This is a genomic window from Scandinavium sp. UTDF21-P1B, assembly GCF_040750395.1.
Lineage (GTDB): Bacteria > Pseudomonadota > Gammaproteobacteria > Enterobacterales > Enterobacteriaceae > Scandinavium.
Window position 1 is genome coordinate 57,672 of the sequence record NZ_JBFLVD010000008.1, and the last position, 56,914, is coordinate 114,585.

The window sequence follows — 56,914 nt, forward strand, 5'->3', positions numbered from 1 at the left end:
AAACCGGAGATCCCGATGAACAAAATTTTTCGCCACGCCTTACTGGCCTGTGGTCTGGCCGTCTGCGTACTGAGTACGGCGATAGCCAGTGCGATTCCGGTGCGTCTGACCACCGTTGAACAGATACCACACGCCGTCGAGCGGCAGATCCCAGGTCGCATTGAAGCGATCCATACCGTTGCCATTCGTGCCCGTACCGAAGGGATGATTGAAAAAATGCACTTTCGGGAGGGGCAGTACGTTAACGCAGGCGATCTGCTGTTTGAACTGGACAGCGCTTCCCAGCGCGCCGCGCTGTCGCTCGCCCGGGCGGAGCTGAAAAGTGCGCAGGCGTCTCTGCGCCAGGCGCAACAGCTGCTGGCCCGCTATCAGAGCCTCAACAACAGCCAGGCCATCAGCCGCAACGACGTGGACACCGCCCGCATGCAGCGTGATGTGGCCGCCGCCGCCGTAGAACAGGCGAAAGCCCGCGTGGAGTCGCAGAGTATTGCCCTTAGCTATACCAAAATTATTTCCCCGGTCACCGGTCGGGCCGGGCACGCCAGCGTGCATCAGGGGAGCCTGATTAATCCTTCCAGCGGCGTGCTGGTCGAGGTGGTGCAGCTTGACCCGGTGCGCATAGCCTTTGCGCTGGACGAACAAACCTTCTGGCTGAAAAGCGAACAGCACGTGGACGTCAACGCGCTGAAGGCGGCGTGGATGCCGCAAATCCAGCTTAACGGCGAAAGAACGTCCGGCACGCTCACCTCGGTGGATAACCGTATCGACCCGCGAACCGCCAGCGTGACCCTGCGGGCTGAGTTTGCCAATCCTCAGCATCGCCTGCTGCCGGGCGGCAGTGTGGATATCTGGCTGCGTCCTCAGGAAAAACAGCCGACGCTGATGATCCCTGCCGCCGCCGTGATGCAGGATGCCAACGGCTTTTTTGCCTGGTCCGTGGATGACAGCGGTCATGCGCAGCAGCGCCGACTCACGCTTGGCGCGCAGCAAGGACAACAATTTATCGTCATCGACGGGCTGAAGGCGGGCGAGCGTATTGTGACTGAAGGCGCGCAGCGCCTGCGTAACGGCGTCGCCGTTCAGCCGCTGAGCTAAGGAGAGACGATGCTGACGTTTTTTATTCGCCGTCCACGCTTTGCGATGGTTATTGCCCTGCTGCTGACTTTCGTCGGTGCAGTTGCCCTCAGGCTGCTCCCGGTGGAGCAGTACCCGCAGATCACGCCGCCGGTGGTGAACGTCAGCGCCAGCTGGCCCGGCGCCAGCGCATCGGATGTGGCCGAAGCCATCGCCACGCCGCTGGAAACCCAGCTCAACGGCGTCGATCACATGCTCTATATGGAGTCCACCAGCTCGGATGAAGGCACTTACAGCCTGAGTATCACCTTTGCAGCAGGCACCGATGCAGATCTTGCCGCCATTGACGTGCAAAACCGCGTTTCGCAAGCCGTGGCACAGCTTCCGGCTGAAGCACAGCAGAACGGCGTGCAGGTGCGTAAACGCGCGACCAACCTGATGATGGGCGTGAGCCTTTACTCGCCGCAAAGCAGCCTGACGCCGCTGTTTATCAGCAACTATGCCAGCACCCGCGTACGCGAAGCGCTGGCGCGACTGCCGGGCGTGGGCCAGGTGCAGATGTTTGGTGCGCGCGATTACAGCATGCGCATCTGGTTGCGGCCTGACCGCATGAACGCCATGAATATCACCGCAGATGATGTCGCCCAGGCATTACGCGAGCAAAACGTGCAGGGCGCAGCGGGGCAGGTCGGTACGCCGCCGGTATTCAACGGACAGCAGCAAACGCTGACGATTAACGGCCTCGGGCGGCTTAATGAAGCGGATGAGTTCAGCAATATCATTCTGCGCGTGGGGGAGCACGGGCAACTGGTGCGTCTGGGCGATGTGGCGACGATTGAACTGGGCTCGCGCAGCTACAGCTCCGGGGCGCAGCTCAACGGGCACGACTCTGCCTATCTTGGCATTTACCCGACGCCTTCCGCGAATGCGCTTGAGGTGGCAAAACGCGTTCGTGCCGAGCTGGAGATCCTTTCAGCCCGCTTCCCAAACGATCTGAAATATGAAGTGAAGTTCGATACCACCCGGTTTGTGGCTGCCACCATTGAGGAGATTGCTTTTTCGCTCGGCCTGACGCTGCTGGCGGTCGTCATTGTGGTATCGCTGTTCCTGCAAAGCTGGCGCGCCACGCTGATTGTGGCGCTGGCTATTCCTGTCTCGTTAACGGGCACCTTTGCCGTACTCTGGTGGCTTGGCTACAGCGCCAACACCCTGAGCCTGTTTGCGATTATTCTGGCGCTGACGATGGTGGTAGACGACGCCATTGTGGTGGTGGAAAACGTCGAAAGCCTGATGGCGGACGGGCTCGATCGCAAAACCGCCACGGCGAAAGCCCTGGGGCAAATTGCCGGGCCGGTGATCGCCACCACGCTGGTGCTGCTGGCGGTATTCATGCCGGTGGCGCTGCTGCCGGGGATTGTCGGCGAGCTTTATCGTCAGTTCGCGGTCACGCTTTCTGCAGCCGTGACGCTCTCGAGTCTTGTCGCTCTGACCCTGACGCCAGCGCTCTGCGCGCTTCTGCTGCGCCCGCGCTCGGCACGTCCGGCGGCGATTTATCGCGTCTTTAATCGTGGTCTGGATGCCACGCGCAACGGCTATCAGCATTGGGTGAAGGCATTGACCCTTCGTCCATGGCTGGCTCTTCTGGCGACGACGGTCGCGGCGCTGGTGGTGACGTTCAGCTTCCTGAACATGCCGAAAGGGTTCCTGCCGCAGGAGGATCAGGGCTACTTCTTTGCCAACGTTCAACTGCCGGAAGCTGCCTCGCTTGAACGTACTGAAGCCGTGATGAACGAGGCGCGTGAAATGATTCGACGCCACCCGGCGGTGGCCGACGTCATTCAGGTTTCCGGCTTTAACATCCTCAACGGCACCAGCGCATCCAACGGTGGATTCATGTCGGTGATGCTCAAGGAGTGGCAGCACCGTGAGCCGCTGGAGAGGGTAATGGGCGAACTGCAACGCCAGCTGATGACCTTACCGGGGGCGACGATCATGGCCTTTGCGCCGCCGACGCTGCCGGGGCTCGGTACCGCATCCGGCTTCGATCTTCGTTTGCTGGCGCAGGAAGGGCAAACTTCGGCAGCACTTGAGCAGACGCTGCAAAAGATCCTCTTTGCGGCGAATCAGCATCCACAGCTGAGCCGGGTATTCAGCACCTGGAGCAGCACCGTGCCGCAGCTCTCTCTTAGCGTTGATCGTGAGCGCGCAGCCCGGCTGGACGTGCCGGTATCGCGGATCTTCAGTACGTTGCAGACCGCATTTGGCGGCACCCGCGCCGGAGACTTCAGCATCAACAACCGCGTGTGGCACGTGGTGATGCAGAACGAAATGCAGTGGCGCGAGCGTGCAGAGCAAATCAGCGATCTCTACGTGCGCAGTAACAGCGGGGAGCGGGTACGTCTGAGCAATCTGGTCACCATCACGCCCGTCGTGGGGGCACCGTTCCTGCAGCAGTACAACCAGTTTCCGTCGGTGGCGGTGAGCGGATCTGCCGCGGAAGGCGTGAGCAGCCGCACGGCAATGGCGGCGATGGAGCAAATTCTGGCGACGAATCTGCCGCAGGGCTATGACTATGCCTGGAGCGGCATGAGCTGGCAGGAGCGGCAGACCGGGAGCCAGGCGGTATGGATTGTGCTGGCGGCGGTGGTGATGGCGTGGCTGTTCCTCGTGGCGCAGTATGAAAGCTGGACGCTGCCGGGCAGCGTCATGCTCTCCGTGCTGTTCGCCATCGGCGGGGCGCTGATCTGGCTCTGGTTTGCCGGATACGCCAACGATGTGTACGTGCAGATAGGCCTGGTGCTGCTGATTGCACTGGCGGCGAAGAATGCGATCCTGATAGTTGAGTTCGCCCGAACCCGGCGCGATGACGGGGCGTCGATCGTCGAGGCGGCATGCGAAGGGGCAACGCGACGTTTCCGTGCGGTGATGATGACTGCCGTGTCGTTCATCATTGGCGTGCTGCCGATGATGCTGGCGAGCGGGGCGGGTGCGCAAAGCCGTCGGATTATCGGCACCACGGTGTTCAGCGGCATGCTGGTGGCGACGGTCATCGGGCTGATATTTATCCCGTCGCTGTACGTGCTGTTCCAGCACATGCGCGAGTGGGGGCATAAGCGGGCAGGCTAAGCTGCCCGCTCAGGGCCAACGTCAGGTCATCCGGTGCTCGCCGTTTAGCAGCGCCGGACGGTCGTAAAAGCGCTGGATAACGCCATCGGTCATATACGCTGCGCGGTCAGACATATGGGCAATGACGTCCGCGTCGTGGCTGACCAACAGGTAGGTCATACCATGCTCTGCCTTCAGCCGGTTCAACAGGTTGAGAATTTCCGCCTGCACCGACATATCCAGCGCGGAAGTGGGCTCGTCCAGCAGCAGGATTTGCGGGCGCAGGAGCAGGGCCCGGGCAATCGCCACGCGCTGGCGCTGGCCGCCGGACAGCTGATGCGGATAACGCTGTAGCGCATCGGCAGGCAGGCCAACCTGTTGCAGGGCGGTTTTCACCTTGTCGTCGATGTGGGCTTCTTTCAGGATTTGCAGCGGCTCGGCCAGCGTCCGGTACAGAGTGTGATTCGGGTGCAGGGAGGCGTAAGGATCCTGAAAGACCATTTGCACGTTCCGGCGCAGCGCGCCCTGGAAACGCATGCCCGGCGTGAGCGCGTTGTCGAACAGACGCACGGAGCCCTGCCAGTCGCGGTTCAGCCCGGCCAGCACGCGCAGGATTGTCGATTTACCACAGCCGGAAGCGCCAATCAGGCTGAAGGTCTCCCCGGCGTTTACGGAAAAATCAGCACCCGAAACGGCCACTTTGCTGCCAAAGCGGACATGCAGCTGGCTAAGTTCAATCAGTGCCATGGTTCACCTCCGTATAGCTGCGGCTGCGATCCAGCGTCGGCAGCATCTGCCCGAACGTGCTGGCGTCAGGGCGACAGGTCCACAGCGTACGGGTGTAAGGATGAGTGGCTTCGGGCAGCCTGCCTGCGGGCATATCATCGACCTTTTCTCCCTGATACATCACCATTACCCGGTGGCAGTGTTGCGCGACCAGCGGCAGATCGTGACTAATCAGCAGCATGGCCATCTGGCGCTGCTCGCACTGGCCGACCAGCAGATCCAGAATCTGATGACGCAGGCGCGCATCGAGGGCGGAAGTCGGTTCATCGGCAATCAGCACCCGTGGATTGTTGATGAGCGCCATCGCGATCATCACCCTCTGGCCCATACCACCAGAAAGCTCTCCGGGATAGCGGCTTAGCACCGTGCTCTCCAGGCCGACCGCATGAACGATTTCCTGCACGGCTTCTTTACGCTCTCGGCGGCTGAGCTGCTGATGCAGCGTCAGGGCTTCTTCGAGCTGGTTAAAGATGGATTTCACCGGGTTCAGGGCATAGCGCGGATCCTGAAGCACCATAGCGATACCGTTGCCGCGCAGCCGTTGCCAGTCCCGGGAGGAAAGGTTCAGCACGTCATGACCGAGTACGTTCAGGCGCCGTGCGCTGACGATGCCCGGTTTACGCACCAGGCCCATCAGCGCCCGGGCAGTCATGGATTTGCCCGAGCCGGACTCCCCCACGATAGCCAGCCGCTCGTTGCCAAGGCTGAAGCTCAGATTGTTGACCACGCGTGTGCCGGAGTAATCGACGCTCAGAGCGTCAATGGTGATTAAGGGATCAGTCATGTTGTGGCTCCAGGACATCGCGCAGGCCATCGCCCAGCAGGTTGAAGGCAAGGCTCGCCAGCAGAATGGCGGTGCCGGGAATGGCGGCTATCCACCACTGGTCAAAAATCACCTGCATGCCGTCGGCGATCATCGCCCCCCATTCCGCCATCGGCGGGCGGGCACCGAGACCGAGAAAGCCGAGCCCGGCGGCGGCAAGAATAATCCCCGCCAGATCCAATGCCAGGCGCACAATTGCCGACGGCAGGCACAACGGAAGAATATGTCCCACCAGCAAACGCCCGCCGCGAATACCCATCATCTCCGCCGCCGCGAGGTAATCGCTGTGGCGCAGGCGCTGAATTTCGCTACGTGCCTGGCGAGCGTAGGCAGGCCAGGTGGTCAGCGCCAGCGCCAGGGCGCCATTGACCAGACCGGGGCCGAGCATGGCCACAAAGGCGAAGGCCAGGATAAGCCTTGGCATCGACATCACGACGTCGGTAAAGCGCATCAGCACGCGCTCCATCCAGCCGCCGTAGTAACCGGAGAGGATCCCCACCAGCAGGCCGACCGGCAGGGTAATCAGGGTCACCAGTCCCACCAGGCCCAGCGCCGGACGCGTGCCGTAAATCAGCCGCGAAAACAGGTCGCGCCCGTAGCTGTCGGTGCCGAACCAGTGCTGAGCGCCAGGTGCCTGTAAACGGGCGGCGGCGTCCTGCCAGTTGGGATCGAGTGGGGAAAGCAGAGGCGCAAACAGCGCAATCAGCAGCAGCAGGGTGATAACCAGCAGGCCGAAGAAGGCCGCTGGGGAGCGGCGCAGGCGTCGAAGAAAAAGAGAGCCAGGCATCAGCGTATCCTCGGATCGGTCAGGCGCACCAGCAAATCGGTGAGGTTGTTGATCAGCACAAAGCAGACGCCAATCAGCAGCGTGCCGCCCATAATCGCCGTGGTGTCTCCGGCGAACAGCGCGGTGGTCAGGTAGCGGCCTATTCCGGGCCATGAGAAGACCGTTTCGGTCAGCACCGCGCCCTCCAGCATGCTGGTCCAGGCCAGTGCAATCACCGTCAGCAGCGTGCCGCGAATATTCGGCAGCACGTGGCGAAGCAGAATGCACATCTCGCCTGCCCCTTTGGCCCGGGCCAACAGGATGTACTCTTTGTTCATCTCGCTCAGGCAGGCTGAGCGCGTCAGGCGAGTGATGCTTGCCAGCGCATAGTAGGACAGCAGCAGCACCGGAAGCACCAGGTGGGCGAAGGCGTTTTTGAAGGCGGCCATATCGCCGGACAGCCAGGTATCAATCAGCACAAACCCGGTTCTCGCGTCCACAGTGTACTGGTAGATATCATCCAGCCTGCCCGGCCCGGCGCTCCATTGCATCCTGGCGTAGAACAGCGCCAGCATCAGCAGCCCGAGCCAGAAAATAGGCACAGAATTGCCCAAAAGCGTAAAGGTTCGCATGGCTAAATCCCACGGTGTGCCGACGAAACGGGCGCAGAGTACTCCTGCGGCAACGCCCAGCAGAGCGCCCAGTATCAGGGCAAGCGTGGCAAGCTCCAGCGTTGCGGGAAAGACCGACAGCAGGTCATGCAGCACGGGCTGCCCGGTACTGCTGGCAATACCTAAATCGCCGTGTGCGAGATTGGCCAGATAGTGCCAGAACTGCAGCGGCAGCGGCTGATCCAGCCCAAGCTGGTGGCGAACCTGATCGTAGGTGGACTGGCTGGCGTGATCGCCAACGATCTGCAGTACCCTGTCGACCGGCGACAGCGCGGAGAGCGAAAAGGTGATCAGCAGCAGCCCGAAGAGCGTCAGCGCCAGGGTCAACAACGACTGGAGCGCGCGAGTGATGTGTGGCATGAAAGCTCGTTATCTCAGGATGTGCAAAAGCCCCTCTCCGCACCGAAGAGGGGGAAGGGCGGCGGCTATTTGGTTACGCGGTCATACCAGACCATATCGGCGTTCAGGCCCTGTTGATAGCCCTTGACGTTGTCGCGGATCACTATCTGGGTTTTGCCCTGGTCAACAAAGACGTAAGGGGAGCTCTGCTGCAGTTCTTCCTGCATTTTTGTGTACAGCCCAAGCCGCTTGGCCGGGTCAGGCTCGGCAACGGCGGCCAGGGTTTGCTGATTGAGTTCAGGAATTTTCCAGCCGTTCAGCCCCGCGACGGTGCTGGACTTACCGTCGTTCCACGCGAAGGCGCTGGCGTTGGAGTGGGCATCGAAGTAGTCAGGGATCCACAGGCGAATAGCGGCCTGATGCTGTTTGGCACGCACGCGGGCGTAGACCTGACTGCCTGCGGCAGGAAGAAGATCGATTTTCACGCCGCCCTGCGCAAAGCTTGCCTGCATCGACTGGGCAAGGGTGATAAACGGCGGCTTGTTTTCCACATCCAGAGTAAAGTGCGCGTCTTTGATGCCCGCTTTCGCGAGGATGGCTTTGGCCTTCGCCGGATCGAATTTATACGGATTGTTCTCCAGCGCCCCCGGGAAGCCGATCGGCAGGAAGCTCTGATGCACGAAGTACTGGCCTTTCAGCAGATCTTTGGTGATCCCTTCATAGTCCACAAGCCAGCGCGCGGCTTCCCAAAGCGCCGGGTTATTCAGCAGCGGATTAGCGCTGTTGCCGGTGTTAAACGCCAGGTAATTTTGTTCCGCAGAGGGGATGCTCAGCACTTTTATCCCAGGCTTATCCTGCAGGGCGCTAATCTGATCAGCACCGAGGTCGCGAGCGACATCCGCGTCGCCCTGCTGGATCAACAGGCGGCGCGAGGCCGGATCGGGCACGTTCTTGATGATGATGTTTTTCAGCTTCGGCGCACCGGTTGGTGAGGTATCGTTGGCATCCAGCACGATTGCCTGATGTGGCTGATAGACGCGCATTTTCCACGCGCCGCTGCCTGCCGAGTGCATCTTCAGCCAGGCGTTGCCAAAGTCATCACCTTTGACGTTTGCCGCTACCAGCTTCTCGTCCACAATGGAGGCAATCGGCGTGGAGAGAATGTTCAGCGCCACGGCCGGGCTGACGTCCGCCGTCCAGTGCAGTTGCAAAGTATGGTCGTCAACTTTCTTTAACTGGCCATCGATATTGCCTGCGTCCCAGCCCAGTACGTTAAGGATAAAGGCGGGGGATTTGTTCAGCTTCACTGCGCGGGACCAGGAGAAGATCACGTCTTCCGGACGCAGCGGGTTCCCGGAGGCGAATTTAGCATCCGGCTTCAGCTTGATCGTCAGGGTCTTTGCTGCCGCGTCGGCTTCCCAGCTGGCTGCCAGGATCGGCATGATTTTCGCCGGGTTATCGCGATCGGGTTGGACCAGGCGCTGATACAGGCTCGGCACGGTCTGGATGCTGGAGAGTTCGTTAGCTTCCGCAGGATCGAGACTGACGATATCGTCCAGACCTTGAGCGACGATCAGCGTATTGGGCGGCGTGGCGGCATAAGACGCGGCTGACAGCATCGCCAGCAGCAAAGGCAGAATTTTTTTTGTCATGACGATCCCTGAAAAAGTGAGGTTTTGTGTTTTTTATAAGCCCCGCTACGTTAGCGCCGCGGGCGAATTCAGGTAAAGTCAAAATTCAGCTTAGCTTATGCATAAAATGCATAAGTGTGAATGAGATAGTATAAGGCGCGCAGGTTAAGCCGCCCAAATCTCACAATGCTTTTCCACAAGGGCAATCAGCGAGCCGCCGGATGAGATAAATTCGCGCATTCGATAGGCTTCGCTGTAGCCCTGCTTCACCTGCCGCTCCAGCGCCTCTATGGCGCTACCCGCTCCGGCCTTGTCGGCCCAGGGCTCTACCTTTTCCAGCAGGCGCTGAATATCTTCGGCAATCGGACGCTGCTCCCCGCTATGAACGTCCGTCAGCACGCCTGAAAGCCCATAGCGGCAGGCCTGGAAGCGGTTAAATTTGTACAGCAGGTAGTCCTGCTCCTGATGCTTAAACGGACGTGTTTCCAGCAGCCAGCGGGCGGTAGCCTGAATCAGCCCGGCAATATTCACCGCGTGCGCGAGGGTCAGCGGCGTGTCCATCACCCTGACCTCCACCGTGCCAAAGTGAGGGCTCGGGCGAATATCCCAGTGCAGATCCTTAATGCTGTCGATCATGCTGGTATAGCTGAGTCGACGAAACAATCCTTCGAAACCCTGCCAGTTTGCCACCCACGGCATCGGGCCCATATCGGGGAAAGCGGAAAAGACGTTCAGACGTGAAGTGGCAAATTTACTGTCTGCGCCCTGCAAATATGGGGACGCGGCGCTGAGCGCAATCAGGTGCGGAACGTAGCGCGAGAGCCCGTGTAGCAGGTAAATCGCGTCATCTCCGCTGGCGCAGCCAACGTGCACGTGCTGCCCGAACACCGTTGCCTGCTTGATGAGGTAGCCGAACTGTTCCAGCGTGAGCAGGTAGCGTTCGTTATCGCACACTTCCTGACGCTGCCACTTCTGAAAAGGATGCGTCCCGCCGCCGCAAATCTGCACGTGCTGGCGCGAGGCGGCCTCGAGCACCGTCTGGCGAATCGCCGAAAGCTGGCTGCTGGCCTGATGGATGTCGTGGCACACCCCGGTGGCGATTTCCAGCATGCTTTCGGTGATGTCGTGCTTAATCTCCCCGGCGGCGAGCGCGCCCTGCGTCTGCGCAATCAGCGCAGAGGAATCCTGGCTGAGATCGTAACCCGGCGGGTTAACCACCTGCAGTTCCAGCTCAATGCCAAGGGTAAACGGTTCGGAGACGTGAAAGTCGGGAAGTGACATAGCGAGATCCGGTAGCGGCTTTTTGTCAGTATAGGAGACAAAATGCCCCTGGCCGCCAGATTGCCGGCTGGATTTGGCCGAAGCGGTGGCACGCATGCTATAACCATCCTCAACAATATCAGCGGGAGCACATCGTGGCGGAGTTAAACGAGTACGGACAATGGGTGGGCGATATCGTGCCAGACTGGCACGGTGCCAGGGAGCTTGAGCGGAAAATGCTGGCAGGCCGAAGCTGTCGGCTGGAGCCCATCATCGTGGCCCGGCACGCCGCAGATTTATACGAGGCATTTGCGCTGGCTGAAGATGAACGAGACTGGACCTGGCTTGGCAGCGTGCGTCCAGTCTCCATTGCAGCAACCGAAAGCTGGCTCCAGGCCAAAGTGGATGACAGCGGGCTGGTGCCGTATGCGGTGATTGATGCACGCAGCGAACGCGCGGTGGGCGTGGTGTGCCTGATGGCGATCGATCGCGCCAACGGTACGGTAGAAATCGGCCACGTCAGCTGGTCGCAAAGAATGAAGCGCAGCGTGATAAGCACCGAAGTGGTCTGGTTACTGTTGCAGGAGGCATTTGCCTGCGGCTACCGTCGCGTGGAGTGGAAATGCGATGCGCTGAACGTGGCCTCGCGTCGGGCCGCCGAGCGTATCGGTTTTACCTTTGAAGGACGCTTCCGCCAGCGGATGGTGCGCAAAGGCCGCAACCGGGACAGCGACTGGCTGTCAATCATCGACGGTGAATGGCCCGCGGTGGATGCCGCGCTGCGAAGCTGGCTTGCGCCGGAGAATTTTGATGCGGCAGGCCAGCAGCTACACAGGCTGGAGAGCTTTCGCCAGTAGCGTGACGATCTCCTGCCCGCGCTGAAGCCAGCGGACATCGCAGCGCTGCCCGGCAAGGGTGGGCGAAAAGGTGGAAGAGAATTGCAGCGTCACATGTTGTGCATCAAGCGCAACCACCTGAGCTGAGGCAAATCCGGGCAGGTCGGTTGTCATAAAAGAGAAGGCTTTGAAGGCGCTTTCCTTCGCGCTGAAGGCCAGCGTTAGCGCCAGCGAATACGGCAAGCCGCTGGCATGCAGCACCCTTTGTTCTTCCGGCGTGATAATGCCGCTGGTCAGTTCCTCACACATCGCCTCGCTAAAACAGGTTTCAAGATCGACCCCGACAGGCTCCCGCGATACCACCGCCAGCGCGGTCGTTCCGCAGTGACTGATGCTGCCGTAAAAGCCATCCGGCCACATGGGCTGGCGATGAGGGCCGATATCCGGAATCTGCCGACTACCGTGCTCCTGCAACGCATGAAGCGCCGCCAGCCGTCCGGCGAGATGTTCGGCTTTGCGTTTGCGTCCGGCAGCCTGAAGTTTAGCGTGATGGGGAAGCCAGAGCAGATCGGCGTCGGTAAAGGTCTGCGAATCGAAATCGATTCGGTGAAGGAGGTGAGCGGCAAGCGGGAAGGTGCTGTGGTGGGTTTTCATTTTGTGGAACTCCCTCTCCCTGACCCTCTCCCAAAGGGAGAGGGAAATTTTCGGTGCTGACGGGTTTCTCCCTCTCCCTTCGTGAGAGGGCTGGGGAGAGGGGAAACTCAGGATCAGAAGTGCGTATTCACGCTCATATAATAAGTCCGGCCGGACTCGTTATAGGTTTCTGCACCCGCGCCATACATATAGCCCGTCGCGCCGCCGGTGGTCTGGGCGTTACCCGCACGCCAGTGGCGCTTGTCGAACAGGTTGTCGATCCCCGCCGTGAAGCTGACGTTTTTGGTGGCATCCCAGGTGCCGCTCAGGCCAACGATGCTGTACGGACTGACTTCGTTCAGCTCGCTGCCCGTCACCGGTTGCCCTTTGTAGTTGTACTTCTTCGGCTGCTGCTTGCCGTACCAGGTGAAGGTCGACTGGACGGACACGTCCTGCACAATCTGCCAGCTCAGGGTCGAGTTCAGCGTGTATTCCGGGATGATCGACAGACGGTCGCCGGTCTCCTTGTTCTTACTTTGCAGCATATAGGTGATGTTGTTGGTCCAGTTGACGGTCTCGGTCACCGGCACGTTCAGCGTCCCTTCCAGACCTTCCACCACCGCTTTTGGCACGTTCTCCCACTGATAAAGATCGGTGCCAGCGCCGTTGGTGGATACCGGCGAATAACCGGCTTCAATCTTGTTGCGGTAGTCGTTGCGGAACCAGGTCGCGCCAGCCAGCCAGCCGTCATGCTTAAACTCCAGCCCCACTTCTTTGTTGATGCTGGTTTCGGCCTTCAGGTCATCATTCCCCTGCAGATAGCAGCCGCTGGTGCTGGCGTAGCAGCCCTGGCCTTTGCTGTAGAGAATGTAGTTCGGGTTGGTCTGATACAGGCTTGGCGCTTTATAGGCGCGCGCGATGCCCATCTTCAGGGTGAAGTCATCACCCAGGCCCTGCGACAGATTCAGGGACGGACTCCAGTTGTCGCCGACGATGCTGTGGTGATCGAAGCGCAATGCTGGCGTCAGCATGGTGGAGTCGGTCACTTCAACGTTGTCTTCGGCAAACAGCGAGAAGATCTCCGCCTGCGAGTACGGGCTGCGATTGGTGCTGCTGAAGCCCGGAATTGGTCCGCCCATAAAGGTCTGGGTGTTCGACCCCATATCCTTCATCTTCTGCTGGTTCCACTCGGTGCCGAGCGTCAGCGTCTGGTTGAAGACAAAATCGACGGGCAGGTTGATTTCGCTGTGCAGCAGCACGTCGGACAGATCGATATCAACAAACTTGTTGGAGTTAAAGATCCCTTCGGTGCCACCCGCCAGGCCTTCGCCTTTGCGCGAGTTGCGGGTGTGCTCGTACTGCGCCCAGGTGCTGGTGGTGACGCCGTTATCCCAGCCACCGTTCCAGGTGAGGGCGTAATTCTGACGGTACAGACGGTTGGTCTCTTTGCCGTAGTTTTCCTTCACGAAGTTATTGGTGTTGGTGTTCTGGGTGTCGCCCGCATAGAGGTTATTCTGGCGGTTGTAGCCAGCTTCCAGCTCCAGGGACTGCATGGGAGCAAAGTCCCAGCGCAGCTGGCCGTTGATGGCCTTGTTTTCCACTCCTTCGCGCCCGGCGGGCAGGGTGTTCTGGTAGATGCCGGTACGCTCTGACTGATGACCCTGGTTGATGTCCCATGCGTCGGCCTGCGTTTTGTCCAGGTTGCCGTAGAGGCGGAAGCTGAAGTCGCCGCCCATCGGCCCGGTCAGGCTGAAGTTGGTGCGCTTGGTGGAGCCTTCGTCTTTATGCTCCGGCAGGTTCATGTAAGTGTCCCAGGAGCCGTGCCACTCGTTGCTGGATTTTTTGGTGATGATGTTCACCACGCCGCCTGCTGCGCCATTGCCGTAGCGGGCCGCGGCTGGACCACGAATGACTTCAATACGTTCGATCATCTCTGGCGGTACCCAGCCGGTATCACCGCGGGTGTCGCGCTCGCCGCGCCAGCCCAGACGCACGGAGTTGCGGCTGGTGACAGGTTTACCGTCGACCAGAATCAGGGTGTTTTCCGGGCCCATACCGCGAATATCAATCTGGCGGTTGTTGCCACGCTGGCCGCTGGTGGAGTTCCCCGTCAGGTTCACGCCCGGCATGGTACGAATAATTTCGGACACGTCGCGAGCGGGAGGATTTTTGCGGATCTCATCCGCGGTGATGGTGGATACGCCCGGCGCCTGCAGGTTCTGCTGTGCGGCGGTCACGACCATCGTTTCTTCTGCGTCTGCTGTGCTTGCCTTTGCGGTCTCTTCAGCGTGCAGCGGTAAAGCCACCCCGTAAATGCCCAGATTGACCAGTAAGGTCAGGGACTTAAGTTTGTTATTCATTGGTAAGTCAACGTCCTGCTGTATGGATAAAACCTCATCAAGGCGCAGAGCGGCGTTCAGAGGTTATGAATGAAACGAAAACGCGCGCCAATACGCTATTGCAAATGCAAATAGTTATCAATAATATTATCAATAAATTTTGGCGTGTAACAAATAATTCCACAGATATCGCGGGGTTAACGTGGCGGAAACGGTGGCAGGGAGTGCAGAGTGGTGGGCGCGCATCGAGGGGCCTCAGTGGCGTCGGGAAGGAGAGAACTGCCACGTCACGTTTTACTGGCGAGATCCGGCGGGAGATGAGCGTCATTCAGCCATTCAGCGGGTGTGGATTTACATCACCGGCGTAACGGATCACCACCAGAACGCGGTGCCGCAGACGCTGTCCCGTCTACCGGGCACCGACGTCTGGCAGTGGCAAACCTGGCTCCCCGTCAGCTGGCGCGGCAGCTACTGTTTTATCCCCACCGATCGTACCGATGACTTTGCGGCGGCGCTGTTCAACGGCGAAGCGCCCGATCGTCAACTGCTGCGTGAGGGCTGGCGTAAGCTGTTGCCGAACGCGGTGGCCGATCCGCGAAACGCACACAGCTGGCGCGGTGGGCGAGGGCATGCCGTGTCGGCGCTCTCCTTGCCGGAAGCCCCCGTTCAGCCAGGCTGGGATCGGCCTGACGTCCCTTATGCACCGCCTGTTTGTATCCAGTGGCGCAGTCAGCGTCTGGGTAACATTCGCCGCGTCTGGGTTTACACCACGGGCGAAGCGTCCTCTGATGAACGTCCGCTGGCGCTGCTGCTCGACGGCCAGTTCTGGGCTGAAAGCATGCCGGTCTGGTCGCCGCTTGCCCGCCTTACGCAGGAGGGGCGGCTTCCACCCGCTGTCTACGTCCTGATTGATGCCATCGATACCGCGCACCGCAGCGCCGAGCTGCCGTGTAACCAGGATTTCTGGCTGGCGTTACAGGAAGAGCTGCTGCCGCAAATCCGGCGCATTGCACCGCACAGCGAACATCCTGAACGTCGTCTTGTGGCCGGGCAGAGCTTTGGCGGTCTGGCGGCGATGTATGCCGGGCTGAGCTTTCCGCAGCAGTTTGGCTGCGTGCTCAGTCAGTCCGGTTCCTACTGGTGGCCCATGCGCGGTGAGCCTCACGGCGGCGTAATCCCTGAAAAACTTTCCCGCGGAGAATTGTCGCCGCGCGGCCTGCGCATCTGGCTGGAAGCCGGGCGTCGCGAGCCGGTTATCTTTAAGGCCAATCAGGCCCTCTTCCAACAACTACAACGTACACAGCAGCCGGTTTTCTGGCGTCAGGTTGACGGCGGACACGATGCGCTGTGCTGGCGCGGCGGCTTAACCGCAGGGCTGATTGCGCTCTGGCAGCCGCTGCTCCCGGCATAACGCGCTTTACGACAGGAGTTTGGTATGCAAATCAGTAACCCTTTCGATGATGCGCAAGGGCAGTTTTATATTCTGCAAAATGCGCAGCAGCAGTACAGCCTGTGGCCGCAGCACTGCGCGTTGCCCGAAGGCTGGCATGTTGTCTGTGAACCCCAGAGCGCGGAGGCCTGCAACGCCTGGCTGTCGGCCCGCTGGACTACTCTGAACCCCGCCCATTTTGCCGGAGCTCGCCATGACTGAATGTTTACCGCTGGTGGCCGCGCAGCCGGGGATCTGGATGGCGGAGCAGCTTTCCACGCTGCCGAATGCCTGGAGCGTAGCCCATTACGTTGAGCTTGAAGGCGAAATGGATGCTGCCCGGTTTGCCGAGGCTATTGCCCTCGGGCTGGCGCAGGCCGACACGCTGAAAATGCGCTTTAGTGAAGATAACGGCGAGCTGTGGCAATGGGTGGACGACAGCCTGACGCACGATGCGAGCGCAGTGCTGGATTTACGCCACCAGGCCGACCCCCATGCTGCCGCAATGGCGGTGATGCAGGCTGACCTGACGCAGAACACCCGCGTCGACAGCGGCAACCCGCTGGTATGCCATCAGCTCATCCGCGTCGGTGACCGTCGCTGGTACTGGTATCAGCGCTATCATCATCTGCTGGTGGATGGCTTCAGCTTCCCGGCCATTACCCGCCAGATCGTGCAGATTTATGCCGCATTGCTGCGTGGAGAAACGCCGCCCACCTCGCCGTTTACGCCTTTCGCGGACGTTGTGGAGGAATATCAGCGTTACCAGCAGAGCGAAGCGCACGCGCGCGATGGCGCGTTCTGGGCTGAACAGCGCAAACAGCTGCCTCCGCCAGCCTCGCTCTCCTCCGCACCATTATCTGGCCGGGCGACCAGTACGGAGATCTGGCGGCTTAAGCTCACCGCGGACAAACAGGCCTTCAGCCGTTTAGCGACCACACACACCGCTCAGCGTACCGATCTGGCTCTGGCGCTGGCCGCGCTCTGGCTGGGACGCCTGTGCGGACGCAACGACTACGCGGCGGGTTACATTTTCATGCGCCGCATGGGTTCTGCTGCGCTGACCGCAACGGGGCCGGTGCTGAATGTATTGCCCCTGGCGGTCACCATCCAACCGGAAGAAACCTTGCCGGAGCTGGCGAATCGCCTGGGCGCACAGCTCAAGAAAATGCGCCGCCACCAGCGCTATGATGCCGAACAAATCGTTCGCGACGCAGGAAAGTCGGCAGGCGAAGAGCCGCTGTTTGGCCCGGTGTTCAACGTCAAAGTGTTTGATTATCAGCTCGAACTCGACGGCGTGCATGCCACCACTCACACCCTGGCGACGGGTCCGGTGAACGATCTGGAGCTGGCGCTGTTCCCGGACGAGGAAGGCGGCCTGACAATTGAAGTGCTGGCTAATAAACAGCGCTACGACGAATCAGAACTGCAACAGCATATTGCCCGACTGCTGGCGATGCTGAACCAGTTTGCTGCAAATCCTGAACTGCGCTGCGGCGACGTTGAGATGGTGTCAGACGAGGAGTATCAGCGTCTGGAACAGATTAACGACACGGGCATGATGCTGCCGGAAACCACGCTCAGCGCGCTGGTTGCGGCACAGGCCGCAAAAACGCCGGATGCTATTGCGCTGGCAGATGCCCGTATGCAGTTTACCTATCGCGAAATGCGCCAGCAGGTTGTGGCGCTGGCAAATGTGCTGCGCGAGCGTGGCGTAAAACCCGGCGACAGCGTCGCGGTCGCATTACCGCGTTCGGTTTTTTTAACCCTCGCGCTGCACGGTATTGTGGAAGCGGGCGCGGCCTGGCTGCCGCTGGACACGGGCTATCCGGACGAGCGTCTGCACATGATGCTGGAAGATGCCCGCCCCTCGCTGCTGATTATCTCCGACGACCAGCTAAGTCGTTTCCCCGGTATCGATACGCTCTGCTATACCGCGCCGTTGCCAACGGGAGATGATTCTCCGCTCGTACTTTCGCGCTCCGAACACACCGCCTATATCATCTTCACGTCGGGCTCAACCGGCAGGCCGAAGGGCGTGATGGTCGGCCAGACGGCGATCGTCAACCGCCTGCTGTGGATGCAGGACCACTATCCGCTGAATGCCAGCGACGTGGTGGCGCAAAAAACGCCATGCAGTTTTGACGTCTCGGTGTGGGAGTTCTGGTGGCCGTTTATCACCAGTGCGAAGCTGGTGATGGCCGAGCCGGAGGCGCACCGCGATCCGCAGGCGTTACAGCAGTTCTTCGCCGATTTCGGCGTGACCACCACGCACTTTGTGCCGTCGATGCTGGCGGCGTTTGTCGCCTCGCTCAACGAAGAGAGCGTGGCCTCGTGCCGCACGCTGAAGCAGGTGTTCTGCAGCGGCGAAGCGCTGCCTGCCGCGCTGTGTCGGGAGTGGGAACAGCTCATCGGTGCGCCTCTGCATAACCTGTACGGGCCGACGGAAGCGGCGGTGGACGTCAGCTGGTATCCGGCCTTTGGCCCGGAGCTGGCGGCGGTGAAGGGCAACAGCGTGCCGATTGGTTTCCCTGTGTGGAACACCGGTCTGCGCATTCTGGACGCGCAGATGCGCCCGGTGCCGTTTGGCGTGGCGGGCGATCTCTATCTCACCGGCGTCCAGCTGGCGCAGGGCTATATGGGCCGTCCGGACCTCACGGCCAGCCGCTTTATTGCCGATCCGTTTGCCCCGGGCGAGCGTATGTACCGCACCGGCGACGTTGCCCGGTGGCAGGATTTCGGCGCGGTGGAGTATTTAGGCCGCAGCGACGATCAGCTAAAAATTCGCGGGCAGCGCATTGAGCTTGGCGAAATCGAACGCATGATGCTGACCCTGCCAGAAGTGGCGCAGGCCGTGGCGCACGCCTGCGTGCTGAACCAGGCTGCAGCAGTGGGCGGCGATGCGCGTCAGTTGGTGGGTTACGTGGTGTCGGAATCGGGGCTGCCGCTGGACGGCGACATGCTGCTCGAAAATCTGCGCGGCAAGCTGCCGCCGCATATGGTGCCGGTGACGCTAATTTCACTTTCAGCGCTTCCGCTAAGCGCCAACGGCAAGCTTGACCGCAAAGCACTGCCGCTGCCGGAGCTGGCGCAAAAAGCGCCGGGTCGTGCGGTGGAAAGCGCCGTGGAAATTGCTGTTGCTGAGGCATTCAGCGTGCTGCTCGGCTGCGAGATTAATGATGTGGACGCTGATTTCTTCGCCCTCGGTGGCCATTCGCTGCTGGCGATGCGCCTTGCGGCGCAGCTGAGTCGCACCTTTGCCCGCCAGGTGACGCCGGGACAGGTGATGGTGGCTTCCACGGTGGGCAAGCTCAGCGAGTTGCTGGAGTCTGTGGACGACGCACAAGCGCAACGCTTAGGTTATGAAGCGATTTTGCCTCTGCGCGAAAGCGACGGGCCACGCCTGTGGTGCTTCCATCCAGCCTCGGGATTCGCGTGGCAGTTTAGCGTGCTGGCCCGCTGGCTGAGCCCGCGCTGGTCGATAACGGGCATCCAGTCGCCGCGCCCGGATGGCCCTATGGCCCACGTGACGACGCTGGATGAACTCTGTGAAAACCATCTGCAAACGCTGCTTACACAGCAGCCTCATGGCCCGTATTATCTGTTTGGTTACTCGCTCGGCGGTACGCTGGCACAGGGGATTGCTGCCCGGCTCCGCCAGCGTGGTGAAGCGGTCGCTTTCCTCGGGCTGCTGGACACCTGGCCGCCGGAAACGCAGAACTGGTCGGAAAAGGAAGCCAACGGTCTGGATCCGGAAGTGCTGGCAGAAATTAACCGCGAGCGCGAGGCCTTCCTTGCCGCACAGCAAGGTCAGGCGTCCGGTGAGCTGTTTACCGCTATTGAAGGTAACTATGCCGATGCGGTGCGCCTGCTGACCACCGCCCACAGCGTGAAGTTTGACGGAAGGGCAACGCTGTTCGTTGCCGAACGCACGCTGACGCCGGGTCAGGATCCGCATCGCGCGTGGGCACCCTGGGTGAACGAACTGGATGTGTATCGCCAGGACTGTGCCCACGTGGATATCATCTCCCCGCAGGCGTTTGAGGCGATTGGCCCGGTGCTGAAAGAGGTGCTTGGCTAATCCGTTTTTGGGCAGCCGTCTGGCTGCCCGCTATCCTTATTTCGCGCCTGTGGCACAATGAGCACTTTCCATACTGGACCGGGAGTAAGGGAAGTGCTCAGTCGTCTCGATCTGTTTTTGATTCACCCGCCTGAAACGGCGCTACGCGGTATTAAGAAGGCCGGGCTGGAGTTTATCTGGTTTGGCGTAAAGGAGCTTCGCGCCTGCCTGTTTGCCGGACTCTTTTTCCTGGCAATTTTCTGCGTGCCCTGCAGCGGGCTTCTGGGCCTGTCTCGCTACGATCTGCTGCTGCTGATTGCGCTCGCCATTCAGCTCACGATGTTTTTCACCCGCCTTGAAAGCCTGGATGAAATCAAAGCCATCACCCTGTTTCACGTGCTGGGCTTTGCGCTGGAGCTATTTAAAACGTCATCGGCGATTGGTTCCTGGCACTATCCGGAAGCGGGCTGGAGCAAAATCGGCGGCGTGCCGCTGTTCAGTGGGTTTATGTATGCAGCGGTGGGTAGCTACATCATTCAGTGCTGGCGGCTGTTTGACCTGAAAATCCTCCATCATCCGCCAATTCTGCATGCGGTTTTGCTTTCACTTGCGCTCTATGCCAACTTTTTCACTCATCATTTTTTCGGTGACTACCGGGGGTATATCGCGGCGGTAGCTTTAGGCATGTATGCGCGCTCAACGGTGATTTTCACTCCTTACGACAGACCATACAAAATGCCGCTGTTGGTGGCTTTTGCGCTAATCGGTTTTTTCATCTGGCTGGCGGAAAATATGGGCACTTTCTTTGGCGTCTGGCGCTATCCCAATCAGCTGGGAGCCTGGGCGACGGTGCACGTCGGCAAATGGGGATCGTGGACGCTGCTGGTGATGATGACCTTTACCATCACGCTGTTTCTCAAAGACATCAAAAAGCGAATCCATGTCGCTCAATAAAACCTTGAGATGCCGGGTGGCGGCTACGCCTGACCCGGCCTACGCGCGGGCCCGGTAAGCGCAGCGCCCCCGGGCAAAACTGATATTACCAGCCGTAGCTGACGCCGCCGCCAACCACGAAGTTCTGCTGCGTGTCGTCAGAAACCGAGGCTTTCACCACCACGTGTTCTGCTGCCCGGGCCGAGAAGCCAACGGCCAGCGCGCTTTCGCTGTCGGTTGTGCCGACCCCTGCGCCAACGCTAAAGGTCTGGCCCTGAATTACCTGAGGAATGTTCGCCATCGCCGCCACGCCGGAAATGGCGGCCGATGCACGCTGGCGGTTCTCATCCACCTGGTTTTTCAGCTTGCCAAAGTTCGCTGAATTCGACGCCTCAAGTTTCTCGATGCGCTGCTCGTGATTAGCAATTGCCGCGCTATTATCCGCTACGCGATGGTTGGTTGCCTGTAATGCCTGACGGTTGGCTTCGGTGTTGGCATAAGCGTCATTGGCCCGGGACTGGGCATCACTACCCATCACCTGGGCTTGTTTCAGGCCTGTGTTCAGCGTATTGATATCAGCAGTATTGGCGTCTGTCTGCTGCACAAACTCTTCATGGCTGCTTTCAGCGACTTGCGCATTGACCATAGTGCGGTACTGAGCGGCATCGACCTGATGCTGGTTTGCTTCATGCTCAGATTTTGCAGCATTGAGAGCATCGCTTTGTATTTGTGTGCGTTTAAGGTTGCCCTCGAGCAGGGCCTGGCCTTTTTCGTCGTTGAATTTTTTGGCTGAAGTGCGATAAGCGTCCTGCAGCGCTTCAGTTTGCTGAGCGGTACGCTCCTGATTAGCCCTGGTTAACGCTTCGCCTTTCAGCTGTGCGAAGCGCTGACGATAAGCATCCTGTAGCGCTTTAGTTTGCTGAGCGGTACGCTCCTGATTAGCCCTGGTTAATGCTTCGCCTTCACCGTCAGTAGAGGTAGCTGCCTGCGGTTTTGTGGCTGGTGTCAATGTACTTATTGGAATAGCTGTTGTGTCGATGGGCGGAAAACTAACTGTGGTACTTCCGTTGTAATAAGAATTTCCCTTCACATAATTGATTACCTCTTGCAGAGTGTCCTTTCTTTCTATCTCCTGTGTTTTATCCTGCGGCAGTTCCGGATGAGTGGAGAGGTAATTCTGTACAATGAATTGATCGCTGCTGCTCATTTGCGCATCAGCAATACCAGAAATTGCACTAGCCACAATTGCTAATGCAATAAGTTTGATTTTCATATTTAATAAACCTGTTAATTTGATGTCGAAATCACTTAACGCCGGAAAGACAGGTTTTGCAGAACTCGTCTTTCCATTCTCTAACGCGGCTGATACTTTACGGTATCAGCCGCGTAATTTTTTTTACCAGCGCATTACATTTCCCTTGACGTTACGCGCCCTGTACTTTTATTTGCACATTGATCAATGTCAGTTCACCAGGGCTAAAGGTTAACGCCCATTCACCTTTATCATTCTCAGGTAAAAAACGAAATTGCTTTCATTTGAAGGCAACTGTTTTGTTGCAAAAGAAATGCCTGGTTAAAATAAATGACTTTTAAACGAGGTGAATATTACAACTTTAATTTAATTATTCAATACCAATGATTATTGGTGGTGTTTTTTGTTTATCTTATTGTTATTTAATGATTTTGTTTGGGTGTTGTGATGTCATTTACCATGAGAAATATTCAGGAGCTTTGATGCTGCGGGGCTTGCTGGGATCTTTTTTTGGGATTTCTGTTGAAATATTGTTTGGGTTATATTGATAACGTGTGTCTTTAAGCCGATTTGGTTTTCATAGTAATTATTTTTTTGTCATTTCATTAGGATTGCTTAAGTGTTGAGGGTGTTTTTCATTTCGAACGAAAATTTTTACAGGTGGCAGGAATCGTTCTCGATTTTCATTTTTCAGAATAAGGTTTATCCGTTGCATTGTTTTGTGAAGTTAAGCACTAAAAACGTACCCGGCAGGTAAATTAAAGATGTCTTTTTTACTTACAAAATAGCGATTTATTCCGAGCGGGCATTTATAAGCATTTTGAATGCCGCTATCTCCCGCTCTTTCGGGAGAAGGTTATTTCCCCGCCTTACCCCACGGCACCACCAGCGGTGTCCCTGCCACCGGATCCTCAATAATCAGGCAGCGCAGGCCGTAGATTTTCTCAATCAGCTCTGCTGTCACGATCTCCTTTGGTGCGCCTTCGGCGATAATTTTGCCATCGCGCAGGGCAATCAGGTGCGTCGCGTAGCGGCAGGCCTGATTGAGATCGTGCAGTACCGCCGCCAGGGTGTAACCCTGCTCACGGTTGAGCTCGCTCAGCAGCTCCAGCAGATCGATTTGATGGCTGATGTCGAGCCAGGTGGTTGGCTCATCGAGCAGCATGATGGCCGTTTCCTGTGCCAGTACCATCGCAATCCATGCCCGCTGCCTTTGACCACCGGAGAGGGTATCCACGCTCTGATTCGCCAGCTCCGTCACACCCGTCGCCTGCATGGCGCGGTTGACCGCTTCGTCATCTTCCTTGCGCCAGCGTGTAAACAGCGGCTGATGCGGATAGCGCCCGCGGGCCACCAGCTCCTGTACGGTGATGTCGCCCGGCGTGTTGGCGTTCTGCGCCAGCAGGCCAATGCGGCGGGCGACTTCTTTGCTGTTGAAGCGTTGGATCTGCTCGCCATCCAGTAAAACCTGCCCGTGCTGCGGTGTCATCAGACGGCTTAAGGTGCGCAGAAGCGTCGATTTGCCGCAGCCGTTGGGGCCGATAATGGCGGTGAAATGACCGTCGGGAATGGCGACCTGAAGATCTTCAGCAATGATTTTTTTACCGTAGCCAAGCGTCAGGTGTTCGCCGTACAGGCGGGCGGGAGAGGCAGTCATTTTTTACGGGACTCCTGAATAAGCAGGGCGATAAGATACAGGCCGCCGAGGCTGACGGTCACCACGCCCACCGGAAGCTGGTAAGGCATAAATAGCTGCTGCGCGGCAAAATCCGCCAGCGCCAGCAGCAGTGCGCCGCAAAGCGCCGACTGAGTTAAACCCCAGCGGGCAGTACCGCTCAGGCGTCGGGCGATATGTGGCGCGACGAGGGCAATAAAGGAAATCGGCCCGGCCAGAGCGGTTGAGGCGGCGGTCAGCACGACGGCGACCAGCATCAACAGTAAGCGAGAGCTTTCCACGCGCACGCCTAACGCGCAGGCGCTGTCGTCGCCCATTTCCAGCAGCCGCAGCCGCCGTACCAGCAGCGCGGAGCAGGCCAGCATGACCAGCAAAATGGGGGCTGCAGGGAAAATCTTTGCCCACGTCACGCCGTTAAGCGATCCGGCAAACCACAGCCCTGCCGACTGCGCAGTCTCGAGCGTGGCGCGCAGCAGCAGCCAGGTGTTGAAGGCCATCAGCATCGCACGGATGCCGATACCGATAATGATCAGCCGGAAGGTATCAATCCCGTTGCGCCACGCCAGCAGCCAGACCAGCAGCGAGGTGATTATCCCACCTGCCATCGCGGCGAAGGCGATTGCCGTCTGGTGCTGACCAATCAACACCATCGCCACCAGTACGCCACTCCACGCCCCGGTGTTAAAGCCCATGACGTCCGGACTACCGAGTGGGTTGCGCATTAGCGACTGGAAAATTGCGCCGCTGACGCCAAGTGAGGCACCAACCAGCAGCGCCATTAGCACGCGCGGTAAGCGCCATTCTGTAACCACCATCGTCACGCCGCGGGGGGCATCACCCGTCAGCGCGGCAATCACTTGCCTAACGTCCAGAGCGACCGCGCCGCTGCGCAGGCTCCAGAGGGCAAGTAATAAAGAAGCGAGCGTGAGGAAGCCACAGCTCAGCAGCAAGCGACGCGATGGCGCAGTCATGCGGCACCTCCGCGGGAAGGCTGGCGGCGAACAAGCCAGATAAGCACCGGCGCGCCGATGAAGGCGCTGACCACTGACACGCGCAGCTCACCTGGAACCAGCAGACGCCCGGCGATATCTGCGAACAACAGCAGGGCAGGGGTGGCGAGCAGGGTGACCGGCAGCGACCAGCGGTGATCGCCGCCGACCAGCCAGCGCGAGATGTGTGGCATCATCAGGCCGATAAAGGCGATGGGCCCCACCAGCGCGGTGGCGCAGCCGCTCAGCACGGTGATGGCGAGAAGACCAAGAATTTGCGTGCGCGCCACTTTATTGCCAAGCGCGGTGGCGGTGTCGGCACCAAGATTCAGGCTGTTCAGTGAGCGGCTCAGGCCCAGCGCCACGGCGGCGGCGATAATCACCGGCACCAGCCCCACTTTGAGCGTCTCCAGCGAGCGGATATCCAGCGAACCGGCCTGCCAGAAGCGCAGCTGGTCGTAAACGTCCGGATTGAGCAGGGCGATACCGTTGGATAACCCTTCAAGCACTGCGCCCAGCGCAACGCCCGCCAGCGTCAGGCGAACCGGGCTGAGCTGACCGCCGCCCTGGCTGCCGGTAAAGGCCACCAGCAGCGAGGCGATCAGCGCACCGCTAAAGGCGAGTAAAAGCTGCTCCTGGGGAAGCGTCAGGCCAAACAGCGCCGCGCCCAGCACAATGGCAAAGCTTGCTCCGGCGTTAACGCCAAGAATGCCGGGATCGGCGAGGGGGTTGCGGGTCAGGGTTTGCATCAGCGCGCCCGCAAGGCCAAGCGCGCTGCCTGCCAGAAGCCCGGCAAGCGTGCGCGGCAGACGGGCATCAAGAACGATGGTGCAGTCGGCGCTACGGCAGGTGCCGGACAGAGCATCCGTCACCACGCTTAACGGCAGCGGCTTCGCGCCAATCAGAAGGCTGAGGGCGCAGGCAGCGACCAGCAGAATGAACAGTCCGGGCACGGCGATGGGGCGCAGCGCGGCGGGAGAAAACGACATAGCAACGTCCATGATGTGATAATGATAGTAATTATCGTTCTCGATCTTATTCGCCTATGGTAGCATGTGCGGCCACGGAAATGGTATCGAAAGTTCGTTGAAGGCCCTGTGATGCAAAGACAATCCTGGCTGTTGAACCTCAGCCTGCTAAAGACTCATCCGGCGTTTCGCGCCGTCTTTATCGCCCGCTTTATCTCAATTCTCTCTCTCGGCCTGCTCGGCGTGGCGGTGCCGGTTCAGATTCAGGCGCTCACCCACTCCACCTGGCACGTTGGTCTGGCGGTCACACTCACCGGCGGGGCAATGTTCATTGGCCTGATGCTTGGCGGCGTGCTGGCGGATCGCTTTGAGCGCAAAAAGCTGATTCTTCTGGCGCGTGGCACCTGCGGGCTGGGCTTTCTGGGCCTGTGGCTGAATGCGCTGCTGCCAGAGCCTTCGCTGCTGGTGATTTACCTGCTCGGCCTCTGGGACGGGCTGTTCGCCTCGATTGGCGTCACCGCGCTGCTGGCCGCAACGCCTGCACTGGTCGGGCGTGAAAACCTGATGCAGGCCGGGGCGATCACTATGCTGACGGTACGCCTGGGCTCGGTCATTTCGCCGATGGTCGGTGGCCTGCTGCTGGCGAGCGGCGGCTTCTCCTGGAACTACCTGCTGGCAGCGCTCGGCACCTTTATCACTACGCTTACGCTCCTGCGTTTGCCGCAGCTGCCGCCTCCGCCGCAGCCGCGTGAACACCCGTTTACTTCTTTAATGGCCGGGCTGCGCTTCCTGTTCAGCAATCCGCTGATTGGCGGCATAGCGCTGCTCGGCGGCCTGCTGACGATGGCGAGTGCGGTGCGCGTCCTCTATCCGGCGTTGGCGGTGGGTTGGCAGATGTCTGCGGCACAAATTGGCCTGCTGTATGCGGCTATTCCGCTCGGTGCTGCCCTTGGCGCGCTGACCAGCGGCAACCTGGCCCGCAGCGAAAGGCCGGGGCAGATCATGCTGCTCGCGACGGTCGGATCGTTTGTCGCGATCGGCGTATTCAGCCTGATGCCCGCCTGGGCGTTGGGTGCGCTGTGCCTCGCGCTGTTTGGCTGGCTGAGCGCGATAAGTTCGCTGTTGCAGTACACGCTCATTCAGACGCAAACCCCTGAAGCGATGCTCGGGCGCATTAACGGCCTGTGGACCGCGCAAAACGTGACCGGCGATGCCATCGGCGCTGCGCTGCTCGGGGGCTTTGGCTCGATGCTGACGCCCGCTGCGGCGGCAAGTGCGAGTGGATGGATACTGGCGGCGGTTGGCGTGGTACTGGTGGTCTTGCTGGGGGAACTGCGCCGGTTCCGTCAGGCTCCGGTGCAGGTGGAAGAGGTGGCATGATTGCCGGGTGGCGCTGCGCTTACCCGGCCTACGATGTTTCGTTGGACGGGCAAGCAACGTGCTACCCGACGATGTCAAACAGGGTTTCGCTATTTTGTAGGCCCGGCAAGCGTAGTGCCGCCGGGCATTTACTTAGCCGAACAGTTTTTCAAGACGCTCCAGCACCCGCATTGCGCTGTAATAGTCGAGACGGAAAGTTTCGGTGCCAAGCGCATACACGCGCTTGTTTTGCACCGCCTCAAGGTGAGACAGCAGCGGGTTAGCTTCAATGGCATCGGTGTCCTTCTGGTCACCGGCGAAGACAAACAGCGACTGCCCGTTCAGGCCCGCCGCCAGGGTTTCACCGCCGAGCTGGATGATGTCGTGACGCTTCCCCTGGCTCTGGCTGGTGTGCAGACCGGCGGGGAGCGGGGCGAGGGTAAAACCAAGCTGCTCGAGCAGCTTGCCCTGGGCGGATTCCGGGGTCCACAGGTTGGCGCTGTGCGCGGCGGCGGTATAAACCAGCGCGCTTACCGGCTGCGGCGGCAGCTTCATTTGCTGCTTGAGCGTCGCCATCCGGGAATCAAATTCAGCAATGCGCTGTGTTGCCTGCTTTTCCTGGCCGGTGATTTTGCCAAGCTGAGTCAGCAGGCTCTGCCAGCTCTGGTCGTCGTAGTTGATGATAAGCGTCGGGGCAATGGTTGATAGCTGATCGTAAAGCGCGAGTGCTGAATCACCGCCGGTGGCGCTAATCAGGATCAGATCCGGCATCTGCGCAGCCACGGCTTCGGCGTTCGGTTCACCAATGTATAGCCTGGCGACGTGGCGCTCTCTGGCAATCTCGCCCCACTGGCGCAAAAAGCCCTGGCCGTCCGCCACGCGATTGTTGGGCGTGGTGGCCCCGCTGGCGACAACAGGGGCGTCAATGGCCAGCAGCGAACCGGTGAGGGTGACGCTGGTGGAGACGATGCGCACTGGCTTGTGTTCAAGCTGGTGCGTGCCGCGGCTGTCTGTCACTTCGCGCGGCCAGTCGGCGGCCAGGCCTGGGGTTAATCCGAAAAGGAAAAGCCCGGAAACGAGCAGGGTGTTGCGGAAAAAAACGGGGAATTTCACGACGTCAAAGTCCTGTTTTATGGATGTTAATGAATCTCATTTTCACTTCTGCGCGTCGCAGATGCAAGGGGGATGATGCGTCTGAAGTTGACAAGGAAGCGTTTTACTTTTAGCTTACCGAACCAAAATATAAATGATAATCATTCTTAATATCTTTATCGTTTTGGAGGATAATATGGAAACGTTACTGGCTGAGGCCGAACAGGAAGTCGCACCAACGCTGTCCCCTGACAGCTTCTTTTTTATGTCGCCGTATCGTAGCTTCACCACCTCTGGCTGCTTCCGTCGCGTGTCGCAGCCGGTTGAAGGCGGAGAAGATTTAGCGGGAGAGTTTCAGCAAAGCATCAGCAAAGCCTTTGCCGATGCGAAAGCCGCCGGTGTCCAGCGTCCGCTGCTGGTGGGCGCTATCCCGTTTGATACCACCCAGCCCTCCGCGCTGTTCATTCCGCAGCACAGCGAAACCTTCTCCCGCACGGCGAAACAGCACTCGGCGCCTTACGTCGCGGGCCTGAAGCCAATGCAGGTGCAGGCGCGGCAGGAAATTCCGGGGCAGGATGAATTTATGACGATGGTGGAACGCGCTGCGGCGCTGACCGCCACGCCGGAAGTTGACAAAGTGGTGCTCTCGCGTCTGATTGAGCTCACTACCGATTCCGCCGTGGATACCGGTGCATTGCTGGAGCGCCTCATCGCGCAGAACCCGGTGAGCTTCAACTTCCACGTGCCGCTGCCGGACGGTGGCGTGCTGCTCGGCGCCAGCCCGGAGCTGCTGCTGCGCAAGGAGGGCTCCCATTTCAGTTCCCTGCCGCTGGCGGGTTCAGCCCGTCGTCAGCCGGATAACGTGCTGGATCGTGAAGCGGGCAACCGCCTGCTGGCCTCGCAGAAAGATCGCCACGAGCACGAGCTGGTAACCCAGGCCATGAGGAACGTCCTGACGCCGCGCAGCGATGCGCTTTCTCTTCCTTCCTCGCCGCAGCTCATCACCACGCCAACCCTCTGGCATCTGGCAACGCCGATTGAAGGCGAAGCTAAAGCCGATGAAAACGCCCTGACGCTTGCCTGCCTGCTGCACCCGACGCCTGCGCTGAGCGGTTTCCCGCATGATGTGGCGAAGCGGCTGATTGCCGAGCTTGAGCCGTTCGAGCGCGAACTGTTCGGCGGCATCGTCGGCTGGTGCGATGCGGAAGGCAACGGCGAGTGGGTGGTCACTATCCGCTGCGCGAAAGTGCATGACAACCACATCCGCCTGTTTGCCGGGGCGGGCATTGTGCCTGCCTCTTCGCCGCTCGGCGAATGGCGTGAAACCGGCGTCAAGCTGACCACCATGCTGAACGTATTTGGCCTCAATTAAGGACTGATGATGAGTGTTGCTTTTACGCCGTGGCCGGAAGATCTCGCGGCCCGCTACCGTGAAAAAGGCTACTGGCAGGATCTGCCGCTGACCGACATTCTGACGCGCCACGCGAATAACGATGCGGTGGCCGTTATCGATGGCGATCGCCGGGTGACTTATCGCGAACTTAACGTGCTGGTGGATAATCTCGCCGCCTCTTTGCAGCATCATGGACTGAAGGCAGGCGAAACCGCGCTGGTGCATCTGGGCAACGTGACGGAGTTTTATGTCACGTTCTTTGCGCTGCTGCGGGCAGGCGTCGCGCCGGTTAATGCGCTATTCAGCCATCAGCGCAGTGAACTGCACGCCTACGCAGCGCAAATTGAACCGGCTCTGCTGATTGCGGATCGCGATCATGCCCTGTTTGCCGACGATACGTTCCTCAACGCTTTCGTCGACCAGCACCGCTCGGTGCGCAAGGTATTGCTGAATCATGACCAGGGCGAACACAGCCTGGCGGCGGCGATGGCAACTCCGGCGGATAACGTTGTATCGTCGTCGACCAGCGCCGGAGAAGTGGCCTTCTTCCAGCTTTCCGGCGGCAGCACGGGCACGCCGAAGCTGATCCCGCGCACTCACAACGATTACTACTACAGCATCCGTCGCAGCAATGAGATTTGCCACTTCGACGAAAACACGCGCTATCTCTGTGCCTTACCTGCCGCCCATAACTACGCACTGAGCTCGCCCGGTGCGCTCGGGGTGTTCCTCGCAGGTGGCTGCGTGGTGTTAGCCGCCGATCCCAGCGCCACGCTCTGCTTCCCGCTGATCGAACAGCATCAGATTACGGTTGCCGCTCTGGTGCCGCCCGCGGTGAGCCTGTGGCTGCAGGAGATTCAGGCCAGCGGCAGTAACGCGCAGCTTGCTTCACTCACCCTGTTGCAGGTCGGCGGGGCGCGTCTCTCCGCCACGCTTGCGGCGCGCATTCCGGCAGAAATTGGCTGCCAGCTTCAGCAGGTGTTCGGCATGGCGGAAGGGCTGGTGAACTACACCCGGCTGGACGATTCGCCGGAGCGCATCATCAACACGCAAGGCTGCCCGATGTCTCCCGATGACGAAGTGTGGGTGGCGGATGCCGACGGCAACCCGCTGCCGCGTGGAGAAGTCGGGCGACTGATGACCCGCGGGCCGTACACCTTCCGCGGCTATTACAAAAGCCCGCAGCACAACGCCAGCGCTTTTGATGCCAACGGCTTTTACGGCTCAGGTGACCTGATTTCCATCGACGAGGATGGCTACATCACCGTTCAGGGACGCGAAAAAGATCAGATCAACCGCGGCGGTGAAAAGATCGCGGCGGAAGAAATTGAAAACCTGCTGCTGCGCCACGAGTCGGTGGTTTATGCGGCGCTGGTGAGCATGGAAGACAGCCTGCTCGGTGAGAAAAGCTGCGCGTATCTGGTGGTGAAAGCGCCGCTGCGTGCGGTTGCGGTTCGCCGCTTTCTGCGCGAGCAGGGCGTCGCCGAATTCAAGCTGCCGGATCGCGTGGAGTGCGTGGATGCACTGCCGCTGACGCCGGTAGGGAAAGTCGATAAAAAACAATTACGTCAGTGGATCGCCGATCGCGCCCTGGCCTGAAGGAGAAGAGTATGGCAATTCCAAAACTGCAGGCCTACGCGCTGCCAACCGCCGCCGACATGCCGGCCAACAAAGTCGACTGGGCGTTTGAATCGGCGCGCGCGGCGCTGCTTATCCACGATATGCAGGAGTATTTCCTCAACTTCTGGGGTGAAAACAGCGAGATGATGGCCACCGTGGTGGCGAACATCAAGGCCCTGCGCGACTTCGCCAAAAAGCATAATATTCCCGTCTACTACACCGCGCAGCCGAAAGAGCAGAGCGCTGAAGACAGGGCGCTGCTGAACGATATGTGGGGACCGGGCCTGACTAAATCACCGGATCAGCAGCGCGTGATTGCCGCGCTGGCTCCGGACGAAGCGGATACCGTGCTGGTGAAATGGCGCTACAGCGCGTTCCACCGCTCGCCGCTGGAGATAATGCTCAAGGAAACCGGGCGCGACCAGCTGATCATCACCGGCGTCTATGCGCACATCGGCTGCATGACCACGGCGACGGACGCCTTCATGCGCGATATCAAGCCGTTCTTCGTGGCCGATGCGCTGGCGGACTTCAGCCGTGACGAACACTTAATGTCGCTGAAATACGTAGCCGGACGCTCCGGGCGCGTGGTGATGACCGAAGAGCTGCTGCCGCTGCCTGCCTCGAAAGCCGCGCTGCGGGCGGCCATTCTCCCGCTGCTGGACGAATCCGACGAGCCGCTCGATGATGAAAACCTGATTGACTACGGCCTCGATTCGGTGCGGATGATGGCGCTGGCCGCGCGCTGGCGCAAAGTCCACGGCGACATTGATTTCGTGATGCTGGCAAAAAATCCTACCCTCGACGCCTGGTGGGCGCTGCTCTCCCGCGAGGTGAAGTGATGACCGGATTGGATTTTCACGGCAAAACCGTCTGGGTAACCGGCGCGGGAAAAGGCATCGGCTATGCCACCGCGCTGGCGTTCGTGGAGGTCGGGGCGAAAGTCACCGGTTTCGATCTGGCGTTCGACAAGCCTGAGTATCCGTTCACCACTATCGAGATGGACGTGGCGGATGCCCGGCAGGTGCTGCTGGTTTGTGCTCCGCTGTTGCAGGATTTGCCGCGTCTCGACGTGCTGGTAAACGCCGCCGGGATTTTACGCATGGGCGCCACGGATGAACTCAGCGCTGAGGACTGGCAGCAGACGTTTGCGGTCAACGTGGGCGGCGCGTTCAATCTGTTCCAGCAGACGATGGCGAAGTTTCGGGCACAGCAGGGCGGGGCGATTGTGACCGTTGCGTCCGACGCCGCACACACGCCACGCATCGGCATGAGCGCCTACGGCGCGTCGAAGGCGGCGCTGAAAAGCCTGGCAATGACCGTCGGGCTGGAGCTGGCGGCAAGCGGCGTACGCTGTAATCTGGTGTCGCCGGGTTCAACGGATACCGATATGCAGCGCACCCTGTGGGTCAGCGACGACGCTGAGCAGCAGCGCATTCGCGGGTTCGGCGAGCAGTTCAAGCTCGGCATCCCGCTTGGCAAAATTGCCCGTCCGCAGGAAATCGCCAGCACCATTCTGTTTCTCGCCTCCGACTGCGCCAGCCACATCACCTTGCAGGACATCGTGGTCGACGGCGGCTCAACCCTGGGGGCGTAATGATCTGGATCCGACACTTAACGCTGGATGCCCTGAACGCTACCAGCGAAGCGACGATGGTCGCGCATCTCGGCATCGTTTATACCCGTCTCGGCGACGACACGCTGGAAGCTGAAATGCCCGTTGACGCCCGTACCCATCAGCCGTTTGGTCTGCTACACGGCGGCGCGTCCGCTGCGCTGGCGGAAACGCTCGGTTCGATGGCGGGCTATCTGATGACCCGTGAAGGCCAGTGCGTCGTCGGCACCGAGCTGAATGCCACGCACCACCGCGCGGTGTCTCAGGGTAAAGTGCGCGGCGTATGCCAGCCGCTGCACTTAGGTAAGCAGACCCAAAGCTGGGAAATTGTCGTGTTCGACGAACAGGGGCGGCGCTGCTGCACCTGCCGGCTGAGCACGATGGTTTTGGGGTAATATGCAACACTATTGCCGGATGGCGCTGCGCTTATCCGGCCTACAAAATTACGCAGGTCGGTGCAAACAAAGTGCCGCCCGGCTTAATAAGCGAATGCGCGACTCGATCGATACGATATTTCCGCGGATGAGGTGCAGCCTCGTAGCGTGACCCGCTTAACAATGTGGTGTAAATCCGTGGCGTTACGTCGTTATTCCCTGGTTATGATATTGTTAAATCTGTGTGGGGTGTTATAGATACAAAATGTAACATCTTCCCCTTTACAGACGGAATCAGACCATGAATAACCCAGGGAAATACCTGATATGGGCCATTCTCTCGATCGTCGGAGCCTTTGCCCTCGGCTATATCGCCCTTAATCGCGGCGAACAAATTAACGCGCTGTGGATTGTTGTCGCGGCGGTGTGTATCTACCTCATCGCTTACCGTTTTTACGGGTTGTACATAGCAAAAAGGGTGCTTGCCGTTGATCCGACGCGCATGACGCCTGCCGTTCGCCACAACGATGGGCTGGACTACGTTCCGACCGACAAAAAAGTGCTGTTCGGTCACCATTTTGCGGCAATTGCCGGGGCCGGGCCGCTGGTGGGGCCGGTGCTGGCCGCGCAGATGGGCTACCTGCCGGGAATGATCTGGATCCTCGCAGGCGTAGTGCTGGCCGGGGCGGTACAGGACTTTATGGTGCTGTTCGTCTCAACCCGCCGCGACGGGCGTTCGCTGGGCGAGCTGGTGAAAGAGGAAATGGGCGCCACCGCAGGCGTGATTGCGCTGGTGGCGACCTTCATGATCATGGTGATCATCCTTGCGGTATTGGCGATGATCGTGGTGAAAGCCCTGACCCACAGCCCGTGGGGCACCTATACCGTGGCGTTCACCATTCCGCTGGCGATTTTCATGGGGATCTACATTCGCTACCTGCGCCCGGGCCGTATCGGCGAGGTGTCGGTGATTGGTCTGGTATTCCTGATTTTCGCCATTATTTCCGGCGGCTGGGTGGCGGCAAGCCCAACGTGGGCACCGTGGTTTGATTTCACCGGCATCCAGCTGACGTGGATGCTGGTGGGTTACGGCTTCGTGGCGGCGGTGCTGCCGGTGTGGCTGCTGCTGGCTCCGCGTGATTACCTCTCTACCTTCCTGAAAATCGGCACTATCGTCGGGCTGGCGATCGGTATCCTGATCCTGCGTCCGACCCTGACCATGCCTGCTCTAACGAAGTTCGTGGATGGCACCGGCCCGGTCTGGACCGGCAGCCTGTTCCCGTTCCTGTTTATCACCATCGCCTGTGGTGCCGTATCGGGCTTCCACGCGCTGATCGCTTCCGGCACAACGCCGAAAATGCTGGCCAATGAAAATCAGGCCTGCCTGATTGGCTACGGCGGGATGCTGATGGAATCCTTTGTGGCGATTATGGCGCTGGTTGCGGCGTGCATTATCGATCCTGGTGTCTATTTTGCGATGAACAGCCCGATGGCAGTGCTGGCTCCTGCCGGCACGACCGACGTGGTAGCCTCTGCGGCGCAGGTGGTCAGCAGCTGGGGCTTCGCCATTACGCCAGACACGCTGACGCAAATCGCCAGTGAAGTCGGGGAACAGTCGATCATTTCCCGCGCGGGCGGCGCACCGACGCTGGCCGTCGGGATGGCGTATATCCTGCACGGTTCGCTCGGTGGCCTGATGGATGTTTCCTTCTGGTACCACTTCGCTATTCTGTTTGAGGCGCTGTTTATCCTGACGGCGGTTGATGCAGGTACGCGCGCGGCACGCTTTATGCTGCAGGATTTAATGGGCGTCATCAGCCCGAACCTGAAACGCACCGATTCGCTTCCGGCTAACCTGCTGGCGACGGCGCTCTGCGTGCTGGCCTGGGGCTACTTCCTGCATCAGGGCGTGGTCGATCCGCTCGGCGGCATTAACACCCTCTGGCCGCTGTTCGGCATCGCTAACCAGATGCTGGCCGGTATGGCTCTGATGCTTTGCGCGGTGGTGCTGTTCAAAATGAAGCGTCAGCGTTACGCGTGGGTGGCCCTGCTGCCGACGGCGTGGCTGCTGGTTTGCACCCTGGCCGCAGGCTGGCAGAAGGCGTTCAGCCCGGATGTCAAAGTTGGCTTCCTCGCCATCGCCAACAAGTTCCAGGCGATGATCGACAGCGGTAAAATTCCGGCGCAGTATACGGAGTCACAGCTTTCGCAGCTGGTCTTCAACAACCGCCTGGACGCCGGGCTGACCATCTTCTTTATGGTGGTGGTCGTAGTGCTGGCGCTTTATTCGGTGAAAACCGCGCTGGCGGCGCTCAAAGAAGAGAAACCGACGGCGAAAGAGACGCCGTATGAGCCGATGCCGGAGAACCTGAAGCAGATTGTGGCCCAGGCGAAGGGTGTGCATTAACAGGGTTGACCCTCACCCCGGCCCTCTCCCTAAGGGAGAGGGAGCAAACCATTCCCTCGCCCCTTTGGGGAGAGGGTTAGGGTGAGGGGCATTTCACAGGAGCGACTATGTTCGACACACTTTCAAAAGCCGGGAAATACCTCGGCCAGGCGGCGAAAATGATGATCGGCGTACCTGATTACGACAACTACGTGGAGCACACGCGCCTTAACCACCCGGACAAAACGCCGATGACCTATGAGGAGTTTTTCCGCGAGCGTCAGGACGCGCGCTACGGCGGTAAAGGCGGTGCGAAGTGCTGCTGATTAAGCGTTAACCCCTCCGTCGACGTCCAGACCCGTCCCCGTGATCTGCCTGGCGGCAGGGCTCGCGAGGAAGCTGCCGATATTAATGCCCTGGTCGGGATGCGCGAGTGCCGCCTGAGTAGCCATCATCAGGCCGCGAATGCTCACGACGTCAATCAAGCGCTCAGGGTTTCCACCTTTACAAACGCCGCATGCAGCGCGTCCGGCGTGACGGTAACCGGCAGAGTGTGAATGGACTCCACCGGGCGCAGCGTGTGGGCAATGACTTTATCGAGCTCCGCGCGGTTGTGAATGTCCACGTCCAGTTCGGCAAGCGTGGTTGGCAGGCTGAAGCGCTGATAAGCCTCGATCAACTGGGCCAGCACGTCATCCTGCCCAAGCAGCGCACTCTGCACCAGAATACCGTAGGCGACTTTGGTGCCGTGGAGGTATTTTTCCGTCTGCGGCAGCACCGTCAGGCCGTTATGCACCGCGTGGGCCGCCGCGACGCGGGTGTAGCGTTCGCCCAGGCCGCCGACCATCCCGCCGCCCGCAATAATCGCGTCCACCACGTCAAGAAACGCCTGGCTCAGCGTACCGTTTCGCTGGTCTGCGAGTGCGGTTTCGCTGTGTTCGAGCAGGATATCGCGGATCGCCCGTGCGCCGTTCAGACCCAGACGCACCGTCAGCGGAAGTTGCTCCGGCTGCGGAGCAAGCACCACCGCTTCGTACCACTTCGCCAGCGTGTCGCCGATCCCGGCCAGTAGATACTCCTTTGGTGCGTTGAGGATGATTTCAGGCTCGACCAGCACAAGAAAGTTGGCATCGTCGAAAATTTCAAACTGCAACGCCTGGCCTGCGTCGTTGTACCACACCGACAGCGGCGTCCACGCGGCACAGGTGGCGGCAACGGTTGGCAGTGCCACGAATGGTACATGCAGCCGACGCGCTACGGCTTTAGCGGTATCCATCACCGTGCCTCCGCCAATGCCAATCACCACCGCCGCGTTTTCACCGGCGCTTTCGGCGAGCCCGGCGACGTCCCGCTCGCTGCAATGCCCTTTGAACAGCAAATGTTTTGCGCCTTCAGCCTGAAAGGCGGCTGGAAGGAAAGGCCTGGCCCCGGCAATGGCGCGTTCGCCATAAATCCACACCGCGCGGGAAAGCTGGTCCGGGCTGAAGAAGTCATTGAGTCGCGCAAAGCTGCCGCGATGCGAAAAATAGTTGGCGGGCCCGACGACGACACGAATATCGGTGTTGCTCATTTGTTATGTCCTTGTGTATTATCGCTCTCCCGATGGTATGTCTGGACATCCGGATGGCTAATATTATTTCGCTTTATCTTATGCCTTTTCCGCCTTTGTCAGTCAAGGGCGGCTGTGGAACAGTCCACGAATCAGACGATTAACGATAAGGGTGTTCAGCGGATGGCAGTCAATCGCCTTGAGATGCGCGGCATCAGCCTGGCGTTCTCCGGTTTTAAAGCCTTAACCCAGGTGGCGTTCACGCTCACCGGCGGCTCCGTGCATGCGCTGACCGGGGCCAACGGCGCGGGGAAATCCACGCTGATGGCGGTGCTCTGCGGCACATGGGATCGCTACGAAGGCGAAATCGCCATTAATAATCAGCCGGTGAGCATCCGTTCCCCGCGCGATGCCAAACGGTTGGGCATTCATCTGGTTCAGCAGGAAGTGGACGTGGCGCTGGTGCCGGGGCTGTCGATCGCCGAGAACATCATGCTCGATCATCTGGCGGAGCCGGGCTACCGCTTCAGCTGGCGGCAGGTGCGCCAGCAGGCGAAAGCGGCGCTGGCACAGCTGGATGTGGATCTTGACGTGAAGCGTTCCATTGACGCCTGCACGCTGGCCGAGAAGCAGCAAATTCTGCTGGCGCGGGCGCTGTCGCATCACTGCCGGTTTCTGATACTTGATGAACCTACCGCGCCGCTGGACAGCCACGAAAGCGAGCGGCTGTTTGCAGTCGTCAAACGCCTGCAGCAGCAGGGCATCGGCGTGGTGTTTATCTCCCACCGCATTCACGAATTAAAGGCCATCTGCGACACCCTGACGGTGCTGCGCGACGGGCGGCTGATTGAGAGCAGCCCGATGGCGACGCTCAGCGGGGAGCAGATAGTCGAGAAGATGCTCGGCCATGAATTGACCGATATTTTCCCGCCGCGTCGCCCGCCGCATAGCGATGAGATAGTGTTGCAGGTCGACGGCCTGCACGATGAAAAGCTGCTCCAGGCGATTTCTCTGCGGCTGCGCAAAGGCGAAATTCTGGGCATTGCTGGCCTGGCAGGCGCAGGAAAAACCGAGCTCTGCAAGGCGCTGTTTGGCGCGAGCAAAAGCCGCGTTGAGCGGGGGGAACTGAATGGGCAGCCCTGGCAGCCACGCGACCCGGCAGATTCCGTCAGCCGTGGCCTGGCGCTGGTGCCGGAAGAGCGCCGCAAAGAGGGCATTTTTATCGACGAGTCCATTGGTATGAATCTGGCGGTCGGCGCAGACAACAGCTTTTCACGCTGGAGCCTGTTTGGCCATCGTCAGGCGTGGCGCTGGGCTGAAGAAGTCATTGCCCGCGTTGGGATTCGCACCACCGGCCCGGCACAGACGCTGCGCAGGCTCTCCGGCGGCAATCAGCAAAAAGTGGCGATTGGCAAATGGCTGCGGGGGAGCGCGAACGTGCTGATTTTCGATGAGCCAACCAAAGGCGTGGACGTCAAAGCCAAAACCGATTTGTTTAACCTGATTGATGGCCTCGCCCGAGAGGGCAAAGGCGTGATTTATGCCTCCGGCGAGTTCGCCGAGCTGGTCGGCCTGTGCGACCGCATCTGCGTGCTGTGGGACGGCAAAATTGTGGCAGAAGTGGCGGGCAATGAGGCCCGCGAAGACACCTTACTTTATTACTCCACCGGAGGCGCAGCGTCGTGAGCAAGGCCCTGACAGTTAAGGCGACGGCATCGGGCCGTCAGCAGTTTTTCGATTTCCTCTACAAATGGGGCATGTTGCTGACCGTGGTGGCGCTGGTGGTGATTTTCGGCCTCGCGTCGGACAACTTCCTCGATCCGTTCAACATCATCAACATTCTGCGATCTATCGCCATCGTGACGGTGATTGCCGTCGGCGTGTCGATTTCGCTGACCGTCGGCGGGTTCGATCTCTCGGTGGGATCGACAGCCTCTCTCGCCAACGCGCTGGTGATTTCTCTCTTCGTCTGGCACGGCTTTGGCACCACCGAAGCCATCGTGGTGACGCTGCTGCTCTGTACGCTGGTCGGGCTGTTTAACGCCTTTTTGATCGTGATTCTGCGTATTCCCGACATGTTGGCCACGCTGGCGAGCCTGTTCGTGGTGCAGGGCGTGGCGGCGACGTACAGCTTCGGCGGCTCGATTACTGAGAACATGGTGCTGCCGAGCGGCGACATGGCGGAAGGCACGATCCCGGCGGCGTTCGGCCTGCTCGGCCAGGTGCCAACCATCGTTATCATCATGCTGGTGGTGACAGTTGTGGCGCAGCTTGCGCTGTCGCTGACCACACACGGACGCAGGATGTACGCCATCGGCGGCAACCCCGAAGCCGCGCGCCTTTCCGGGCTGCGCACCACACGCTACAAGGTGGCGGCGTACGTGATTGCGTCTTTGCTCGCGGGCTTAGGTGGCGTTTTGCTGGCCTCACGCATCGGCTCATCGCAGGTGAACGCGGGCAGCGGCTACCTGATGGACGCGGTAGCAGCAGCGTGGATTGGCTTCTCGCTCGCCGGCTCCGGCAAGCCGAATGCGCTCGGCACGCTGGTGGGGGCGGTGATCCTCGGCGTGCTGTCTAACGGGCTGGTGATGCTTTCGGTGCCGTATTACGCGATGGACATTATCAAAGGTCTGGTGCTGGCTGGCGCGCTGGCTCTGACCTATTTTCAGCGCCGGACATAACAACAACCAAACAACACAACATCAGGGTAAACATAATGAAAAAAATCACGCTGTCGCTTATCGCTTTGGGGTTGCTCAATTCCGTGGCCGCCTTTGCTGAAACCCCGACGCCGGTTCCGGCGGCTATCGCCAACCACAGCGGGCCGATCCGTATCGCGATTATTCGTAACCTCGGCTCGGACGACAACACGACGCAGTTTGTCTCCGGCGCGATTCAGGAAGGCAAAAAGCTCGGCTTTAAGGTCAGCACCTTCCTGAGCAACGGCGACGATGCCAGATTCCAGGACTTCGTCAACCAGGCCATCAGCCAGAAATATGACGGCATTATTCTCTCCCAGGGCCGCGATCCATACTCCACGGCGCTGGTGAAAAAGGCCGTCGATGCGGGCATTAAAGTGGCGGTGTTTGATACTGCGGTGAACGGCGAGATTCCGGGTGTGACCGTGACTCAGCAGGACGACGCCTCGCTGACGGATCTCTCCTTCGGCCAGTTGGTGAAAGACTTTAACGGCAAGGCCAACATCATCAAGCTGTGGGTGGCAGGCTTCCCGCCAATGGAGCGCCGCCAGGCCGCGTACAAAGCACTGCTGAAGCAGAACCCGGGTATTAAAGAACTGGAGTCCATCGGCGCGGTCTCTTCCGACGTGCAGGGCGATACCGCGAACAAAGTGGGCGCGGTGCTGGCGAAATACCCGAAAGGCAAAATCGACGCTATCTGGGGCACCTGGGATGCATTCAGCCAGGGCGCGTATAAGGCTCTGAAAGAGAACGGCCGCACCGAAATCAAACTCTACAGCATCGACGTTTCTAACCAGGATTTGCAGCTGATGCGCGAGGCCAACAGCCCGTGGAAGGTGAGCGTGGCGGTCGATCCTAAGCTGATTGGGGCCACCAACGTGCGTCTGATCGCCAATAAAATTGCCGGGGAAGCCACGCCTGCGACCTACGATTTTAAAGCGGCGGCGATTCCGCAGGCGCTGCTGGCGGCGCAGCCGGGCGCGGTGAACGTGGCGTCCTTAAGTAAAATCATTCCGGGCTGGGGGCAGACGGAAGACTTTATTGCGCCGTGGTTTGCCACGCTGGAAGCGAAATCAAAATAATGCCCGGTGGCGCTGCGCTTACCGGACCTGGGGTTTTGCAGGCCGGTTAAGGCGCAGCCGCCATCCGGCGTAGGGAATCAACGATGTCTGACTTACCTTGCCCGGATTACAGCCGCAATATGCGGCTGATTGGGCACAGCGACCAGGGCGGGCGGCCCGACGGCGTACAGCTGATGGTACATCGCGGCTATGCGTACATCGGGCATATGGTGTCGCAGGGCTTTTCTGTGGTTGATGTGCGCGACCCCAAAAATCCTAAAGCGGTGAACTACATCGCCGCACCGCCGGGGACGTGGAACGTGCATTTGCAGGCTCACGACGATCTTCTGCTGGTGATCAACGCCCGAGATCTGTTTGCCGACGCGCGCTTCGCCGATGAAAAGGTCTATTACACCCGCTCCGTGGGCGACACGGTCAGCGACGTGCAGGACAAAGGCTGGAGCGCCGGACTGCGCGTGTTCGATATCTCCACGCCTGATAAACCCAGAGAAATTGGTTTTCTGTCGCTCAACGGCATCGGCATTCACCGTATCTGGTACGTCGGAGGGCGCTGGGCGTACGTCTCGGCGCTGATCGACGGCTTCAGCGACTATATCTTCCTGACTATCGATCTCAGCGACCCGCGCAAGCCCGAAGTGGCCGGGCGCTGGTGGCTGCCGGGCATGAACCAGGCGGCGGGCGAAACGCCGGACTGGCCGGAGGGTAAACGCTACGCGCTGCATCACGCCATCATTGCGGGTGATACCGCTTACGGCAGCTGGCGCGACGGTGGATTAACGATTCTGGATGTGAAAGACCGAACGGAGCCGAAGCTGATTGCCCATCGTAACTGGAGCCCGCCGTTTGGCGGCGGAACGCATACCGCGCTGCCGCTGCCTGACAGGGATCTGCTGGTGGTGCTGGACGAAGCGGTGCTCGACAATCAGGAAGACGGCGAGAAGCTTATCTGGCTGTTTGATATTCGCGAGCCGTCGAACCCGGTGAGCATCGCCACCTTCCCGCAGCCGGAGGAAATCGACTACGTGGCGAAGGGGGCGCATTTTGGCCCGCACAATCTGCATGAAAACCGCCCTGGCAGTTTTGTCAGCTCAACGCTGATTTTCGCCACGTACCAGAATGCAGGCGTTCGCGCGTATGACATTTCCAACCCGTACCGTCCGGTGGAAACCGGCGCGCTGGTGCCCGCCGCGCCGCAGCGGATGATGGATACGCGTCCGGGCAGGCCGCAGGTGATTCAGTCCTGTGACGTGTTTGTTGATGCGCAGGGGATTATCTACAGCACGGACTACAACGGCGGGCTGTCGGTGATTGAATATCTGGGGTGATTGTTTGTTAACGAGGATGTCGCCCTCTCCCTGACCCTCTCCCGGAGGGAGAGGGAACGGTAATGTGCGGTCTTTGAATTTTGCGCTCTCCCAAGGCCTAAGGAAAGAGTGTGGTTTTCTCCCTCTCCCTTTGGGATAGGGCCGGGGAGAGGGGGAGTGATGGTGTTTTGTGGGTCCGGTTTGTAGGCCCGGTAAGGCATTGCCGCCCCGGGCAATTAGCATAACCGGGCATCAAAGCTAGCTGTACTGCCGAACCCGCGCAATCAGCTCATCCACGCCGTCGATTTTGCCCGCCAGCACAATCAGCGCGCGGCCAAGCGTGATGGCGTGGCGCAGGCACTCGTGGCGCATGGTGTCATCTTTGATGGTGTCGATATCCGCCACGTGCGACAGCCCCACGCTTCGGCGAATCAGTTCGGTGCCGCAGAAGCCAACCGCGTCGTGCCACACTTTCTTCAGGAACGCGCTGCTGTAGCCGGGGAAGGCCAGAGCGGCGTCGCGGGATTTTTCCGTTGCCAGCGCCTGGAAGCGCTCGGAGAAGGTGTTCCACAGCTCCTGAATATCGACCAGACGCTGCTCGCGCCCGGCGGCGGCATCGCGAATGCCGAGCTGGCCAGGCAGGCCGCAGTAGTTCAGCAGCAGATTGCCAATTGCCGTGCCGACGTCAAAGCCAATCGGGCCAAAATAACCAAACTCGGCGTCGATCGCCTTCAGGCTGCCGTCGGCGACGAAAATAGATCCGCTGTGGATGTCGCCGTGCAGCAGCGCTTCAGCCTGAGAGAAGAAGCGGTGTTTGAGCGAGGCGACCGCCAGTTTAAGCGCCGCGTCGTCGCGCAGCGCGGCAACGTCGGCTTCAAGTTCAGCCGGGTAGTTATTGTGCTCATGTACCTGATACGGGTCGTTGAAGAACAGATCTTCGGTGATCTCGCACATTTCCGGGTTGATGAAGTTCGCCACCTGCGCCTTTTTCTGGTGAGGATGCAGGTAAAAATCGCTGGTGTGGAACAGGGTTTGCGCGAGGTAAACGCCGAGCTGCGTGGCGGCCTGCGGGTAATAGATGCCCTGAATCAGCTCGCCGCGCCAGATGCGGTGATCGGACAGATCTTCCATCAACATCACCGCCAGTTCCGGGTCGAAATGATGGATGTTGACCGTGTGCTCCGGCGAATGTTTGTAATGCTCAACCAGCGTCTGCGCTTCGAGCCGCGCGCGGTCAATGGTCAGCGGCCAGGACTCGCCGACGCAGCGCACGTAGGGCAGCGCCTGCTTGACGATAATCCGGCTTACGCCCTGGGTATCGAAGATTTTAAACACCAGGTTGAGGTTGCCGTCGCCGACCTCCTGCGCGGATACCAGCTCTGACGGATTGTCCAGGCCGCCGAACTGCTGCGCATAAGCAACGGCATCCTGAGCGGTGAAGGTGTGGTAGTGCGACATTGCCTCGTTCCTCATATTCTCATAATCAGATAGCCAGAAATAAAGCCATTCAGACGTCTATACATCCGGAATTCATCCTGACACAATGTGCTACAACAACGCAACAGGGATTTAACGCTATGCAGACATTACAGACCACCAGCCTGCGGGTACGCGATAACCAGCTGTTCATTCTCGACCAGCAGGCGCTGCCGCAGCAGTCGAACTGGCTGGACGCCAGCAGCGTAGAGGCGCTGGTTGGCCACATTCATGCCCTGCGCGTGCGCGGTGCGCCGCTGATTGGCCTTTCCGCCAGCCTGCTGCTGGCGCTGCTCGCGGAGCGTGGGCTTAACCGCGATGAACTGCTCACCGCGCTGGAAACTCTGCGCGCCTCGCGCCCGACGGCAGTAAACCTGATGAATAATCTCGACCGCATGAAGCTCGCTCTGGCGCATGAAGATTTTGTTCCGGCGCTGGTGGCTGAAGCGCTGCGGCTGATTGAGGAAGATAAGCAGCTTTGCGAGCGTATTGCGCAGGCGGGAAGCGCGCTCGTCAAACCGGGTAGCCGGTTGCTGACGCACTGCAACACCGGCGGCCTGGCAACGGCGGGTGTCGGCACTGCGCTCGGCGTGATTAACTTCGCGTATCAGCAGGGTAACGTGGTGAACGTCTGGGTGGATGAGACGCGTCCATTGTTGCAGGGAGGGCGACTCACCGCCTGGGAACTTGGCGTGCTGGGCGTGCCGTATCAGCTGATCACCGATTCGATGGCTGCCAGCCTGATGGCGAAAGGGCAGGTCGACGCCGTGTGGGTGGGGGCAGATCGCATTGCCGCCAACGGCGATGTGGCGAACAAAATCGGCACCTACTCGCTGGCGGTGCTGGCGAAGTTTCACGGCATTCCGTTCTACGTTGCTGCGCCGCAGACGACGCTCGACCCGCATTGCCCGAACGGGGACGCGATCCCGATTGAACAACGCGCCGCAGCCGAAGTCACCGGCGTTGCAGGCAGCTTTGGGGCCGTGCAGTGGGCTCCGGAAGAGGCAAAAGTCTACAACCCGGCATTCGACGTCACACCCGCTGCGCTCATCAGCGGCTGGGTGCTCGACACGGGGGTGGTGACGCCAGAAGAGGTTGCCGCGGGGAGATTTGTCGGAGTCTGACTCTCTTTAAGGGGATCCCCTCAAAGAGGACAAAACCGTGACTCAGGACCCGAATACCGACCTGAAGCTGGAACGCGTGGTGGATGCACCGCGCGATTTTACGATTGGGATTCGTTCTGTTTGGCTGGCTTCATCCAGGCATCATCGTATTTGATGTTACCTCTGACATAATTCCATTCAATCCCTCTGAAGCGTAACCCGACAACCTCATGCATGTTAGGCGTTGAGCTCCCAGGATAATAAACATGGGTAAAATCGACCGAAGAAACAACAACGCTGTCTAATGTGATGGTATAGATTTCTGCCTCCATTCCTGCTTCGACAATCTCATAATATTTAATTATCGCTTTCTGCAATCGCTTCGATTCACAGACGGCAATAGCAAGATACGGACTTATTTTATCCAGCTGCTTATGCAGTTTAATGGAATCATGTTGTCTTGTTCCTGTCATGCTGCCGGTAAAACTGTCTACACCTTGCCTTACACCATAGCTGCTATTCATGATCTCTATCGCTCCTTCTCTGCCCGGAGCCATACAATCACCTGGAATCTGCATTCCATTTTCATCGTATAAAAATAAGTAAGCGGGTAATGACATAATTAGTGGTTTCCGTCGTTGTCTAAGAAAAATGAATCGCTGTAATGTTCGCCATTCAGGTCATAAGTCAGATGATAGCTATAGCCTCTGTTTAGCTCAGGTTTAATACATGAGTCAGGGTATGAAAGATTTAAATCATCTTTGTATGAAGTCGTTTTATATGGGCCACCTTGATTGGATTCAATTCGGTAATAATTTAATACGTCTTTTTTATCCACACTGAAACAAATGATATCTCCATTTATAAATACACTACGTGGAGTAGGTGCCCGATTTTCCATACCAGGACAACCAGTAAGTAGGAGTATAAAAGGCAATATGGCTAATCTTTTCATTCAGAGACCCTTATGCTATTGCTCCATATGCATTGCATTGTCATGCATACAAAGGGAATTATGTGATTGCGATATGGTTAATATTTCCAGTCGTTATTTAGGAATAATGAGTCGTAGTAATGCTTACCATTCATCCCATAAGTCAGTTTATAGCGATAACCTTTTTTTAACTTAGGCCTTATACATGTATCAGGGTATGAAAGAGCTACATCTTCTTTATATTCGAATATTTTATATGAACCACCTTTATATATCTCAATACGGTAATAATTTAATACATCATTTTTATCCGTGCTGAAGCAAATTGAATCGCGAAAGAATAATGTATATCTAAGTTCATCATTGCTTTTATCTCCCTGGCAAGCTGAAAGGAGAAAGATTACAGCTATAATGGCTACATTTTTCATTGAGGAAATCCTTTCATTACAGATTTGTATTTCTGAATAAGAGAGTAAACAGGTTCGTTAGAGTGATAATTACGAAATTTATGTAGGCTCTTATTAACTTCAAACCCCTCATTAAGGAGCAACCAGTAATCACTGGCTATTGACGCCTGTTGCTCCAGTCCATAATGAAGGAAATTATCTTTATCTAAGCTGTAGCAGTAATCAGCAAATCGTGAAAACAATCCTCTCGTTCTGACAAACATCCCTTTTTGTGCTTGCCATGCATGGACCATTTCATGCATGAACCTGTGTTTTTTTATCAGATCGTCTAATGAGAAATCGTGTGAATAGGTTTCTTCTCTGAACCATAGTTCACCGTTGGGAGTCATGGCAATATCTACAGGTTGCAAGTTAAACGGGAGGTAGCTTTCGCGATGTATCCAGATGCGGCTGTAGATAAGACTTTCTCCGAATAACGTCCTTGCCAGCGCTATTTCTCCCAATGTTAATTGCCGAACTCCTCCGGGGAGTATTATTGTACTTGATGTGGGTGCTATATTTTCATCTACCGGCATCCTATCCCCTTACAATCATTTCCCATTGATATCTGTTACTGACAATACTCCTGAAATTTGTAAGTGAGTAAAGAAAATTCCTCCTGAAAACTCTTAAAATTAAAAATGATTAAGCAAAATCACGTTTATGGTTAGTAATGATGTGTTCTGACGGGCATTAAATAGCGGGGCGAGTTAGTTGAAGATTTAAATGATACTCATAATTAAATATTCTGTCTGCTTAATTGCCACACGGGGAAATATCTTAGTGATTGCTGACAGGGTGAGGGGAAATAAGAGTGGATTAAAGTCTTTGTCATAGCGATGAGGAGGGGGAGATTTGCCTGAACCTGGCTATCAAGGTGTCTATCTGGAAATCGCTTCAGGTAGAAAACTGGTCTTCACCGAGGGCTACACAGAAGGCTGGGGGATGGTGCTGGATCAGCTGGTTGAGTATGTGAGGGGGAAATTATCTCAGACATGATTTTTAGGCTGTATTCTACCTAACGAATTCTGGTATCGTGTCAAAAGCCCATCAATGGACAACACAGCACCTTAGAATAACGAGGGTATTTCGTAAAGGAGAGGCGATATGAGTATGCCAGAATTGAATAAAGATATTTATAATGAACTATCAGAGCTCATTACATCACATATGATGACGGAACATGAATTACATCTTGGCCAGTTTGAGTCTGAGGCATTGCTTGATGGGTTACTCAAGAAACTTATGCCGTCGATTTATAATATGGCTATTGAAGATGCCATTCTGTCTTTACGCGGCGCAGCAGAAAAAATCGAAGAGGAATTGGATTTAAGGAAGATATTATGAGTTTTAAGGCTGATTTAAACTTAATGCGCAAGGAGTGGCATAACGCCTTTTATAATGGTGATACAGAGCAGTTAGACTATCTTGAAACAGAGTGGTTTATTTCTACCAATGGTCAGAAAATTCTTTATAAGGAGCACCAGTTACGCAAAGTCGATATGCGCCACCCGCAACATAAAAAATTATCTATTACCAGAACTGAATACGAAGTTGAAATCCGGAAATTTAAAGATATTGCGTGTGTAACAGGTAAGGCGGCGTTAGACGACGGAGAGGATGTATCGAACATCGGGTTCGTTGAGAACTGGATTATGCTCAATGGTGGCTGGAAGCTGCAGTTCGTTACTTTTGAAGAGCTGTGAAAGGGGCTGCTTCCCTTGTAAATTTTAAAATCTTATGCGGAAAATATTTAAATGGATGACGTTACGTTAAAAGAAATTAGTGGTTGGTTAATTGCAGTTGTTACTTTTTTAGGTGCCATATGGAAAAATAGGATGCATTTGAAAGAAAAATACCAATTTGACGTGTTGCTGAAAGAGCATGAGGCGATGCATGCTCGGAAAATGCAATCACTTGAAAATGCTTTACAGATTGAGAGAAACTTAGTTCAATTAGGACATGCGAAATTAATTGAAAAAAGAGCCAGCATTATTGATGATGTTTATAAATCATTAGTTGAACTGCACGAAGCAAGTTGCGATACTATTCGGCCTGATTATTTTGGCAGGCATAAGCCATCAAACAAAGAAGCCTACGATCTTGCGCTACCTAAGTTTGATTCTTTTATCGACATATTTGAGAGAAATAAAATTTATTTTCCTTCGGATGTTGCAATTAAAATATCCACGTTTTATGTCGCTGCGGCGAAAACGTTAGATCAGGCACGGGTTGTCATTAATTCTGGTGAGTCATATAGCCAAGGTAACACTCCAAACCTCCAAAAGTTATTTGAACAAGTAAATTATACAATGGGGGAAGCCCGTAAGACTGTAGAAGAAGAATTTAGGAATATCCTCCGAGTTCAAGATATTTGACATTGGATTACACTGTACGTCCCGAAACAGCTATTAAATTCTCTTAAAATCTCCCGGCCCTGAAGCCGGGAGCAGTCCAATACAACCAACCTGACCCTCAGTTCCCCCCACGAATCAAACAATCATTAGGATTACGACGAATCACCGGCACATTACCGGTATCGTTCATCGGGTATGGGAACGTTCTGAGCCAGGTGGCGATCCTTTGTTTGTTCACATCGATAATGCTCAGCCCTTCCAGGCAGCCCCACAGCTCGCGGGTGTTTTGCGGGGTGATAACGATACAGTCCGGCACCACGCGGATTTTGATTGGCATGCCGTCCAGAAAACCTGCTCTGGTCAGCCATTCTCCTGACAGGGGAATATACTGATGGCGGATCCGGGAATGCAGCTCGCAGCAGGCGGTGCTGGTTTCCGGAGTATCGGCTCTGGGGTGGATCGTTGCGGCGTCGGTGCTTTTTCCGTGCAGACGACGGGCGTTCTTTTTGTGCGTTACCTCGGGAAAACGAGCATTCGTTTCTGATTCCGGAAGATCTGTTTGGGCCACGGTGGGATCTGGCATACACTTCTGCTCAGCCATAAATAACTCCTCAGTCAGTTGTTTGTGGTTAGCGGCGTAAAGGTGTTCGAGCACCTTTGCGCTGCGTCTTCTTAAATGCTTTTCTTTTACTTCTCTTCTTTTACTTCTCTTGTTCGGACCTTACTTATTGCGCGCATGGCTATTATACCTCGCTGGATATAATTACAGGCTGTGTGATTGTGGGAGAAAATGTGAAATGCGAGGGCGCTCCAGAGAAAAATGTAGGGAATGTAACAAGTGCAGAAATGGCTGAATGAGGGCTGTAAAAAAAACCTCTCCGTCTTCACAAAGAGGCTTTCCTGTATTTAACTCAGCTTCGGATACCCGCCCGCAATATCACTCCCGGTAAATTGAGCTACCCAACCTTCGGGATTGTCGAAAATACGGATGGCGGTGAAGTTTGGTTCTGAGCCCATATCAAACCAGTGCGGGGTGCCTGCGGGAACGGAGATCAGATCGTTTTTCTCGCACAGCACCTGGAACACTTCGTTACCGATATGCAGGCAGAACAGCCCGGCGCCTGCCACGAAGAAGCGCACTTCGTCTTCGCCGTGAGTGTGTTCGTTGAGGAATTTCTCGCGCAGGGCGTCCTTCTGCGGGTTGTCGGCACGCAGGCTGATTACGTCCCAGCTCTGGTAGCCTTTTTCCTGCACCAGTTTGTCGATGGCGTGCTGGTAGGCGTTGATGACCGTTTCGGCGGTCGGGTTTTCACCCAGATCCCGATCGGCCTGCCAGCGTTCGAAACGCACGCCTTTGCCGTTCAGCTGCTGTTGAATTTCGTGGCCGTCGGTGCTGTGCCAGGTCGGGCGGCTGGCGTCAGAATCAGAGAAAATAGTCAGGGCGCTCATGAGGGGATCTGCTCCAGGTCAATGTCGTCGAATCGGGAAACCTGCGGGTGATGGCTGGCGGCATCATCATCGCCACGAATTAACTGCACGGTGCGGAATCCGGCCTCGCGGGCGGCGTCCAGCTCCTGATGTATATCGCTTAAAAACAGAATGTGTCCCGCAGGTTGCCCAAGCTGTTCCGCAATGTTCCGGTAAGACTGCACTTCGCGCTTAGCGCCGACGTGCGTGTCAAAATAGCCGCTGAACAGATGAGTAATATCACCTTCGTCGCTGTAGCCAAATAACAGTTTTTGCGCCGCCACCGAGCCGGAGGAATAAACATACAGATCAACGCCCTGGGCTTTCCATTTCTCCAGCGTTGGCAACACGTCCGGGTAGAGGTGGCCGGTGAAGTCGCCGTTCACATAGCCGTCGCGCCAGATCAGGCCCTGCAACGCCTTCAGCGCCGTCGACTTTTTATCTTCATCCATAAAGCGGAAAAGAGTGTCGATAAGTTCCTGGATACCGGCCTGCGGCTGGGCGATTTCTTCCCGCAGATCGCTCAGGATGGATTTCACAGGATCCGAATCCTGCTGCGTAGTCACAAACGCCGCCAGGCGCTCGCGTGCGTAGGGAAACAGCACGTTGTGGACGAAGCGAATATCGCTGGTGGTGCCTTCAATGTCGGTCACTATGGCGCGGATCATGGTTTCTCCAGTTGGCGCAGGCGCAGTTCGCATTCAAACAAAAATTCCAGCCCTTCGAGATGACGGCGCGCTTCGGCGACGTCGCGACCCCAGCAGGTCAGGCCGTGGCCGCGCAGCAGGAAGCCGTAGCTGAGCGGGCGTTCGCTGGCGTAGTGTTCGATGCGGCGGGCAAGGGCGTCGATGTCCTGGTCGTTATCAAATACGGGAACAGCCACGCTGTCGAGATGGCTGCTCTGGCCGCGCAGCGATTTTTGCATTTCGTAGCCGTGCAGTACTAATTCAGCCGATTTTTCAATGCGTGAGAGAACGGTCGCGTTGACGGTATGAACGTGCAAAACCGCCCCGGCTTCCGGGAACAAACGATAAATCAGGGTATGCAGGCCGGTTTCTGCGGAGGGTTTGCGGCCTGAAGGTGCCTGATTAGTGGCGATCTCGACCTGCAAAAAGTCGGCTTCCGTGAGCGAGCCTTTGTCTTTGCCGGATTCGCTGAGCCAGCAGGTTCGTGCATCTTCCCGCACGGACATATTCCCACCGGTAGCGGGTGCCCAGCCTTTGCGTCCAATCCAGTGGCAGGCTTCAACGAGGGCGCTAAGTGGCCGATTTTCAGTCATTTTACCGTTCTCCGCAGGCGGGAATATTCATATCGTTTAGACGTCTAAGCGTCTTGATTGCCAAATACTAACATCGTGTTATAGTGGCAGCAACAACTGCATTACATTCGGGTAAAACGATAATGAGCACTAACCGACTGATTCCGCAAAGCAAACTTCCCAATCTCGGCACCACCATTTTTACGCAGATGAGCGCGCTGGCCCTTGAACACAAGGCGATCAACCTGTCTCAGGGGTTTCCGGATTTTGACGGCCCACGCTTTTTACAGGAACGCCTGGCGCATCACGTTGCGCAGGGCGCGAACCAGTACGCGCCGATGACGGGCGTGCCCGCGCTGCGTGAAGCAATTGCGGCTAAAACGGCTGAGCTTTACGGATATGTGCCGGATGCGAATACCGACATCAGCGTGACGGCGGGCGCAACCGAAGCATTGTATGCCGCGATTACCGCGCTGGTGCGGGAAGACGACGAAGTTATTTGTTTTGACCCTAGCTACGACAGCTACGCGCCCGCGGTGGAACTTTCCGGCGGCGTACTGAAACGTATTGCGCTCCAGCCGCCGCATTTTCGCGTCGACTGGCAGGCGTTTGCGGCGCTCCTGAGCGATAAAACCAGGCTGGTTATTCTGAATACGCCTCACAACCCCTCGGCGACCGTGTGGCAGAAAAGTGATTTCGACGCCCTGTGGCAGGCCATTGCGGAACGTGAAATTTACGTCATCAGCGATGAAGTGTACGAGCACATTAGCTTTGCGGCGGAAGGCCACGCCAGCGTACTGGCGCATCCGCAGCTGCGTGAGCGCGCGGTGGCGGTCTCCTCGTTCGGTAAAACCTTCCATATGACCGGCTGGAAGGTAGGCTACTGCGTGGCGCCTGCTGAAATCAGCGCGGAGCTGCGAAAAGTGCATCAGTACCTGACGTTCGCGGTGAATACACCCGCGCAGCTGGCGCTGGCGGATATGCTGCGCAGCCAGCCGGAACATTATCGCGAACTACCAGAGTTCTACCGTGCGCGTCGGGATGTGTTTATTAACGCGCTGGCGAACAGTCGTCTGGAGATTCTGCCGTGCGAAGGGACTTATTTTCTGCTGGCCGACTACAGCGCGATATCCGATCTGGATGACGTGAGCTTTTGCCAGTGGCTGACCAAAGAGGTGGGCGTCGCGGCGATCCCGCTGTCGGTGTTCTGCGCCGATCCTTTCCCGCATAAGCTGATTCGCCTGTGCTTTGCCAAGCAGGAATCGACGCTGCTGGCCGCCGCCGAACGGCTGTGCCAGCTGTAGCTATTTCACCGTCCAGGCTTCGGAAAACTGACGGTCGCTGAACATATCCAGCAGGCCGTTGATTTGCCGCAGCCGCAGCACTTCGTCGGCGTCCATTCCCAGCTCCTCGCCGATTTTCTTGTCTGTCCAGCCGAGCTGCGCCAGCTCGCGGATGATGTCGGCCATCGCGTTAATCTGATGCCGCCCGCGCGCCCGGTTGTGGCGGATGGTGGAAGCCATGCGTCCGGAGGTTTCGCTGGCTTCGTTTTGCAGTACCGCTACCGGCAGATAACCTTTCAGCTTCGACTTCAGCGCGCTCTTTGACGTGGCGAGCTGCTGGCGGTGAAAGCCATCGATAATTTCATAATGCTGATTCTCAGGCTCATGCACCACAATAGGCTGGGTAAAACCATCGGTTTGCAGCGATTTCAGCAGCAGCTTTTTCTCCGGCGGGGCGACGTTGTTGGGGTTGTAATCGTTCGGGGTGATTTCATCCTGCTTTACCCACAGCACGCAGTCTACCGGCTGATCGCGAAACGGGCTTGTACGATGGAGCGCGATGCGGAAGGCGTTTATCGCTTCAATGCGTTCTGCCTCCGGCAGCGTTTCCAGCCAGGCGGTCATCTGGTCGATCATTTGCTTTTGCATAAAATTCCCCACTCCTGTCGTTTTTTCGCCATGTGCTGGCTATAGCGCTTGTAGTGCTGCGATTTTGTCGGGCTGAATGAGAGCATCCGGCACCAGTAATCGTTGTTTAACAGAACTTTGCAGATGCGACGCCACGAGGGAATGTCCTTCGATCCGGTGTCGCCCGTCTGGGTATCCGGAATGTCCTCCATGCCCTGTTTCTGATACCAGTGCAGATAAACGGCAATTTTATTGCGATAGTGCTCGGCGGTGGGTGGCGGCATGGTTTCCAGTAAGAAGAGAGCGTAGGTTTTCCAGCTGTGACCTTCGGGTTTTTCCAGCTTGCGGTGGCCGTAAAACTGATTGTCATGTCCTGCGTAGACGCCGCCGCTGTGGACGCCGCTGACCCGCTCGCACATCGCCGCCCAGCGATCCGGCTCAAGCACGTGATACAGCCACAATCCCTGACGCTGCTCCGGGCCAAACGGTTCACAGATGCGCATGTAGCGCAGCGGAACGCCGGCCTGATACATCAGATTATACAATGGGTTATAAGGTAAATCGCTGCGGGAGAACCACGTCCAGATATCTGCCGTTTTCCAGTCGTAAATCGGGTAGATATACCAGGCGTGGCCGCCGGGGGCGATGCTGGTCCAGGGCTTGTCGTCCGCGAAGCGCAGCTTGCGCTGGGAGGCTATCGCCAGGAAACGGGTATAGGACTCATCGGCGCGGATGCCGATCGTCACTGCCGCCGGGCGCTTTTGTGAGAACCATTCGGCAAACTCCCGGACAAACTGCTCGAAGGAGATGCCCGTTTGGTAAAACGGGAAAAAGGCTGGATCGGTGATTGCGTGCTCCGGCGGCTGGCGCACCCAGGGTACGCCAGGTTCCCAGCATTGCCATTCCGGACTGAACTGGGTGAGCGCATTCGGCGTGGTCAGCGGCAATGCGACCCAATAAAAGGTGTCGATAACGTCAGCATATTCCAGCCGCATATTTTCGCAGTGCTCAATAGTGCTTGAAAATTGGGCCTCCCAGTCAATAAACAGGACGCTGAATTTTTTATTGAGCTTTCTTGCAAGCTGGCCGGTTAAATGCAGCATCACGGTGGAATCTTTACCGCCAGAAAAGGAGACGCAAACTCGTTCGAAATTAGTAAGCGTCCAGATGACTCTTTCTGTGCTGGCATCGATCACGGACTGATTAAGCGGAATTTTATAGAGTGACATTCCGTTGCCTTAAGAATTTATAGGATTAACAGAGGGTCAAGTATACACCAATTTAATATCAGCCTGTCGGTTGACATGTTTTTTAATATATTCACGAAATCAATTAATTGATCCGGTGTAATTTTTATGGGTGATAAGTAAAGAGATGAAGAAAAGGGAAGGAGCCAGGGATTGGGGATGAAAAGGGTAAATTTATCACATGACTCATTTACCCTTTCTCACTATTTTTCGCCCATCATCGCTTTCAGGTTTTCGGCATCAGGCAGGCCGACGACCTGCTGGAGCATATTTTCCGCGTTCAGATAATAAATAGCAGGTGTGGCATTTGCGCCTAATGCATCCATTATTTTCTGATTGTTGTTGAGGATTTCCATTTGTTCCGGCGGAACGGATGTCGCGACGTTCAGCTTCAATTTCCCGCCGGACTGTTCGTAATCGTGCCAGGTTTTAGCCGGATCCTGGCTGCCAAGAATGGCTGCGGCGGTGGCAGGGCTTTCCGGTTTGATGACGCCAACCATCAGGGTGCGAAGCTGTACTTTGCCGGACTCCACCCACGGGCGAACCTGCTGCCAGAACTGCTTGCAGTAGGGGCAGAATGGATCGGCGAACACATACACCACGCGCGGAGCAGTTTTTTTGCCATCGAGGATCCAGTGTGCCTTTTCCATCTGCTGCCAGAGCTCGCGCCCGGCAGGCGCGTAGACCTCTTTCTGAATGATCTGCTCGCTCAGGTTGGTGCCTTGCTCATCGTACATATAGCCCGAGATGGCGTGCTTGCCGTCCGGCGTAAGGTAAATGGTGACGCCCATATCCTGATATTTGCCGAGCCAGCCTTTCATGCCGTCCGGAGCATCAAAGGGCTTCAGAATAGTAATACCCTGTTTCTCTAACGCTTTTACCGGGGCGGGCAGATCCTGAGCCGACGCTATCAGCGGTGCAAGCGCGAGTAAGTGGACCAGTTTTCGCACAGTAACTCCTTGTAAAATAAAAGGGTGACAGACAGTGAACGGTATAGCCTATCACAACCATAGATAAGACCCCGGCCTGACGCAATTGCGCGAACAGGGGGGGAGTGCTCTAATCCCTTTCGCTATTACGGCCTTTAAAAGGTTGGTAGAGCGCAACGCACAGCCAGCTTGCTGGCACTGACGCCTTTCGGGATGTTCAGGTAACGGGGCCGCCTGAAAAGGTGGCCTTTTTACGTTCTGGCTATCAGAACCGCTGGGTTTGTCAGGTAACGCCGATTGATTTGATAAAGCAAACGCATTGGCTCAATCCATCGAACCCGGTTACCTTAGCCCTCAACGACAACACGGAGGAAGTACAGATGTCCTTAATTAACACCAAAATCAAACCTTTCAAAAACCAGGCTTTCAAAAACGGCGAATTCGTAGAAGTCACTGAGAAAGACACCGAAGGTCGCTGGAGCGTGTTCTTCTTCTATCCGGCTGACTTTACTTTCGTATGCCCGACCGAGCTGGGCGACGTTGCAGACCACCACGAAGAACTGCAGAAGCTGGGCGTAGACGTGTATTCCGTTTCTACCGATACCCACTTCACCCACAAAGCATGGCACGGCAGCTCTGAAACCATCGCTAAAATCAAATACGCGATGATCGGCGACCCAACTGGCGCCCTGACCCGTAACTTCGACAACATGCGTGAAGACGAAGGCCTGGCCGACCGCGCCACTTTCGTTGTTGACCCGCAGGGCATCATTCAGGCCATTGAAGTTACCGCTGAAGGCATCGGCCGTGACGCGTCTGACCTGCTGCGTAAAATTAAAGCGGCTCAGTACGTGGCTTCCCACCCAGGCGAAGTATGCCCGGCGAAATGGAAAGAAGGCGAAGCGACCCTGGCGCCATCCCTGGACCTGGTTGGCAAAATCTAAAATTTCCATGTCTTTCACGCCATGGCAGCGTTGGTGTCACCTGCTCACCCCGGTCACTTACTTTAGTAAGCTCCCGGGGATTCCCAGGCTCGCCGCCTTGCCCTGACGCGAAATCCAAAGGAAATTGATAACGAATAACGGGTGTTTTATTACGCCCGTTTTATTTCAAAAAGACATGATGCAAGCCGCATTCAGGCAGCTGCGAGGCCGCTTGCATGATGACGTTTTAAGAGAGGGATAACGACATGCTCGACGCAAACATGAAAACCCAGCTCAGGGCCTACCTTGAGAAACTGACTAAGCCTGTTGAGCTGATTGCCACGCTGGACGACAGCGCTAAATCGGCAGAAATCAAAGAACTGCTGGCGGAAATCGCTGAGCTGTCGCCGAAGGTAACGTTTAAAGAAGACAACACGCTCGCCGTGCGCAAACCGTCTTTCCTGATTACGAATCCAGGTGCTGACCAGGGACCACGCTTTGCGGGATCTCCGCTGGGCCATGAGTTTACCTCCCTGGTGCTGGCGCTGCTGTGGACCGGCGGTCATCCGTCGAAAGAAGCGCAGTCCATGCTGGAGCAGATTCGCGACCTGGACGGCGATTTCGAGTTCGAAACCTATTACTCGCTCTCCTGCCATAACTGCCCGGACGTGGTACAGGCGCTGAACCTGATGGCGGTGCTGAATCCGCGCATTAAGCACACCGCAATTGACGGCGGCGTGTTCCAGAATGAAATCACCGACCGCAACGTAATGGGCGTGCCTGCCGTATTTGTGAACGGTAAAGCGTTCGGCCAGGGCCGCA

52 protein-coding genes and 1 pseudogene (1 of these 53 running past the window's edge) are annotated in these 56,914 nt (G+C 57.6%); 26 read left to right on the plus strand and 27 right to left on the minus strand.

The genetic code is table 11. The features are described 5' to 3' along the window. Nucleotides 1–15: 15 nt before the first annotated feature. Together AB1287_RS04200 and AB1287_RS04205 are read left to right on the plus strand one after the other, a co-directional pair. Nucleotides 16–1,095 carry an efflux RND transporter periplasmic adaptor subunit gene (locus AB1287_RS04200; protein ID WP_435617041.1) on the plus strand — a complete coding sequence of 360 codons (1,080 nt, stop codon included), beginning with the start codon at nt 16–18 and terminating at the stop codon, nt 1,093–1,095. A gap of 9 nt (nt 1,096–1,104) precedes the next feature. After that, nucleotides 1,105–4,200, plus strand: a complete 3,096-nt coding sequence (locus tag AB1287_RS04205) for an efflux RND transporter permease subunit (RefSeq protein WP_435617042.1) — start codon at nt 1,105–1,107, stop codon at nt 4,198–4,200. A gap of 21 nt (nt 4,201–4,221) precedes the next feature. On the opposite strand, the gene AB1287_RS04210 is transcribed toward AB1287_RS04205, so the two are convergent. The 6 genes from AB1287_RS04210 to AB1287_RS04235 form a co-directional block, all read right to left on the minus strand. Then, on the minus strand, nt 4,222–4,926 hold the full coding sequence (locus AB1287_RS04210; protein WP_435617043.1) for an ABC transporter ATP-binding protein: 705 nt from the start codon (nt 4,924–4,926) through the stop codon (nt 4,222–4,224). After that, a complete protein-coding gene (locus tag AB1287_RS04215; RefSeq protein WP_435617044.1) occupies nt 4,913–5,749 on the minus strand; it encodes an ABC transporter ATP-binding protein in 837 nt (278 codons plus the stop codon). The genes AB1287_RS04210 and AB1287_RS04215 overlap by 14 nt, the downstream gene beginning before the upstream one ends. After that, nucleotides 5,742–6,575 carry an ABC transporter permease gene (locus tag AB1287_RS04220; RefSeq protein ID WP_435617045.1) on the minus strand — a complete coding sequence of 278 codons (834 nt, stop codon included), beginning with the start codon at nt 6,573–6,575 and terminating at the stop codon, nt 5,742–5,744. Before AB1287_RS04220 ends, AB1287_RS04215 begins: the two co-directional genes overlap by 8 nt. Further along, the gene (locus AB1287_RS04225; protein ID WP_435617046.1) at nt 6,575–7,585 is read right to left on the minus strand and encodes an ABC transporter permease; all 1,011 of its coding nucleotides are present in this window, start codon (nt 7,583–7,585) and stop codon (nt 6,575–6,577) included. Before AB1287_RS04225 ends, AB1287_RS04220 begins: the two co-directional genes overlap by 1 nt. A gap of 65 nt (nt 7,586–7,650) precedes the next feature. Then, nucleotides 7,651–9,216, minus strand: a complete 1,566-nt coding sequence (locus AB1287_RS04230) for an ABC transporter substrate-binding protein (RefSeq protein WP_435617047.1) — start codon at nt 9,214–9,216, stop codon at nt 7,651–7,653. A 144-nt stretch (nt 9,217–9,360) separates the two neighbouring features. Beyond that, on the minus strand, nt 9,361–10,476 hold the full coding sequence (locus tag AB1287_RS04235; protein ID WP_435617172.1) for a YbdK family carboxylate-amine ligase: 1,116 nt from the start codon (nt 10,474–10,476) through the stop codon (nt 9,361–9,363). Nucleotides 10,477–10,610: 134 nt separating this feature from the next. Between AB1287_RS04235 and AB1287_RS04240 the strand changes: the two genes are divergently transcribed. After that, the gene (locus AB1287_RS04240; RefSeq protein ID WP_435617048.1) at nt 10,611–11,312 is read left to right on the plus strand and encodes a GNAT family N-acetyltransferase; all 702 of its coding nucleotides are present in this window, start codon (nt 10,611–10,613) and stop codon (nt 11,310–11,312) included. On the opposite strand, the gene entD is transcribed toward AB1287_RS04240, so the two are convergent. Both entD and AB1287_RS04250 read right to left on the minus strand, forming a co-directional pair. Continuing rightward, nucleotides 11,283–11,945 carry an enterobactin synthase subunit EntD gene (entD, locus tag AB1287_RS04245; protein WP_435617049.1) on the minus strand — a complete coding sequence of 221 codons (663 nt, stop codon included), beginning with the start codon at nt 11,943–11,945 and terminating at the stop codon, nt 11,283–11,285. The genes AB1287_RS04240 and entD overlap by 30 nt on opposite strands. A gap of 113 nt (nt 11,946–12,058) precedes the next feature. Further along, nucleotides 12,059–14,284: a TonB-dependent siderophore receptor gene (locus AB1287_RS04250; protein WP_312624562.1), complete on the minus strand. Its 2,226-nt coding sequence runs from the start codon at nt 14,282–14,284 to the stop codon at nt 12,059–12,061. 181 nt (nt 14,285–14,465) lie between these two features. Here AB1287_RS04250 and fes point away from each other — a divergent pair, with 181 nt between their 5' ends. The 4 genes from fes to AB1287_RS04270 all read left to right on the plus strand — a co-directional run bounded on the left by fes (nt 14,466) and on the right by AB1287_RS04270 (nt 20,706). Then, nucleotides 14,466–15,674: an enterochelin esterase gene (fes, locus tag AB1287_RS04255; protein WP_435617050.1), complete on the plus strand. Its 1,209-nt coding sequence runs from the start codon at nt 14,466–14,468 to the stop codon at nt 15,672–15,674. Between the two features lie 24 nt (nt 15,675–15,698). After that, entirely contained in the window at nt 15,699–15,914 is a 216-nt protein-coding gene (locus AB1287_RS04260; protein WP_435617051.1) for an MbtH family protein, read from the plus strand. Then, on the plus strand, nt 15,907–19,773 hold the full coding sequence (entF, locus tag AB1287_RS04265) for an enterobactin non-ribosomal peptide synthetase EntF (protein WP_435617052.1): 3,867 nt from the start codon (nt 15,907–15,909) through the stop codon (nt 19,771–19,773). Before AB1287_RS04260 ends, entF begins: the two co-directional genes overlap by 8 nt. Nucleotides 19,774–19,866: 93 nt before the next feature. Then, nucleotides 19,867–20,706 carry a DUF817 domain-containing protein gene (locus AB1287_RS04270; protein ID WP_435617053.1) on the plus strand — a complete coding sequence of 280 codons (840 nt, stop codon included), beginning with the start codon at nt 19,867–19,869 and terminating at the stop codon, nt 20,704–20,706. A gap of 85 nt (nt 20,707–20,791) precedes the next feature. Here AB1287_RS04270 and AB1287_RS04275 read toward each other — a convergent pair whose 3' ends face one another. The 4 genes from AB1287_RS04275 to fepD all read right to left on the minus strand — a co-directional run bounded on the left by AB1287_RS04275 (nt 20,792) and on the right by fepD (nt 25,590). After that, nucleotides 20,792–21,694: a YadA C-terminal domain-containing protein gene (locus AB1287_RS04275; protein ID WP_435617054.1), complete on the minus strand. Its 903-nt coding sequence runs from the start codon at nt 21,692–21,694 to the stop codon at nt 20,792–20,794. A gap of 1,099 nt (nt 21,695–22,793) precedes the next feature. Then, on the minus strand, nt 22,794–23,594 hold the full coding sequence (fepC, locus tag AB1287_RS04280) for an iron-enterobactin ABC transporter ATP-binding protein (RefSeq protein ID WP_435617055.1): 801 nt from the start codon (nt 23,592–23,594) through the stop codon (nt 22,794–22,796). Further along, nucleotides 23,591–24,583 carry an iron-enterobactin ABC transporter permease gene (gene fepG / locus AB1287_RS04285; protein WP_435617056.1) on the minus strand — a complete coding sequence of 331 codons (993 nt, stop codon included), beginning with the start codon at nt 24,581–24,583 and terminating at the stop codon, nt 23,591–23,593. Before fepG ends, fepC begins: the two co-directional genes overlap by 4 nt. Then, nucleotides 24,580–25,590: a Fe(3+)-siderophore ABC transporter permease gene (gene fepD, locus AB1287_RS04290; protein WP_435617057.1), complete on the minus strand. Its 1,011-nt coding sequence runs from the start codon at nt 25,588–25,590 to the stop codon at nt 24,580–24,582. Before fepD ends, fepG begins: the two co-directional genes overlap by 4 nt. 111 nt (nt 25,591–25,701) lie before the next feature. Between fepD and entS the strand changes: the two genes are divergently transcribed. After that, the gene (gene entS, locus AB1287_RS04295) at nt 25,702–26,949 is read left to right on the plus strand and encodes an enterobactin transporter EntS (protein WP_312624548.1); all 1,248 of its coding nucleotides are present in this window, start codon (nt 25,702–25,704) and stop codon (nt 26,947–26,949) included. A gap of 132 nt (nt 26,950–27,081) precedes the next feature. On the opposite strand, the gene fepB is transcribed toward entS, so the two are convergent. Beyond that, nucleotides 27,082–28,041, minus strand: coding sequence for a Fe2+-enterobactin ABC transporter substrate-binding protein (gene fepB / locus AB1287_RS04300; RefSeq protein ID WP_435617058.1), 960 nt, complete (start codon nt 28,039–28,041; stop codon nt 27,082–27,084). Between the two features lie 175 nt (nt 28,042–28,216). On the opposite strand from fepB, the gene entC reads away from it, so the two are divergent. From entC to AB1287_RS04335, 7 genes are all read left to right on the plus strand, one after another. Beyond that, a complete protein-coding gene (gene entC / locus AB1287_RS04305; RefSeq protein WP_435617059.1) occupies nt 28,217–29,392 on the plus strand; it encodes an isochorismate synthase EntC in 1,176 nt (391 codons plus the stop codon). Between the two features lie 9 nt (nt 29,393–29,401). Further along, complete coding sequence (entE, locus tag AB1287_RS04310) at nt 29,402–31,012, plus strand: (2,3-dihydroxybenzoyl)adenylate synthase EntE (protein WP_435617173.1); 1,611 nt, start codon at nt 29,402–29,404, stop codon at nt 31,010–31,012. An 11-nt stretch (nt 31,013–31,023) separates the two neighbouring features. Next, complete coding sequence (locus tag AB1287_RS04315; protein ID WP_435617060.1) at nt 31,024–31,875, plus strand: isochorismatase family protein; 852 nt, start codon at nt 31,024–31,026, stop codon at nt 31,873–31,875. Beyond that, nucleotides 31,875–32,630: a 2,3-dihydro-2,3-dihydroxybenzoate dehydrogenase EntA gene (gene entA / locus AB1287_RS04320; protein WP_435617061.1), complete on the plus strand. Its 756-nt coding sequence runs from the start codon at nt 31,875–31,877 to the stop codon at nt 32,628–32,630. Before AB1287_RS04315 ends, entA begins: the two co-directional genes overlap by 1 nt. Then, nucleotides 32,630–33,043, plus strand: coding sequence for a proofreading thioesterase EntH (entH, locus tag AB1287_RS04325; protein ID WP_097165033.1), 414 nt, complete (start codon nt 32,630–32,632; stop codon nt 33,041–33,043). The genes entA and entH overlap by 1 nt, the downstream gene beginning before the upstream one ends. Nucleotides 33,044–33,323: 280 nt before the next feature. After that, on the plus strand, nt 33,324–35,429 hold the full coding sequence (gene cstA / locus AB1287_RS04330; protein ID WP_435617062.1) for a pyruvate/proton symporter CstA: 2,106 nt from the start codon (nt 33,324–33,326) through the stop codon (nt 35,427–35,429). 107 nt (nt 35,430–35,536) lie between these two features. Continuing rightward, complete coding sequence (locus AB1287_RS04335; protein WP_097164648.1) at nt 35,537–35,734, plus strand: YbdD/YjiX family protein; 198 nt, start codon at nt 35,537–35,539, stop codon at nt 35,732–35,734. Here the strand turns inward: AB1287_RS04335 and AB1287_RS04340 are convergent. Beyond that, nucleotides 35,735–35,809 (minus strand): annotated as a pseudogene (locus tag AB1287_RS04340) (oxidoreductase); the annotation flags it as partial. Between the two features lie 80 nt (nt 35,810–35,889). Then, entirely contained in the window at nt 35,890–36,978 is a 1,089-nt protein-coding gene (locus AB1287_RS04345; RefSeq protein ID WP_435617063.1) for an oxidoreductase, read from the minus strand. Nucleotides 36,979–37,140: 162 nt separating this feature from the next. Between AB1287_RS04345 and AB1287_RS04350 the strand changes: the two genes are divergently transcribed. The 4 genes from AB1287_RS04350 to AB1287_RS04365 all read left to right on the plus strand — a co-directional run bounded on the left by AB1287_RS04350 (nt 37,141) and on the right by AB1287_RS04365 (nt 42,063). Continuing rightward, nucleotides 37,141–38,643 carry a sugar ABC transporter ATP-binding protein gene (locus AB1287_RS04350; protein ID WP_435617064.1) on the plus strand — a complete coding sequence of 501 codons (1,503 nt, stop codon included), beginning with the start codon at nt 37,141–37,143 and terminating at the stop codon, nt 38,641–38,643. Next, complete coding sequence (locus AB1287_RS04355) at nt 38,640–39,638, plus strand: ABC transporter permease (RefSeq protein WP_312624530.1); 999 nt, start codon at nt 38,640–38,642, stop codon at nt 39,636–39,638. Before AB1287_RS04350 ends, AB1287_RS04355 begins: the two co-directional genes overlap by 4 nt. A 35-nt stretch (nt 39,639–39,673) precedes the next feature. Then, nucleotides 39,674–40,738: a sugar ABC transporter substrate-binding protein gene (locus tag AB1287_RS04360; protein ID WP_435617065.1), complete on the plus strand. Its 1,065-nt coding sequence runs from the start codon at nt 39,674–39,676 to the stop codon at nt 40,736–40,738. An 83-nt stretch (nt 40,739–40,821) separates the two neighbouring features. Continuing rightward, nucleotides 40,822–42,063 carry an LVIVD repeat-containing protein gene (locus tag AB1287_RS04365; protein WP_435617066.1) on the plus strand — a complete coding sequence of 414 codons (1,242 nt, stop codon included), beginning with the start codon at nt 40,822–40,824 and terminating at the stop codon, nt 42,061–42,063. Between the two features lie 237 nt (nt 42,064–42,300). Here the strand turns inward: AB1287_RS04365 and mtnK are convergent, their stop codons facing one another. Then, nucleotides 42,301–43,500: an S-methyl-5-thioribose kinase gene (gene mtnK, locus AB1287_RS04370; protein ID WP_435617067.1), complete on the minus strand. Its 1,200-nt coding sequence runs from the start codon at nt 43,498–43,500 to the stop codon at nt 42,301–42,303. Nucleotides 43,501–43,619: 119 nt separating this feature from the next. Here mtnK and mtnA point away from each other — a divergent pair, with 119 nt between their 5' ends. Beyond that, a complete protein-coding gene (gene mtnA / locus AB1287_RS04375; protein ID WP_435617068.1) occupies nt 43,620–44,642 on the plus strand; it encodes an S-methyl-5-thioribose-1-phosphate isomerase in 1,023 nt (340 codons plus the stop codon). 98 nt (nt 44,643–44,740) lie between these two features. Here the strand turns inward: mtnA and AB1287_RS04380 are convergent, their stop codons facing one another. The 4 genes from AB1287_RS04380 to AB1287_RS04395 all read right to left on the minus strand — a co-directional run bounded on the left by AB1287_RS04380 (nt 44,741) and on the right by AB1287_RS04395 (nt 46,537). Continuing rightward, entirely contained in the window at nt 44,741–45,241 is a 501-nt protein-coding gene (locus AB1287_RS04380; protein ID WP_435617069.1) for an Hcp family type VI secretion system effector, read from the minus strand. A 2-nt stretch (nt 45,242–45,243) separates the two neighbouring features. After that, nucleotides 45,244–45,576: a putative T6SS immunity periplasmic lipoprotein gene (locus AB1287_RS04385; RefSeq protein ID WP_435617070.1), complete on the minus strand. Its 333-nt coding sequence runs from the start codon at nt 45,574–45,576 to the stop codon at nt 45,244–45,246. A gap of 77 nt (nt 45,577–45,653) precedes the next feature. Then, nucleotides 45,654–45,983, minus strand: coding sequence for a putative T6SS immunity periplasmic lipoprotein (locus tag AB1287_RS04390; RefSeq protein WP_435617071.1), 330 nt, complete (start codon nt 45,981–45,983; stop codon nt 45,654–45,656). Then, nucleotides 45,980–46,537 (minus strand): type IV secretion protein Rhs, encoded by a 558-nt coding sequence (locus AB1287_RS04395; protein ID WP_435617072.1) that lies wholly within the window; start codon nt 46,535–46,537, stop codon nt 45,980–45,982. The genes AB1287_RS04390 and AB1287_RS04395 overlap by 4 nt, the downstream gene beginning before the upstream one ends. A 571-nt stretch (nt 46,538–47,108) precedes the next feature. On the opposite strand from AB1287_RS04395, the gene AB1287_RS04400 reads away from it, so the two are divergent. Genes AB1287_RS04400 through AB1287_RS04410 form a run of 3 tightly spaced genes read left to right on the plus strand, consistent with a single transcriptional unit; the run spans nt 47,109 to nt 48,379 of the window. Next, nucleotides 47,109–47,348 (plus strand): DUF2164 family protein, encoded by a 240-nt coding sequence (locus AB1287_RS04400; RefSeq protein WP_435617073.1) that lies wholly within the window; start codon nt 47,109–47,111, stop codon nt 47,346–47,348. Continuing rightward, nucleotides 47,345–47,707, plus strand: coding sequence for a nuclear transport factor 2 family protein (locus AB1287_RS04405; RefSeq protein WP_435617074.1), 363 nt, complete (start codon nt 47,345–47,347; stop codon nt 47,705–47,707). The genes AB1287_RS04400 and AB1287_RS04405 overlap by 4 nt, the downstream gene beginning before the upstream one ends. A 51-nt stretch (nt 47,708–47,758) precedes the next feature. Beyond that, nucleotides 47,759–48,379, plus strand: a complete 621-nt coding sequence (locus AB1287_RS04410; RefSeq protein ID WP_435617075.1) for a hypothetical protein — start codon at nt 47,759–47,761, stop codon at nt 48,377–48,379. Between the two features lie 97 nt (nt 48,380–48,476). On the opposite strand, the gene AB1287_RS04415 is transcribed toward AB1287_RS04410, so the two are convergent. The 4 genes from AB1287_RS04415 to AB1287_RS04430 form a co-directional block, all read right to left on the minus strand. After that, nucleotides 48,477–48,959 carry a SymE family type I addiction module toxin gene (locus AB1287_RS04415; protein ID WP_435617076.1) on the minus strand — a complete coding sequence of 161 codons (483 nt, stop codon included), beginning with the start codon at nt 48,957–48,959 and terminating at the stop codon, nt 48,477–48,479. A gap of 305 nt (nt 48,960–49,264) precedes the next feature. After that, complete coding sequence (locus tag AB1287_RS04420) at nt 49,265–49,807, minus strand: acireductone dioxygenase (protein WP_435617077.1); 543 nt, start codon at nt 49,805–49,807, stop codon at nt 49,265–49,267. Continuing rightward, nucleotides 49,804–50,493: an acireductone synthase gene (mtnC, locus tag AB1287_RS04425; RefSeq protein WP_435617078.1), complete on the minus strand. Its 690-nt coding sequence runs from the start codon at nt 50,491–50,493 to the stop codon at nt 49,804–49,806. The genes AB1287_RS04420 and mtnC overlap by 4 nt, the downstream gene beginning before the upstream one ends. After that, on the minus strand, nt 50,490–51,104 hold the full coding sequence (locus AB1287_RS04430; protein WP_435617079.1) for a methylthioribulose 1-phosphate dehydratase: 615 nt from the start codon (nt 51,102–51,104) through the stop codon (nt 50,490–50,492). Before AB1287_RS04430 ends, mtnC begins: the two co-directional genes overlap by 4 nt. 122 nt (nt 51,105–51,226) lie before the next feature. Between AB1287_RS04430 and AB1287_RS04435 the strand changes: the two genes are divergently transcribed. Then, nucleotides 51,227–52,387: a pyridoxal phosphate-dependent aminotransferase gene (locus AB1287_RS04435; protein WP_435617080.1), complete on the plus strand. Its 1,161-nt coding sequence runs from the start codon at nt 51,227–51,229 to the stop codon at nt 52,385–52,387. Here the strand turns inward: AB1287_RS04435 and AB1287_RS04440 are convergent, their stop codons facing one another. The 3 genes from AB1287_RS04440 to dsbG form a co-directional block, all read right to left on the minus strand. Next, the gene (locus tag AB1287_RS04440; protein ID WP_435617081.1) at nt 52,388–53,014 is read right to left on the minus strand and encodes a ParB N-terminal domain-containing protein; all 627 of its coding nucleotides are present in this window, start codon (nt 53,012–53,014) and stop codon (nt 52,388–52,390) included. Continuing rightward, nucleotides 52,999–54,222, minus strand: a complete 1,224-nt coding sequence (locus AB1287_RS04445; RefSeq protein ID WP_435617082.1) for a phosphoadenosine phosphosulfate reductase — start codon at nt 54,220–54,222, stop codon at nt 52,999–53,001. The genes AB1287_RS04440 and AB1287_RS04445 overlap by 16 nt, the downstream gene beginning before the upstream one ends. Before the next feature lie 221 nt (nt 54,223–54,443). After that, entirely contained in the window at nt 54,444–55,190 is a 747-nt protein-coding gene (gene dsbG, locus AB1287_RS04450; RefSeq protein ID WP_435617083.1) for a thiol:disulfide interchange protein DsbG, read from the minus strand. Nucleotides 55,191–55,549: 359 nt separating this feature from the next. On the opposite strand from dsbG, the gene ahpC reads away from it, so the two are divergent. Together ahpC and ahpF are read left to right on the plus strand one after the other, a co-directional pair. After that, entirely contained in the window at nt 55,550–56,113 is a 564-nt protein-coding gene (gene ahpC, locus AB1287_RS04455; protein WP_312624509.1) for an alkyl hydroperoxide reductase subunit C, read from the plus strand. A 245-nt stretch (nt 56,114–56,358) separates the two neighbouring features. Further along, nucleotides 56,359–56,914 carry the beginning of an alkyl hydroperoxide reductase subunit F gene (gene ahpF, locus AB1287_RS04460; RefSeq protein ID WP_435617084.1) on the plus strand. The gene runs 1,010 nt beyond the window's last position, so the window shows 556 of its 1,566 coding nt (coding positions 1–556); the start codon lies at nt 56,359–56,361; the stop codon falls past the right edge of the window.

Coding starts and splice junctions, on each gene's coding strand:
- fepC (WP_435617055.1), bottom strand. CDS start 23,594: ATGACTGCCTCTCCCGCCCGCCTGTACGGCGAACACCTGACGCTTGGC.
- AB1287_RS04410 (WP_435617075.1), top strand. CDS start 47,759: ATGGATGACGTTACGTTAAAAGAAATTAGTGGTTGGTTAATTGCAGTT.
- AB1287_RS04225 (WP_435617046.1), bottom strand. CDS start 7,585: ATGCCACACATCACTCGCGCGCTCCAGTCGTTGTTGACCCTGGCGCTG.
- AB1287_RS04405 (WP_435617074.1), top strand. CDS start 47,345: ATGAGTTTTAAGGCTGATTTAAACTTAATGCGCAAGGAGTGGCATAAC.
- entC (WP_435617059.1), top strand. CDS start 28,217: ATGGAAACGTTACTGGCTGAGGCCGAACAGGAAGTCGCACCAACGCTG.
- AB1287_RS04400 (WP_435617073.1), top strand. CDS start 47,109: ATGAGTATGCCAGAATTGAATAAAGATATTTATAATGAACTATCAGAG.
- AB1287_RS04200 (WP_435617041.1), top strand. CDS start 16: ATGAACAAAATTTTTCGCCACGCCTTACTGGCCTGTGGTCTGGCCGTC.
- AB1287_RS04345 (WP_435617063.1), bottom strand. CDS start 36,978: ATGAGCAACACCGATATTCGTGTCGTCGTCGGGCCCGCCAACTATTTT.
- AB1287_RS04220 (WP_435617045.1), bottom strand. CDS start 6,575: ATGCCTGGCTCTCTTTTTCTTCGACGCCTGCGCCGCTCCCCAGCGGCC.
- AB1287_RS04365 (WP_435617066.1), top strand. CDS start 40,822: ATGTCTGACTTACCTTGCCCGGATTACAGCCGCAATATGCGGCTGATT.
- mtnC (WP_435617078.1), bottom strand. CDS start 50,493: ATGATCCGCGCCATAGTGACCGACATTGAAGGCACCACCAGCGATATT.
- AB1287_RS04235 (WP_435617172.1), bottom strand. CDS start 10,476: ATGTCACTTCCCGACTTTCACGTCTCCGAACCGTTTACCCTTGGCATT.
- entA (WP_435617061.1), top strand. CDS start 31,875: ATGACCGGATTGGATTTTCACGGCAAAACCGTCTGGGTAACCGGCGCG.
- entH (WP_097165033.1), top strand. CDS start 32,630: ATGATCTGGATCCGACACTTAACGCTGGATGCCCTGAACGCTACCAGC.
- entS (WP_312624548.1), top strand. CDS start 25,702: ATGCAAAGACAATCCTGGCTGTTGAACCTCAGCCTGCTAAAGACTCAT.
- entD (WP_435617049.1), bottom strand. CDS start 11,945: ATGAAAACCCACCACAGCACCTTCCCGCTTGCCGCTCACCTCCTTCAC.
- AB1287_RS04395 (WP_435617072.1), bottom strand. CDS start 46,537: ATGCCGGTAGATGAAAATATAGCACCCACATCAAGTACAATAATACTC.
- AB1287_RS04230 (WP_435617047.1), bottom strand. CDS start 9,216: ATGACAAAAAAAATTCTGCCTTTGCTGCTGGCGATGCTGTCAGCCGCG.
- AB1287_RS04390 (WP_435617071.1), bottom strand. CDS start 45,983: ATGAAAAATGTAGCCATTATAGCTGTAATCTTTCTCCTTTCAGCTTGC.
- AB1287_RS04205 (WP_435617042.1), top strand. CDS start 1,105: ATGCTGACGTTTTTTATTCGCCGTCCACGCTTTGCGATGGTTATTGCC.
- AB1287_RS04350 (WP_435617064.1), top strand. CDS start 37,141: ATGGCAGTCAATCGCCTTGAGATGCGCGGCATCAGCCTGGCGTTCTCC.
- entE (WP_435617173.1), top strand. CDS start 29,402: ATGAGTGTTGCTTTTACGCCGTGGCCGGAAGATCTCGCGGCCCGCTAC.
- ahpC (WP_312624509.1), top strand. CDS start 55,550: ATGTCCTTAATTAACACCAAAATCAAACCTTTCAAAAACCAGGCTTTC.
- AB1287_RS04420 (WP_435617077.1), bottom strand. CDS start 49,807: ATGAGCGCCCTGACTATTTTCTCTGATTCTGACGCCAGCCGCCCGACC.
- mtnK (WP_435617067.1), bottom strand. CDS start 43,500: ATGTCGCACTACCACACCTTCACCGCTCAGGATGCCGTTGCTTATGCG.
- AB1287_RS04415 (WP_435617076.1), bottom strand. CDS start 48,959: ATGGCTGAGCAGAAGTGTATGCCAGATCCCACCGTGGCCCAAACAGAT.
- AB1287_RS04440 (WP_435617081.1), bottom strand. CDS start 53,014: ATGCAAAAGCAAATGATCGACCAGATGACCGCCTGGCTGGAAACGCTG.
- AB1287_RS04315 (WP_435617060.1), top strand. CDS start 31,024: ATGGCAATTCCAAAACTGCAGGCCTACGCGCTGCCAACCGCCGCCGAC.
- AB1287_RS04380 (WP_435617069.1), bottom strand. CDS start 45,241: ATGTCATTACCCGCTTACTTATTTTTATACGATGAAAATGGAATGCAG.
- AB1287_RS04385 (WP_435617070.1), bottom strand. CDS start 45,576: ATGAAAAGATTAGCCATATTGCCTTTTATACTCCTACTTACTGGTTGT.
- AB1287_RS04210 (WP_435617043.1), bottom strand. CDS start 4,926: ATGGCACTGATTGAACTTAGCCAGCTGCATGTCCGCTTTGGCAGCAAA.
- AB1287_RS04250 (WP_312624562.1), bottom strand. CDS start 14,284: ATGAATAACAAACTTAAGTCCCTGACCTTACTGGTCAATCTGGGCATT.
- AB1287_RS04435 (WP_435617080.1), top strand. CDS start 51,227: ATGAGCACTAACCGACTGATTCCGCAAAGCAAACTTCCCAATCTCGGC.
- AB1287_RS04335 (WP_097164648.1), top strand. CDS start 35,537: ATGTTCGACACACTTTCAAAAGCCGGGAAATACCTCGGCCAGGCGGCG.
- AB1287_RS04215 (WP_435617044.1), bottom strand. CDS start 5,749: ATGACTGATCCCTTAATCACCATTGACGCTCTGAGCGTCGATTACTCC.
- cstA (WP_435617062.1), top strand. CDS start 33,324: ATGAATAACCCAGGGAAATACCTGATATGGGCCATTCTCTCGATCGTC.
- mtnA (WP_435617068.1), top strand. CDS start 43,620: ATGCAGACATTACAGACCACCAGCCTGCGGGTACGCGATAACCAGCTG.
- AB1287_RS04360 (WP_435617065.1), top strand. CDS start 39,674: ATGAAAAAAATCACGCTGTCGCTTATCGCTTTGGGGTTGCTCAATTCC.
- fepG (WP_435617056.1), bottom strand. CDS start 24,583: ATGACTGCGCCATCGCGTCGCTTGCTGCTGAGCTGTGGCTTCCTCACG.
- fepD (WP_435617057.1), bottom strand. CDS start 25,590: ATGTCGTTTTCTCCCGCCGCGCTGCGCCCCATCGCCGTGCCCGGACTG.
- entF (WP_435617052.1), top strand. CDS start 15,907: ATGACTGAATGTTTACCGCTGGTGGCCGCGCAGCCGGGGATCTGGATG.
- AB1287_RS04430 (WP_435617079.1), bottom strand. CDS start 51,104: ATGACTGAAAATCGGCCACTTAGCGCCCTCGTTGAAGCCTGCCACTGG.
- AB1287_RS04260 (WP_435617051.1), top strand. CDS start 15,699: ATGCAAATCAGTAACCCTTTCGATGATGCGCAAGGGCAGTTTTATATT.
- AB1287_RS04445 (WP_435617082.1), bottom strand. CDS start 54,222: ATGTCACTCTATAAAATTCCGCTTAATCAGTCCGTGATCGATGCCAGC.